This is a genomic window from Mycobacterium ostraviense (assembly GCF_002705925.1).
Classification (GTDB): domain Bacteria; phylum Actinomycetota; class Actinomycetes; order Mycobacteriales; family Mycobacteriaceae; genus Mycobacterium; species Mycobacterium ostraviense.
Window position 1 is genome coordinate 1,679,178 of record NZ_NKRE01000001.1, and the last position, 57,671, is coordinate 1,736,848.

The following is a 57,671-nucleotide window of genomic DNA, read 5'->3' on the forward strand; positions in this document are numbered from 1 at the left end:
ACGCTATCTTGGCCAGCTCCGCCGGTCCCACCGATTCCGCCGGCGCCCAACAGCCCGCCGGCTCCGCCGACCCCACCGACTCCACCGGTCTGGCCGGACAGTCCAAACCCGCCGGCGCCGCCGACGCCGCCGCTGCCGAACAGCGGCCCGCCGGCCCCCCCGGCCCCGCCGGCCCCGCCGGTGGCGGTCGATGAGCTCCCGCCAGCCCCGCCGGCGCCGCCGGTGCCCCACAGCCCGGCGGCCCCGCCGTTACCGCCTTGTTGGCCTGCCGCGCCCGAGCCGCCGGCTCCACCGTCGCCGAGCAACCACCCGCCGGGGGCGCCATCTGCCCCGGTCCCCGGAGCCCCGGGTGCGCCGTTGCCGATCAGCGGGCGCCCGGTAGCTGCGACGAACTGCGCGTTGATCGCATCGAGCAGACCTTGCAGGGGAGTGGCGGCAGCGGCCTCAGCGGCCGCATAGGACCCGGCACCGACGGTCAGGGTCTGCACAAACTGGGCATGAAACGCCGCCGCCGGCGCGCTTAGGACCTGATAGGCCTGGCCGTACGCCCCAAATAGCGTTGCGATGGCGACCGACACCTCATCCTCGGCGGCGGCCAGCACGGCGGTGGTCGGGGCGGCCGCGGTCGAGTTGGCCGCGCTGAGCGCCCAGCCGAGACTGGCCAAATCCGTTGCCGCCGAATCCAGCACCTCTGGCAGCACGATGACCAACGACATTCAGACCTCCCGACAGGTCCGAAAATCCGGTGTGCGCCTAATCATCACCGACGCCCCCGGGCAAGTCGCAGGGTATCAGTTTCGGGTCAACATCTTTTGGGTTCCACCAGGTTTCCACTGCTGGCCGACCAACACCCACCCGCCCGCAACGCTCACCGCAGGCCCAAGCCAAGGTCACCACCAACACCACACCGACGGCAACCTGCTACGCGGCTTCCACGGCCTACTCGACCACATCCAAAACACCGCAACGTCACGCTAACGCGACCGTGGACGTCGAGCGTCACGCCAGAGCGGCAGCGACCCAAGCGACGCGCCGAGCGTGACGCCAGCGTCACGCTCGGCGTCGAGCGTAACGCTGGCGTCACATCGGAGGTGAAAGAAGCTCAGACGTCGGACGAGTAGCGGATGCCGCCGTCGGGAATGGAGACCCCGGGCCACACCCGGGCGCCGCGCAGCAGCTCGCAGCGCGCGCCGATGTCGGCGCCGTCGCCGATCACGCCGTCGCGGATCAGCGCCCGCGGCCCGATGCGGGCGCCGAAGCCGATGATCGATCGCTCGATCACGCTGCCGGCCTCCACCTTGACGCCGTCGAAGATGATCGCGCCGTCCAGCCGGGCGCCGGGGCCGATCTCCGCACCCCGCCCGACGACCGTGCCGCCGATCAGCAGCGCCCCGGGCGAGATCGCCGCGCCGTCGTGCACCAGCTGCTCACCGCGATGACCGTGCAGGGCCGGTGACGGAGCGATGCCGCGAACCAGGTCAGCCGACCCGCGCACGAAGTCTTCCGGTGTGCCCATGTCCCGCCAGTATGTGGCGTCGACGTAGCCGCAAATCCTGACGCCGGAGTCGGCGAGCAACGCCGGAAAGACCTCGCGTTCCACCGAGACCTCGCGGCCCCGGGGAATCCGGTCGATGATCTCGCGCTTGAACACATAGCAGCCGGCGTTGATCTGGTCGGTGGGCGGATCCTCGGTCTTCTCCAGAAATGCGGTGACCCGGCCGTCGGCGTCGGTGGGTACACAGCCGAAGGCCCGCGGGTCACCCACCCGAACCAGGTGCAAGGTGACGTCTGCCTGGTTGGTGTCGTGGAATTCCAGCAGTTGGTTCAGGTCCGCCCCGGAGAGGACGTCGCCGTTGAACACCATCACGGTGCCGTAGCGCAGCTTGTCAGCCACATTGGCGATGCCGCCCCCGGTGCCCAACGGGTGCTCTTCGGTCACGTAGTCGATCTGCAGGCCCAGCTTGGACCCGTCGCCGAATTCGGCTTCGAACACCTCGGCCCGGTAGGACGTGCTCAGGATGACGTGTTCGATCCCCGCCGCGGCGATGCGCGACAGCAGATGGGTCAGAAACGGCAGCCCGGCGGTCGGCAGCATGGGTTTGGGCGCGGACAATGTCAGCGGCCGCAGCCTGGTGCCCTTGCCCCCGACCAGGATCACCGCGTCGACTTGCCGAGTTGCCACCTCAGTGCCGCCCTTCTACTAGTTTCCGGCGCGAACTGCGCACCATGAGACGAGAACGCACCGCCAGTGATCCCCGCAGCGTCCAGCGCAGCGGCGCACGCCACCAGCCGCCATGCCGATCCGCCAGGAATATGTAGGTGCTTTGGTGATGCGCGGCCAGATGCGTCGCCGGGTCGCGTCCGGTCGAGTGCCCCTTGTGATGCAGGACCTCGGCCGACGGCACATAGACGTTGAGCCAACCGGCCTTGCCGAGCCGGTCACCGAGATCGACGTCCTCCATGTACATGAAGTAGCGCTCGTCAAACCCGCCGACCTGGGCGAAGGCCGAGCGCCGCAGCAGCAGACACGACCCCGACAGCCAACCGACCGCCCGTTCGCTGGGCTCCAGGTGCTCCTGGCGGTAGGCCTTCGTCCACCGATTACCCGGCCACACCGGCCCGAGCACCGCGTGCATGCCGCCGCGGATCAGGCTGGGCAGGTGGCGTGCCGACGGGTACACCGACCCGTCGGGATCGCGGATCAGCGGACCCAGCGCACCCGCATCGGGCCAGCGCTCGGCGGCCCCCAGCAGGGCGTCGATGCTGCCCGGCCCCCATTGCACATCCGGGTTGGCCACGATCACCCAGTCGTCCAGCCAGTCCTCACCGAGCCGGTCGAGCTGGGAAACGGTGAAGTTCACCGCGGTTCCGTAGCCGAGATTGGCTCCCGTCGGCAGCAGCCGCACGTTGGGGTAGCGCTCGACGGCGGCCTGGGGCGTTCCGTCGGTGGAGCCGTTGTCGGCCAGCAACACAGCGACCGGACGCTCGGTGGCCAGCGACAACGACGCCAGGAACCGCTCCAGGTGAGGGCCCGGCGAATACGTCACCGCGACGACCGGCAAGACGTCAGTCACGCGTAGAGGGTAACGGTCGCTGCGCGGGATGTCCCGGGGCTGCGCCGCAAGCTGCCGCCAACGCCGCGGCCAGCGCGCTGCGCCAGGGCCGCAGCGGGGTCAAGCCGGCCGCGGCCCAGGCCCGGCCACCCAACGCCGAGTAGCTCGGCCGCGGCGCGGGCCGCGGGAACTGGGCACTGCTGACCGGCCGCACCCGCCGGGGGTCGGCACCGCATTCTTCGAATACCGCGAGAGCCTGGGCGAACCGGGAGACCGCACCCTCGTTGGCGGCGTGCAGCACACCTCCGCCTACGTCCGCGCCGGCCACTTCCAGCAACGCCGCGGCCAGGTCGGCCACATAGGTCGGTGATCCGGTCTGGTCGCTGACCACGTCGATCGGGCCGTCACCGGCGGCCAGCCGGCGCATGACGGCCACGAAGTCCGTGCCGTCCCCGCCGGTGTAGACCCACGCGGTGCGCACCACGACGGCCTCCGGCAACGCCGCTAGCACCGCTTGTTCACCGGCGAGCTTGCTGCGGGCATACACACTCTGCGGCGCGGTGGCGTCGCCGGGCTCGTAGGGATGTGGCGGCGCGCCGCCGAAGTCGCCGTTGAATACGTAGTCGGTCGAGACGTGGATCAGCCGGGCACCCACGCGCGCACAGGCCCGCGCTACGTTTTCCGGGCCGGTGGCGTTGACGGCGTAGGCGCGGGCCTCGTCGCTCTCGGCGGCGTCGACGTCGGTATAGGCGGCGCAATTGAGCACGATGTCGCCGCTTCCGACGATCAGGTCGGCCGCGCGCGGGTCGGTGATGTCCCACTGTGACGACGTCCGCGCCAGCACCTCGCGGCCCGCCAGGACCGCCTGCGCAGCCACGACGCGGCCCAGCTGCCCGCCCGCACCGGTGATCACGATCCTGTCCGACATGCGTTCGAGTCTGGCACGCCGACCCGCGCTACCCAGAAAGTAGCTGTGACACAAGTAACCTACAGTGATGCCTGTGCAACGTGTGGTTCGTGCGGTGTGCACCACATTGGCCGTCGCGGTCGTCCTCGGCACCGGATTGGCGTGGACCAACGTCCGCTCGTTCGAAGACGGCATCTTCCACATGTCAGCGCCCTCGCTGGGACACGGCGGCGACGACGGAGCGATCGACATTCTGCTGGTCGGCCTGGACAGCCGCACCGACGCCCACGGCAACCCGTTGTCCGCCGAGGAACTGGCGACGTTGCGGGCCGGCGACGAGGAAGCCACCAACACCGACACGATCATCCTGATCCGCATCCCCAACAACGGGAAGTCGGCCACCGCGATATCCATTCCGCGCGACTCCTACGTCCAGGCCCCCGGCCTGGGCAAGACCAAGATCAACGGCGTCTACGGCCAGACCCGGGAGGCCAAACGCGCCGGACTGGTCCAGGCCGGCGCGTCGGCCGCCGAAGCCGCCGCGGCCGGCACCGAAGCCGGTCGCGAGGCGCTGATCAAAACGGTGGCCGAACTCACCGGCGTCACGGTCGACCACTACGCCGAGATCGGCCTGCTCGGTTTCGCGTTGATCTCCGACGCCCTGGGCGGCGTCGATGTCTGCCTCAAAGACCCTGTCTACGAACCGCTTTCGGGTGCCGACTTCCCGGCCGGGCGGCAGAAGCTCAACGGTCCGCAGGCGCTCAGCTTCGTCCGCCAGCGCCACGAGTTGCCGCGCGGCGACCTGGACCGGGTGGTGCGCCAGCAGGCGGTGATGGCCTCGCTGGCCCACCGGGTCATCTCCGGCAAGACGCTGTCCAGCCCCGCCACGCTCAAGCGGCTGGAGCAGGCCGTGCAGCGCTCGGTGGTGCTGTCGTCGGGCTGGGACATCATGGATTTCGTCAAACAGATGCAGAGCCTTTCCGGCGGCAACGTCGCCTTTGCCACCATCCCGGTGCTCGACGGCGCCGGCTGGAGCGACGACGGCATGCAGAGCGTGGTCCGGGTGGACCCGCACCAGGTCGCCGACTGGGTGGGCGGCCTGCTGCACGAGCAGGACGAGGGCAAGACCGAGCAGCTGGCCTACACACCGGCCAAGACCACCGCCGACGTGGCCAACGACACCGACATCAACGGATTGGCAGCGGCAGTCTCAGAAGTCTTGAGCGCCAAGGGATTTACTGCCGGCTCGGTGGGCAACAACGACGGCGGCCACGTGAAGGGCAGCCAGGTGCGGGCCACCAAGACCGACGACCTGGGCGCGCAGCAAGTCGCCAAGGAGCTGGGCGGGTTGCCGGTCGTCGCCGACTCATCGATTCCGCCGGGATCGGTCCGGGTGGTGCTGGCCAACGACTACACCGGACCGGGCTCGGGCCTCGGCGGCAACGGGGCCGGCACCATGACGCCGGCCCGGGCTTCGAATGCCGGGAATGCCGGCGCCTCGGACACCGCTCCCCCGCCGTCGCCGGTCCTGACCGCCGGTTCCGACAATCCGGAGTGCATCAACTGACCACACTGTCCGGGGCGATCCTCGATCCGATGATGTGGGCCGACCCGGTCGGCCCCCGCATCACCTACTACGACGACACAGCCGGCGAGCGCATCGAGCTGTCGGCGGTGACCCTGGCGAACTGGGCCGCCAAGACCGCGAACCTGTTGCGCGACGAGCTGGCCGCCGGGCCGGCCAGCCGGGTCGCGGTGTTGCTGCCGGCCCATTGGCAGACGGCGGCCGTGCTGTTCGGGGTGTGGTGGATCGGCGCCCAGGTGGTTTTCGAGGGCCCGGCCGACCTCGCCCTGTGCACCGCGGAACGGCTGGCCGAGGCGGACTCGACCGTCCAGCCGGGTGGCGAGGTGGCGGTGTTGTCCCTGGATCCGTTCGGCCGGCCGGTGCCCGACCTGCCGATCGGGGTCACCGACTACGCCACCGCGGTGCGGGTGCATGGCGACCAGATCGTTGCCGAGCGCCACCCCGGGCCGGCGCTGGCCGGCCGATCGATCGACCAGATCCTGGCCGACTGCGAAACCTCAGCTGCGGCAAGGGGTTTGATCGCAACCGACCGGGTGCTTTCGGTGCTGTCGGCTACGTCGTGGACCAGCCCCGACGACGTGGTGGACGACCTGCTGGCGGTCCTGGCCGTGGGCGCGTCGCTGGTGCTGGTGGCCAACCCGGACCCGGCGGCGCTGCAGCGCAGGATCGAGACCGAAAAGGTCACCCGCGTCCTTTGATCCCAGGCGATTCGACGGCTCAAGTCACCACCGCAGACACATGTTGATATCGCCATATTTTGATGTTAGCGTCGTGGCCAACTGCAGACCGGAAGGAAGGTACAGACTAATGGCGGCGTACGGAGTGTTGGCGAAGGCGGCCACCTTGGTGGTCCATGGGGTGGTCGGGGCGGCAGCCTATGACCTGGTGCGCAGGGCCGCCAAGAAGGCGCCGGTGCATCAGGCAGCGGTCTCGGTGGCCGAGCTGGGCTTGCGCGGAACACGTAAGGCCGAGGAAGCCGCGGAGTCGGCCCGCCTGAAGATTTCCGACGTGATGGCCGAGGCCCGCGAGCGTGTCGGCGAGGAGGCGCCCACCCCTGCCGTCGGTCACGCCCACGACCACGACCACTGAGCTACTCGAGATGACGCTGGCAATTCCTCACGAAGTTCCTCACGAAGTGGTTTCCGATGCGGCCGGGCGCATGCGGGTCCATGTCGGCTGGGTGCGTCGTGATTCCCGCCGAGCGGTAGCGGTCGAAGAGGCCGTCGCCAAGCAGCACGGGGTGCGGGTGGTGCACGCCTATCCGCGCACCGGGTCGGTCGTGGTGTGGTACTCGCCGCGGCGCTGTGACCGTTCGGCGGTATTGCAGGCGATCAGCGACGCTCAGCAGGTCGCGGCCGAGTTCATTCCGGCCCGGGCGCCGCATTCGTCGGAGATTCGCAACGCCGACGTGCTGCGCATGGTCATCGGCGGCGCGGCGCTGGCCCTGCTCGGGGTGCGCCGCTACGTGTTCAAGAGGCCACCGCTGCTGGGGCCCAGCGGCCGAATGGTCGCCACCGGCGTCACCATCTTCACCGGTTACCCGTTCCTGCGCGGCGCACTGCGCTCGCTGCGCTCCGGCAAGGCGGGCACCGACGCGTTGGTCTCGGCGGCCACCGTCGCCAGCCTCATCCTGCGGGAGAACGTCGTCGCCCTCACCGTGCTGTGGCTGCTCAACATTGGCGAGTACCTGCAGGATCTGACTCTGCGTCGGACCCGGCGGGCGATTTCGGAGCTGTTGCGCGGCAACCAGGACACCGCCTGGATCCGCCTGGCCGACGGCGCCGAAGTGCAGGTTCCGATCGATACCCTGCAGATCGGTGACGAGGTCGTCGTGCACGACCATGTCGCCATCCCGGTCGACGGTGAGGTGGTCGATGGTGAGGCCATCGTCAACCAGTCGGCGATCACCGGAGAGAATCTGCCGGTCAGCGTCGTGGTCGGGACGCACGTGCACGCCGGTTCGGTGGTGGTGCGCGGGCGCCTGGTGGTGCGCGCCCAGGCCGTGGGCAACCAAACCACGATCGGCCGCATCATCACCAGAGTCGAAGAGGCGCAACAGGATCGCGCTCCGATCCAGACGATCGGCGAGAACTTCTCCCGTCGCTTCGTGCCCACCTCGTTCATCGTCTCGGCCGTCACCTTGCTGATCACCGGGGATGTCCGGCGGGCGATGACCATGCTGTTGGTCGCCTGCCCCTGCGCGGTGGGCCTGTCCACCCCGACCGCCATCAGCGCGGCGATCGGCAACGGGGCCCGCCGCGGCATTCTGATCAAGGGTGGCTCGCACCTGGAACAGGCCGGCCGGGTCGACGCGATCGTGTTCGACAAGACCGGAACGCTGACCGTGGGACGGCCGGTGGTCACCAATATCATTGCGATGCACCAAGATTGGGAGCCCGAGCAGGTGCTGGCCTACGCCGCCAGCTCGGAGATCCATTCGCGTCACCCGCTGGCCGAGGCGGTGATCCGGTCTACCGAGGAGCGCCGCATCAGCATCCCGCCGCACGAGGAGTGCGAGGTGCTGGTCGGCCTGGGCATGCGGACCTGGGCCGACGGGCGAACCTTGCTACTGGGTAGCCCGTCGCTGTTGCGCTCGGAGAACGTCAAGGTCTCCAACAAGGCGTCGGAATGGGTCGACACGCTGCGCCGCCAGGCGGAGACCCCGCTGCTGCTGGCCGTTGACGGCACGCTGGTCGGGCTGATCAGCCTGCGCGATGAGGTGCGGCCCGAGGCGGCCGACGTGCTGAAGAAGCTGCGCGACAACGGCGTTCGCCGCATCGTCATGCTCACCGGGGACCATCCGGACATCGCCAAGGTGGTCGCCGAGGAGTTGGGCATCGACGAGTGGCGCGCCGAGGTGATGCCCGAGGACAAGCTCGAGGTGGTGCGCGAGCTACAGGACGACGGTTACGTGGTCGGGATGGTGGGCGACGGCGTCAACGACGCCCCGGCGCTGGCCGCCGCCGACATCGGGATCGCCATGGGCCTGGCCGGAACAGACGTCGCCGTCGAGACCGCCGATGTGGCGCTGGCCAACGACGATCTGCATCGGCTGCTCGACGTGCGGGACCTGGGTGGGCGGGCAGTGGAAGTGGTCCGGCAGAACTACGGCATGTCCATCGCCGTCAACGCCGCCGGACTGCTGATCGGGGCCGGCGGCGCGCTGTCCCCGGTGCTGGCCGCCATCCTGCACAACGCGTCGTCGGTGGCAGTGGTGGCCAACAGCTCTCGGCTGATCCGCTACCGCCTGGATTGAGACCGGTTACGCCGAGATTGCCGTCATGGCTGTGGATGAGCCGCCTACCACAACCCTGGCGGTGATCTCGGCGATCGGGCCGACGGTCAGCAGCCGCAGTCGTGACCCTGCCAGGACCGGACACCCTGCCACACCGCCACACCGGAGATGGCGAGCCCGATGACGGGGTCGACCCACCAGCCGCTGGTCCAGCCGGCCGTGATCGCCAGGCCCAGCAGCACGCCGGCGGCCTGGGCGGCGCACAGGTAATTCTGGGTGCCTTCGCCTTCGGTGGCCCCCGATTTCAGGCGGGCGCCCAGCTTGTGGTTGGCCCAGCCGAGAATCGGCATCAGCACCAGCGCGATGGCCGTCAACGCGATGCCCAACACCGAGGTTTCGGCGTGCTGGCGGCCGGCCAGGTGATGCAGCGACTCGGCGGCGATGTAGGGGGCGGTCAGCCAGAACGACACCGCGACTCCGCGCTGCGCCCGGCGCTCGGCGGTCTGGGACAGGGTGCGGTCGCCGGTGAAGCGCCACAGCACCATGGCGCTGGCCAGACCCTCGGAGCCGCCGGCCAGAGCCCACCCGGTCAATGCCACGGATCGCACCGCCAGGCCCTGCCACAACCCGATGCCGCCCTCGATGAGCAGCACGGCCAGGCTGACCCAGGCCAGCCGGCGCGCCCACACGGCATTGTGCTGCCATTCGGGGTCCCGCACCACCGCCGGCGTCGCGGGCGTAACCCCGTGGCCGTGGTCGGTCTGCGAGATCCCGGTGTCCATCCCGACGATGTTAAAGGCAAGGCGGGCCCGGCGCCGGTCCGACCGGCCGACCGTGACCGAGGCGACGGTGATTAGGCTGACTGACCAATAGCCTGCGGCCGTCGAGGAGATCGCAGATGGGGCGCACCGACAACGACACCTGGGATCTGACTTCCAGCGTGGGTGCCACGGCGACCATGGTGGCGGCCCGACGCGCCCTTCGCCGAGAACTACTACTGCACGGCGGTGCTGCGCTGGCGGGCGGCCACACGTTAGGAAATCAGGGAAGGCTCGCCGATGCAGAACGACAGACCTGCCAAGCCACTCGACGGATTTCGGGTACTCGATTTCACCCAGAACGTCGCCGGTCCGCTGGCCGGACAGGTGCTGGCCGACCTGGGCGCCGAGGTGATCAAGATCGAGGCGCCCGGCGGTGAGGCGGCCCGCCAGATCACCGCGGTCCTTCCCGGACGTCCGCCGCTGCCCACGTATTTTCTGCCCAACAACCGGGGCAAGAAGTCGGTGACAGTGGACTTGACCACCGACGCGGCCAGGCAACAGATACTGCGGCTCGCCGACACCGCCGACGTGGTGCTGGAAGGCTTTCGCCCGGGCGTCATGGAACGCATGGGCCTGGGACCCGACGACTTGCGAGCCCGCAATCCGAAACTGATCTATGCGCGCCTCTCGGCGTTCGGCGGCAACGGCCCGCACGGCAACCGGCCGGGTGTCGACCTGATGGTCGCCGCCGAGGCCGGCATGACCACCGGGATGCCGACACCGGACGGCAAACCGCAGATCATCCCGTTCCAACTGGTCGACAACGCCAGCGGCCACGTGCTGGCCCAGGCGGTGTTGGCCGCGCTGCTCAACCGCGAGCGCCACGGGGTGGCCGACACCGTACGGGTGGCCATGTACGACGTCGCGGTGGGGCTGCAGGCCAACCAGCTGACCATGCACCTGAACAAGACCAGCGGTGACCGGCCGAAGCCCGATTCCGCGCCACAAGGCAAGCGGCGCAAAGGGGTCGGCTTTGCCACCCAGCCGTCAGACGCCTTCCGCGCCGCCGACGGATACCTGTTGATCAGCGCGTATGTGCCCAAGCACTGGCACAAGTTGTGCCACCTCATCGGCCGGCCCGATCTCCTGGACGACGAGCGGTTCATCGACCAGCGCGCGCGGGCGATCCACTACCACGAGTTGACCGACGAGCTTCAGTCGGCACTGGCCGCCAAGACCGCTGCCGAATGGGTTGAGCTGCTGCAAGAGGGCGGTCTGATGGCCTGCCTTCCCTATACCTGGAAACAGGTCGTCGACACCCCGCTGTTCGTCGAGAACCAGCTTGCTGTCGAGGTCGGCCGCGGGGACGACGCCGTCACCGTGATCCGAACGCCGGCGCGCTATTCGAGCTTTAGCGCGGTGGTCGCCGATCCCCCGCCGGCCGCCGGCGAGCACAACGACATGTTTCTGACCGAAGGCTAAGTTGCGCCGTCACTCCGCAGGACTTCCTTTGAATCAGCGATGAATTGGCATGACGTTTCACCTAATCGCTAAGGCCAGCGTGGAGGATTCTCGAAGACGCCCAAGCGGCTTCACATATTTACTACACACAAATATTGACTATTGCTTCCGACACTCGGTGGACACTTGATTGGCACACCACGTTCAGGCCGGCTTCAAACCGGTGCGGAAGGGTCGTCAGCTCGGGGTTGCCGGCGCTTCCGGAAAACCCCGGTGACCAGCTTCGAGGAGTCAAGTAATGAGCGCCGCTGTCAAGGACTCCGCCTTACGTACCGAAACTCGATCACGGTCGATCGTGGTTAACCTGCGGCACGACGTCCCGGCCTCGCTCGTCGTCTTTCTGGTCGCGCTGCCGCTGTCGCTGGGGATCGCGATCGCCTCGGGCGCTCCGCTGGCAGCCGGATTGATTGCCGCGGTGGTAGGCGGCATTGTCGCCGGGGCCATCGGCGGGTCGTCGGTTCAGGTGAGCGGACCGGCCGCGGGTCTGACCGTGGTGGTCGCCGGGCTGATCGACCAGGTCGGCTGGCCGATGTTGTGCGTGATGACCATCGCTGCAGGTGCGCTGCAGATCGCCTTCGGCGTGAGCCGGATGGCCCGCGCGGCGCTTGCCATCGCCCCGGTGGTGGTACACGCCATGCTGGCGGGCATCGGCATCACCATCGCGTTGCAGCAGATTCACGTGCTGGTGGGTGGGTCGTCGCGGAGTTCGGCGTGGCAGAACATCGTGGCACTGCCCAACGGCATCCTGCATCACGAACTGCACGAGGTGATCGTCGGCGGCACCGTCATCGCCATCTTGCTGTTGTGGTCGAAGCTTCCGTCCAAAGTGCGGATGGTTCCAGGTGCTCTGGTGGCCATCGTGGCGGCGACCGCGCTCGCACAGGTCACCGGACTGGACGTCGAGCGAGTTACCTTGTCCGGCAACTTTTTCGAGGCGATTAGCCTGCCGAATATCCCCGATATGTCCCCGGACGGCCGACCGTGGACCCAGGAGATCGGCGCCATCGCCGTCGGTGTCCTCACCATCGCCCTGATCGCCAGCGTCGAATCGCTGCTGTGCGCGGTGGGTGTCGACAAACTGCACAAGGGGCCGCGCACCAACTTCAACCGGGAAATGATCGGACAGGGCAGCGCGAACATGGTGTCCGGACTCCTCGGCGGCCTGCCCATCACCGGGGTTATCGTCCGCAGTTCGGCCAACGTGGCCGCCGGTGCCCGAACCCGGATGTCGGGGATATTGCACGGGGTATGGATCCTGCTGTTCGCATCGCTGTTCACCAACCTGGTGGAACTCATCCCCAAGGCCGCGCTGGCCGGTTTGCTCATCGTGATCGGCGTCCAGCTGATCAAGTTGGCTCACATCCGATTGGCCTTGCGCACCGGCAATTTCGTCATCTACACGATCACCATCGTGTGTGTGGTATTCCTCAACCTGCTCGCGGGTGTGGCTATCGGGCTTGCGGTGGCGATCCTGTTCCTGCTGGTCCGAGTGGTGCGCGCGCCAATCGAGGCCAAGCCGGTGGGGGAAGAGGCCAAGCACTGGCGGGTCGATATGGACGGCACACTGAGCTTCTTGCTCCTGCCGCGGCTGACCCATGTGCTCTCGACGCTGCCGCGGGGAAGCGATGTGACGCTGCACTTGGACGCGGATTACATCGATCACGCGGTGTCCGAGGCGATTTCGGACTGGAAAACCGCGCACGAGGCAACCGGCGGATCGGTCGCCATCATCGAGACGTCACCGGCGAATATGATCAGCGCGCACCACAGTCCGCCGAAACGTCACTTCGCCTCCCGGTCACTGCGCGATGTTGCGTGGCCGTCGCGGCGCGACAAGCATCCCGACCGCGCTTCCATCCTGCACGGCGTCGAGGAGTACCACCGCAACGGCGCCAGAGAACTGCACCACCAGGTGCGGGCGCTGACGGAACCGCCGAACCCGGACACGTTGTTTCTCACCTGCGCCGACTCCCGGATCCTGCCGGACGTCATCACTGCCAGCCGGCCCGGTGACCTCTACATCATCCGCAACGTCGGCAACCTGGTACCGACCGATCCCGCCGAACACTCGGTCGACGCTGCGCTCGATTACGCGGTAAACCAGCTCGACGTGAGTTCGGTTGCGGTGTGCGGACATTCGTCGTGCCACGCGTTGAAGGTGTTGCTGGAGCCGGGCGGTCCCCCGGGTCCCTTTGGTCACTGGCTGCAAAATGCACACGAGAGCCTGGCCGCGTTCCGCGACAATCATCCGGCGCGGCTGAGCGCGGTGTCCAGCGGCTTCACCGAAACGGACCAACTCGCCATCGTGAATGTGGCCGTCCAGGTGGAAAGACTCGCCCGCAACCCGATCCTTGCCCCGGCATTGGCGTCCGGCACGGTACACATCGTCGGAATGTTCTTCGACCTGTCGACGGGCCGGGTGCACGAGGTGGACCGCAGCGGCATCGTGTGCCTGGAAGAGCCGGCCGGCGCGCAATAGATACTCAGAGCGTGAGCTTGACCGCCCGGTCATTGCCGCGGTCGGCGACGTACACATTCCCCGAGCCGTCAACCGCCACCGCCAACGGGGTGTTGAGCCCGGTGAACGGCAGCACGGTCGCGGTGTTCGACCCTGCCGCCAACTTCACCACATCGTTCTTGTTGTGCTCGGTGACGTAGACGTTGCCGACAGTGTCCACGGCGATACCCCACGGCACGGAGAGTTCGCGGAACGGCAGCACGGTCTGGTTGTTGGACCTGGCGTCCAGCTTGACGACTCGGTTGTTGTCGGTGTCGGCGACATAGATGTTGCCGGCGCCGTCCACCGCCACACCATCGGGATTCTTCAAGCCGTCGAAAGGCAGCACGGTCTGGGTCTCGGCGCCCGCCGCCAGCTTCACCACCCTGTTGTTGCCGCGGTCGGCGACATACACACTGCCCTGTGTATCGACGGCGACCCCCTCGGGGTAATCGAGGCCGTCGAACGGCAGCACCGTCTGGCTGTTCGAGCCGGCGGGCAGCATTACCACCCGGTTGTTGAAATCGGTGACATAGATCGCGCCGGCGCCGTCCACCGCCAGCCCCTGAGGCTGGTAAAGCCCGTTGAACGGCAGCACCGTTGCGGTGCTCGACCCGATGGCCAACTTCACCACCCGGCCGTACATGCCCTCGCTGGTGACGTAGACGTTGCCGGCGGTGTCCACCGCCACCCCGCCCGGCGAGAGCCGGAAGTCGATGCCCATGAACGGCAGTACCGTCTGCCCGGACGCCGGCGTCGAGGGGTGCGACGGCCGGGCTACCACATACCCGACGGCGGCGACGACGAGCAGTGCGGCGGCGCCCACCAGGATCCACAGCGTGCGCTTGGAACGGGGCCGCGGCGCGCCCGGTGCGAAGTCGGGCGCCGGCACGCGCGGTGGTTGGCCGAACCCCGGTGGCCCGGCCGGACCCGCGGGCGGTGCGGGTCTGGGCCGGTCCCGCCAGCTGCCGGCGCCCGGTGGCACCGGCGCAGCCATCGTCTCGGCGTGAGGCTGTGCCGGACCCAACGGGGTGTTGGCGAAGCCGGGCGCGGGGTCCGCCAGCGCGCCGCCCAATCCACCGACTGGCGAGTCTGTGTCCTCATCCAGCTGCCGCAAGATCGTGGTGGCCTGATCCTGCTCGGGTCCGCTCAGCGCTTGGTGGGCGGCGGCGGCCAGTTCGCCGGCGCTACGGTAGCGCTCCACCGGATTCTTGGCCATGCCTTTGGCGATCACCGCGTCGAATGCCTGCGGCACCTGCCCGGGCCGCAATCGGCTGGGCTGCGGGGCGGGCTGGGTCAGATGCGCGCCGACGGCCCGTTCGATGCTGTCCGTCGGATACGGAGGTGACCCGGTCAAGCACTCGTTGAGCACACAGGCCAGCGAATAGATATCGGCACGATAGGTGACCTCGTCGCCGGTGAATCGCTCCGGAGCCATGTAGCTGTAGGTGCCCATCGCGATCCCGGCCCGGGTCAGCCCCGGATCGGTGGCCGCGCGGGCGATACCGAAGTCCACGAGATAGGCGAAGTCGTCGTCGGTGATCAGGATGTTCTCCGGCTTGACGTCGCGGTGCGTCACGCCGGTGGTGTGGGCGGCGTCCAGCGCGGCGGCGATCTGGCGCACGATGACCACCGCGCGTGCCGGGCTCAACGGCCCGGACCGCTTCAACAGCGTGGCCAGGTCGGTGCCGTCGACCAGCCGCATCTCCAGGAACAGCTTGCCGTCGATCTCGCCGTAGTCGTGGATGGGCACCACGTGCGGCTCGGTCAGCCGTCCCGCGGCGTCCGCTTCGCGTTGCATCCGGGCACGAAACACCGGGTCGCCGGAGAATTCCGGCGAGATCAGCTTCAGCGCCACCACCCGGCGCTTACGGGTGTCCTCGGCCTCGTAGACCTCGCCCATCCCGCCGCGGCCCAGCAATCGCCTCAGCTCATAGGGCCCGAACCGCGCCCCCGTCCGCGCATCGGTCACGGCCGAGCTCCCTTCACCGGATCACGAGATGGCATTGACCGCTTTGGCCAGCTTTGCCTGAAACGAGCTCGGCAGCGGAATGGATCCATACTGCTCCAGGCCGTCCTGGCCGGGGCCGATCGCGGCCTGCATCAAGGCGTTTACCGCCTTACCCGTTGCCGCATCCGGGTATTTGGAGCACACGATCTCATAGGTCGCCAGCACGATCGGGTAGGCGCCGGACTGCGCCGGCTTGTAGAACGACGACGTATCCAGCACCAGGTCGTTGCCTTGCCCCTGGAAGCGCGCCCCGGCGAAACGTATGAACGAAAAGGTGAACATAGTAAACCTTCGCGGGTGAACGGAACTGTGACAGGGGGTTGCGAATTGTTCGGCAAAACGCGCGTAAATGTACGTGTTTGTGAGTGAATGTCTGTTTGATTAGCCGGTGTGAAGTTGGCGGCGTGGGCGCGGTCGGTGGGTGTGCATCCGCAGACGGCGTATGCGTGGGTGCGTGAGGATCGGATGCCGGTACACTGGCGGTCAAGAACATGATGCGCCGCCCGAAACCCAAACCCGACCCCGACAATCGCGGCGCGTTCCTGCCCAACGGCGCCGCCGCCAAAACCGGACTCAACCGGGGATTGGCTGATGCCGGCCTTGGGGAGATGTTTCGCCAACTCGACTACAAAACACGCTGGTATGGATCGCATCTGGTCAAAGCCGACAGATGGTTGCCCAGCTCAAAAATGTGTTCCGGCTGTGGTGTGGTGAAAACCAAACTGCACCTGGCCGAACGGGGGTATCACTGCCAGCACTGCGGCCTTGTGATCGACCGAGACCGTAACGCCGCTATCAATTTGGCGCGTCATGCGCCCAAGGCTACGGCGCCGAGTACCGGCGTCGTTACCGGTGGAGCCGACCGTAAGACCCAGCCTTCGGGCACAGCGGGTGGCAATGAAACCGGAACCGTTTCTGAACGGAGTGCCCGCCCGAAAGGACGGGCTGCCTGAAATGCCAGTCATACAAACACTCACATTTCAGGTAACGGCATCCCCGGATCGCCCGTGTGGGTTACCTGACCTATCCCATTTGGTGTTCGTGGGGCTGCGGATCGCCGCCGGACAGCTGATGGGTTGCCCGGCGGCCTCCGAATCTCGTTGAGCGGCAACCACTCAGCTCGACGGCAGCCGCACCACCTGCAGGAAGAACTCGTCGATCTGCCGTACCGCGGTCATGAACTGGTCGAGGTCGACCGGCTTGGTGACGTAGGCGTTCGCGTGCAGCTTGTAGCTGCGCAAGATGTCTTCCTCGGCCGCGGAAGTGGTGAGCACCACGACCGGGATGCGCGACAGGTCGGGGTCCGACTTGATCTTCTCGAGCAGCTGCCGACCGTCGTACTTCGGCAGGTTCAGGTCGAGCAGGATCAGATCGGGTCGGGGCGCATCGTGGAACTCGCCGCGCCGGTAGAGGTAGTTCAGCCCCTCTTCCCCGTCGCGCGCGACGTGGAGCCTGTTCTTGACCTTGTTGTGCTCGAACGCTTCTCGAGTGATGAGCTCGTCGCCCGGGTCGTCTTCGACGAGCAGGATGTCGATGGGGCGGCCTGCCGATGTCATGCGGTTGTTCCTTTCGGGGAGGGCAGGTATTTTCCGTCGGCATCCGCGGAGCCGGCATCCGCGGTGCCGGCGCCCGGGGGCACGGCGATGGGCAGCGTGAACTCGAGGCGAGTTCCGTCGGTGTGGGAGGTGTCGATCCACACGGCGCCGCCGTGGTGCTCGACGATTTTGCGGCACAACGCAAGGCCCAAACCCGTTCCGCCGTAACTGTCGCGGCCGTGCAGCCGTTGGAAGATGATGAAGACCTTGTCGCTGAATTCCTCCGGGATGCCGATACCGTTGTCGGTCACGCTGAACAGCCACTGACCGTCGCGCTGGCCGCGGCCCCGCCGGCAGTCGATGACGACCCGCGGCGCGCGGTCCTGGCGCCGGAATTTGATCGCATTGCCGATCAGGTTCTGCCACAACATCGTCAGCAAGGTCGGGTCCCCCACCACCCGCGGCAGCGGCTCGGCGGGTCGCACAATGTGGGCGTTGGATTCCTCGATCGCGGTGGCGAGGTTGGCCAGGGCGGCGTCCAGCGTCGTGTCCAGGTCGACGTCGGTGCTCGTGGTGCCCAACCGGCCGACACGGGAGAACCTGAGCAGGTCGTTGATGAGCACCTGCATGCGTTTGGCTCCGTCGACCGCGAAGCCGATGTATTCGAGGCCGCGCTCGTCGAGCTGATCGGCGTATCGTTTTTCGAGCAACTGACAGAAGGCGCCGACCTTGCGCAGCGGTTCCTGCAGATCGTGGGACGCGACGTAGGCGAATTGCTCCAGTTCGGCGTTCGAGCGCCGCAACTCGAGGGCCTGCTCATCCAATTGCGCCCGGGCCGAATGCGATGCCTCAAGCTCTTCCACTATCCGCTGCCGCATGTTCTCGACGTCGATGGCGATGCCCCGGATGTCTTTGGGTCTGCTGGGCGGCGTGATGGCTTCGCCGAAGTTGCCTTCGGTGACCCGCCGGCATGCCCGCGCCAGGGCAGCCAGCGGACGGGTGACCGCCCGCCTGGTCAACAGCCCCAGCAGCGCCGCCGTGGCGAAGAACACCAGCACCATCGCGGCCAGCACCCGGTCGCGCCAGTCGTCCATGTGCGCAAGCCGGTCGGCAGCCTGCGCCCGCGCCTCGGCCAGATGCTGGTTCTGCACGCCGAAAAGTTCACGGAGCCGGTCGAATTGGGCCTTGCCTATCGCCACGATGGCACCGTTGACCACGATGGGAGTGTCCGGGGTCACCTGCGCGATCAGCGGCTGGGCATAGCTGGTCCGCCAGTCGGCGGCGGCGTTTTCGACCGCGTCCAGATCAGCCAGCAGTTCGGGGCGGTGGGCCAGCCGCCGGCCGATGTCGTCGGCGGCTGCCTGCTCGGCACGCTGCCCCTCGTAGTAGGGGCCGAGGAACTGCTTGTCGGCCGATAACAGGTAGCCGCGGATGCCGGTTTCCTGGTCGCGTAACGCCGACTGCAATTGGCAGGCCGCGACCCGCGACGGCGCAATGTCGTCGCGGAGTTGGCGCGACAACTCGTCGGTGCGATTCAGCAACATCGCACCCGCCACCGCGCCCGCGAGCACCATCACGCCCATGACCGCCAGCACCAACGCTTGCCATCCCCGCACGGTGAGTTCGATTCGGCGCCATGCCATCCCGCCGGCAGTCATCGGGTCGTGCGCTCCACGCGCAGCACGGCGATGTCGTCGGTGAGTCCACCGAGCGACTGGGCGCGCTGCTGCGCCCCGTCAATGAGCGCGTCGACGAATGCGGGACCGGGCAGCGCCGCGTGCGAGCGGGCCAGCGCCAGCAGGCCGTCCTCACCGAGGCGTTCCCGACCGGATCCCGAATACCCTTCGAACAGTCCGTCGGTGATCAGCAGCAGCCCGTGGCCCGCCGGCAACGCCAGCTCATGCTGCGGCCAGTCCTGCTTACGGTCACGGAGGTGCAGGCCCAGCGCCGGGCCGGCCGGTGGCTCGAGCCATTCCACGGTGCCGCCGCCGTGCAACAACATCCCGGGATGACCGGCCCGGATCACTTTGATGCGGCTGCCGTGGGGGGAGCCTGAAGGACCGGCGCGCATAGTCAGGCTGAGCACCGTCGCGAACACCCCTTCGGCGGTGCGCTCGGCGCGCAACACCTGCTCCAGCCGCCGCATCAGGTCGACGCCGTCGACACTGGCCAACGTCAGCGCACGCCAGGCGATCCGTAGTGCCGCGCCCAGGGCGGCCTCGTTGGGGCCGTGCCCGGCGACGTCACCGATCAGGACATGGACGACCCGGTCCGGGGTTTGGACGACGTCGTAGAAGTCCCCGCACAGCAAGGCGTCTTCACGGCTCGGCCGGTACCGGGCGACGATGTCGACACCCGGGCGGTCCAGCAGCAGCGGGGAGGGCAGCAGGCCGCGTTCGAGCAATGCGTTCTCCCGCGCTCGCAGCCGGCTTGCGTGCAGGTCGGCGGCAATCAGCTCGGCACGTTTGCGCTCGATCGCGTAAAGCAGTGCGCGCCGCAGCATTTCGGGTTCGACCCGCCCCTTGACCAAGTAGTCCTGCGCCCCCGCAGCCACCGCGGTGGCGCCGAAGTACTCGTCGTTCAGCCCGGTCAGCACGACGATCGGCACGGTGGCATCGCGTTCGGCGATGCGGGCAAGCGCGTCCATCCCGTCGGCGTCGGGAAGGTTCAAGTCAAGTAGGACGCAGTCGGGCCGGGTGGAGGCCAACTCACGCTCGGCGTGGGCCATCGAGGGCGCCCATCTCACCTCGATCTCGCTGACCGCGTCGGCGATCAGGTTTTCGACGAGGACGGCGTCGGCCCGATCGTCTTCGATCAGCAGCAAGGACAACGACTGCCGTTGCGCTGCGGGGGCGATGCCGGGACCCGGCCCAGGCGTCAGGTCGCGCTTATGTGGCGCGCGCACAGATAACCACGCCTTCTACCTCACTCCCCCTGGCCGCGGTGTACCCGTTTGCTCGAGTCCGTTGTGCCCACACCTGCCTCCCACCCCGACGGTTGGCAGCGCCCCGAGCTTGACTTTACTGGCGGATCCTGAGCGTGGGATCCGGTTGTCCGGGTTGTCCCGGAAAGGTCAGCGCAGCAACGCCCGTGACATCACCACGCGCTGGATCTGGTTGGTGCCCTCGTAGATCTGGGTGATCTTGGCGTCGCGCATCATTCGCTCGACCGGGAAGTCGACGGTGTAGCCGGCGCCGCCGAACAGCTGGACCGCGTCGGTGGTGACCTCCATCGCGACGTCGGAGGCAAAGCATTTCGACGCCGCGGAGATGAAGCCCAGGTTCTGCTCACCGCGCTCGGCGCGTGCGGCAGCGGTGTAGACCATCAACCGGGCCGCCTCCACCTTCATCGCCATGTCGGCGATCATGAATTGCACGGCCTGGAAGGTGCTGATCGACTCGCCGAACTGCTTGCGGTCCTTGGTGTAGGCGATGGCGGCGTCCAGGGCACCCTGGGCGATTCCCACGGCCTGGGCGCCGATGGTGGGACGGGTGTGGTCCAGGGTGGCCAGTGCCGTCTTGAAACCGGTGCCCGGCTCGCCGATGATCCGGTCGCCGGGAATGCGGCAATCTTCGAAGTACAGCTCGGTGGTGGGCGAACCCTTGATGCCGAGTTTGCGTTCCTTGGGGCCCACGACGAAGCCGTCGTCGTCCTTGTGCACCATGAACGCCGAGATCCCGTTGGCGCCCTTGTCCGGATCGGTCACCGCCATCACCGTGTACCACGAGGACTTGCCGCCGTTGGTGATCCAGCACTTGGCGCCGTTGAGAATCCAGTCGTCGCCGTCTGCCTTGGCGCGGGTGCGCATCGACGCCGCGTCGGAACCGGCCTCACGCTCACTCAGGGCGTAAGAGGCCATCGCGGTCCCGTCGGCGAGCTGGGGCAACACCTGCTTCTTCAAGCCTTCGGAGCCGCGCAAAATCAACCCCATGGTGCCCAGCTTGTTGACCGCAGGAATCAGCGAAGCGGACGCGTCGACGCGGGCGACCTCCTCGATGACGATGCAGGCCGCCACCGAGTCGGCCCCTTGGCCGCCGTACTCCTCGGGCACATGCACGGCGTTGAAACCCGAGGCGTTGAGCGCATCCAGGGCCTCCTGCGGAAAGCGGGAATGCTCGTCCACGTCCGCGGCGTGCGGGGCGATCTCCTTCTCGGCCAACGCCCGGATCGCCGCCCGCAACTCCTGGTGCTCTTCGGGCAATTGGAACAAATCGAACGACGGGTTTCCGGCCCAACCAGCCATCACGGCCCTCCTTTTAGTCGCGGGTCAACTTACCCGCACGTTCTTGCAGTTCCGCATCCTTGGACCGCACGGTTTCGGCAAGACCGTCCTGGAATGCGACTATCCGTGCCCGCAGCTGCGGATCCGACGATCCCAGCATCCGCACCGCCAGCAGGCCGGCATTGCGGGCGCCGCCGATGGACACCGTAGCCACCGGAACTCCGGCCGGCATCTGCACGATTGACAGCAGCGAGTCCAGGCCGTCGAGCCGGGCCAGCGGCACCGGCACGCCAATCACCGGCAGCGGCGTGGCCGAGGCGACCATCCCAGGAAGGTGGGCGGCCCCGCCCGCGCCGGCGATGATGACCTCGATGCCGCGTTCGGCCGCGGCGCGTGCGTAGTCGAACATCAGCGCCGGTGTGCGATGGGCAGACACCACCCGCACCTCGATGGGAATATCGAACTCGGCCAGCGCAGTGGCGGCGTCGGCCATTACCGACCAGTCGCTGTCGCTGCCCATGATCACCGCGACCCGGGGATGTTCGGTCATGCGGGTCCCATCCGTCGGTCCTCCACATCGTTTCGCTGTGCTTCGTCGCCGGCGGCATGGGGATCCCATCCGTCGATCCACTGTGCATGTGACAACCAATGCGCGGCAAGCTCCGCACGTTCCCGCAGCTGTTGCAGGTCAGTGCCGTCGGCGCCGAGGAAGTTGAGGTGCCCCACCTTGCGGCCGGGCCGCTCCGCCTTGCCGTACAGGTGAACCTTGGCGTCGGGCATCCGCGCGAACAGGTGGTGCAGCCGCTCGTCGAGCGACATGGCCGGCGGGGCGGCGGCGCCGAGCACGTTGGCCATTACCGTCACCGGAACGATCGCGTCGGTGTCGCCGAGCGGATAGTCGAGCACCGCGCGCAGATGCTGCTCGAACTGACTGGTCCGAGACCCGTCCATGGTCCAGTGCCCGGAGTTGTGCGGCCGCATCGCGAGCTCGTTGACCAGCAGCGTGCCGTCGGTCGTCTCGAAGAGCTCGACGGCGAGCACCCCCACCACACCCAGTTCGGCGGCCAGCCGCAACGCCAGCTGCTGGGCGGCCGCGGCCGAGTCCCCGGTCAGCCCCGGCGCGGGCGCGATCACCTGCACGCAGATGCCGTCGCGCTGCACCGTCTGGACCACCGGCCAGGCCGCGCCCTGGCCGAACGGCGACCGCGCCACCAGCGCCGATAGCTCCCGGCGCAGCGTCACCCGCTCCTCCACCAGCACCGCCACACCATTGGTCAGGTAGTCCCGCGCGATGTCGCGGGCATCGGCGAGGTCGCGCACCATGCGCACGCCCCGGCCGTCGTAGCCGCCGCGAACCGCCTTGACCACCAGCGGTGCGTCCACCTCCCCGGCGAACGCGTCCAGGCCGTGCAGGTCGTCCAGCCTCTCGATGCCGGTGTAGCGCGGCACCGGGGCGCCCAGCGCCGCCAACTTCTGCCGCATCACGAACTTGTCCTGGGCGTGCACCAGGGCCTGCGGCGGCGGCGCCACGTTGACGCCCTCGGCGACCAACTTTTCCAGCAACTCGGTCGGGACGTGCTCGTGGTCAAAGGTGAGCACGTGAGCCCCGGCCGCGACCCGGCGCAAGTCGTCGATGTCGGTGTGCGAGCCGATCACCACATCGGGCGTCACCTGAGCCGCCGACTCGTCGGCCGAGGTGGCCAAGACGCGCAGGTTCTGGCCCAGCGCGATGGCGGCCTGGTGGGTCATCCGGGCCAGCTGACCACCGCCGACCATGGCCACCAGCGGGGCGACATGCGAGGCGACGAGCGGGGTGCGGGAACTCGGCACGGCCATCATGGTGTCATGGCCCGCGACCGGCGTGTTTGACGGCTGCAGTACCAGATCGTTATGTACCATTTTGCGTCGATTTCGCGTCGATCCGTACACTGACGTGTTGTGTCCTTTGCCGATGCCACGATTGCGCGCCTTCCCGGGGTGGTTCAGCCCTATGCGCAGCGCCACCATGAGCTGATCAAATTCGCTATCGTCGGCGGCACCACTTTCATCATCGACTCGGCAATTTTCTACACGCTGAAGCTGACGATTCTCGAGCCCAAGCCGGTAACGGCCAAGGTGATCGCCGGGATCGTCGCCGTCATCGCGTCCTACGTGCTGAACCGGGAATGGAGCTTCCGCGACCGCGGCGGCCGCGAGCGCCACCATGAGGCACTGCTGTTCTTCGCGTTCAGCGGCGTCGGGGTGCTGCTGAGCATGGCTCCGCTGTGGGTCTCCAGCTATATCCTGCAGCTGCGGGTGCCAACGGTGTCATTGACGGTGGAGAACATCGCCGACTTCGTCTCGGCCTACATCATCGGCAATCTGCTGCAGATGGCGTTCCGGTTCTGGGCGTTCCGGCGCTGGGTATTTCCCGACGAATTCGCCCGCAACCCGGACAAGGCGCTGGAATCGGCGCTCACCGCCGGCGGAATCGCCGAGGTCTTGGAGGACACCCTCGAGCGCGGCAACGTCACCCTGCTGCGCGCCTGGCGCAGCAAGAGGAACCGGACCGGCCGGCTGGCTCAGCTGGGCGCTTCCTCCGAACCCAGGGTGTCGAAAACTTCGTGATACAGCAGCGCGTGCACTTCACGCAGGCGCGGAATGTCGGGGAACTCCAGCGGATCGTGTGACGCCGACTCGATGATCAGCGTCCCGGTACGAAACATCCGTTCGGTAATCCGGTCACGAAACTCCACGCTGTTGATCCGCGCCAACGGGATGTCGATTCCGGTTCGGGTCAGCACGCCGTGCCGAAACATCACCCGCCGGTTGGTGACGACGAAGTGCGTCGTCAGCCAGCTCAGGAACGGCCACAGCGTGCCCCAGCCGACGATCACCAGCCAGATGCCCCAGATCACGCCGTGAAGGATATTCTTGGTGAGCTGCGGCCACTGTGTCGAGTTGACGAACCCGGAACCCAGCGCGCCCAGCCCGGTGACCAGGATCAGCACCACGACCGGCCAGATCAGCCGTTTCCAGTGCGGGTGGCGATGCAGGACCACCTGCTCGCCGGCGGCCATGGCGTTGTCCGGATACCTCATGGTGGCGACCTTAACTAACGCAGATGCACCACGTCACCGGCTGACACCAGCACCGGCTCACCCTCGGTGTCGACACAGAGCCGGCCCTGGTCGTCGATGTCGCGCGCGACCCCGACGACGTCGTTGCCCCCGGGCAGCTGCACCCGCACCCGCGAACCGATGGTCAGGTTGCGAGCCCGGTAGTCGGCCGCCAGTTGCGCGTCCGCGTCTTCCCACTGGGCGATCCGTGCCGCAAGGCCTCGTAACAGCCGGTGGATCAGCCGGTTCCGGTCCGGAGCCGGCACGCCGAGGTCGAACAACGACGTCGCCCCGCGACCGTCGACCTCCTCGGGAGCCTGCGTGACGTTGAGTCCCACACCGATCACCGCGAAAGGTTGCGCGACCTCGGCCAGGATGCCCGCCAGCTTGCCCATGGCTGCGGCAGACCCGGCCAGCACGTCGTTGGGCCACTTCAGGCGTACTTCAATCCCGCCGGCGTTGATCAGCGGGGTGACCGCGTCGATCACCGCCAGGCCGGTGGCCAGCGACAGCCAGCCCCACGCGGCAGTAGCGACGCCGTCGATACGCACCCCGACCGACATGGTGATCTGTGCGCGGGGCGCGGCCGACCATCCCCGGCCATGACGTCCACGCCCAGCGGTTTGGTGCTCGGCAATCAAGACCGCCCTGTCGATATCGGCTCCGGAGGCGGCGCGCGCCAGCAGATCGGCGTTGGTGGAGCCGGTCTGCTCCACGACGTCGAGTTGCCGCCAGCCCGAGCCGAGCGCCGCGGCGCGCAAAGCCGCGCCATCGAGGGGCAGCCTGAGCTGTTCGCGATCCATCACCGCCCAGCCTAGAGACCTTGGGAGCCTGCCGGACGGATGCAGATGTAGCGCCGGTCGATCGCGAGATTTGGGATGCCGAAGCGGGGAGCTCAACGGGCGTTCGGCGAGTTCGAACCGGGCGTCGGACCGGGCTAGGATCAGGCTGCCGATACCATCGACTCCCATGACGAGCGTTACCGACCACTCGGCTCATTCCGCAGAGCGGTCCACCGAGCACACCATCGACATCCACACCACCGCGGGCAAGCTCGCGGAGCTGCATAAGCGTCGCGCAGAGTCCCTGCATCCGGTCGGTGAGACGGCCATCGAGAAGGTCCATGCCAAGGGCAAGCTGACGGCCCGGGAGCGCATCTACGCACTGCTGGACGAAGACTCGTTCGTCGAGCTGGACGCGCTGGCACGACACCGCAGCACCAACTTCGGCCTGGAGAGCAACCGTCCGCTGGGCGACGGAGTGGTCACCGGCTACGGCACCATCGACGGCCGCGACGTGTGCATCTTCAGCCAGGACGCCACCGTGTTCGGCGGCAGCCTGGGCGAGGTGTACGGCGAGAAGATCGTCAAGGTGCAGGAATTGGCGGTCAAGACCGGCCGTCCGCTGATCGGCATCAACGACGGCGCCGGCGCGCGCATTCAGGAAGGCGTCGTCTCGCTTGGCCTGTACAGCCGGATTTTCCGCAACAACATCCTGGCCTCCGGCGTCATCCCGCAGATCTCGCTGATCATGGGCGCCGCCGCCGGCGGGCACGTCTACTCCCCCGCGCTGACCGACTTCGTGATCATGGTGGACCAGACCAGCCAGATGTTCATCACCGGACCCGACGTCATCAAGACCGTCACCGGCGAGGACGTCACCATGGAGGAACTCGGCGGTGGCCACACCCACATGGCCAAATCCGGCACCGCGCATTATGTCGCGTCCGGCGAACACGACGCGTTCGACTACGTTCGCGAGCTGCTGAGCTACCTGCCGCCCAACAACTTCACCGACCCGCCGCGCTACCAGACGGAGGCCCCGGCAGGGCCGGTAGAAGACAACCTGACCGACGAGGACCTCGAGCTGGACACGCTGATCCCCGACTCGCCGAACCAGCCCTACGACATGCACGAGGTCGTCACTCGCATCCTCGACGAGGACGAGTTCCTGGAGATACAGGCCGGCTACGCGCAGAACATCATCGTCGGGTTCGGGCGCATCGAGGGCCGGCCGGTGGGCATCGTCGCCAACCAGCCCACCCAGTTCGCCGGCTGCCTGGACATCAACGCCTCGGAGAAGGCGGCCCGGTTCGTGCGGACCTGCGACTGCTTCAACATCCCCATCGTGATGTTCGTCGACGTTCCTGGCTTCTTGCCCGGCACCGACCAGGAATACAACGGCATCATCCGCCGCGGCGCCAAGCTGCTCTACGCCTACGGCGAGGCCACCGTCCCGAAGATCACCGTCATCACCCGCAAGGCCTATGGCGGCGCGTACTGCGTGATGGGCTCCAAAGACATGGGCTGCGACGTCAACCTGGCCTGGCCGACCGCGCAGATCGCGGTGATGGGCGCTTCCGGCGCCGTCGGCTTCGTCTACCGCCAGCAGCTTGCCGAGGCCGCCAAGAATGGCGAGGACGTTGACGCGCTGCGGCTACAACTGCAGCAGGAATACGAGGACACGTTGGTCAACCCGTATATCGCCGCCGAGCGCGGGTACGTCGACGCGGTGATCCCGCCGTCGTACACCCGCGGCTACGTCGGTACGGCGCTGCGGCTGCTGGAACGCAAGATCGCGCAGCAGCCGCCGAAGAAGCACGGGAACATTCCCCTGTGAGTCGAGTGAGCGGAGCGAGCGCAGCGAGCGACGGGAACGAGACGAACAATCAAGCCACCGTGAGTCGAGTGAGCGAAGCGAGCGCGGCGAGCGAACGGGAACGAGACGAACAATCAAGCCACCGTGAGTCGAGTGAGCGGAGCGAGATGAGCGAGACCACTACCCCCGACCACGCGCCCCATCCGCACGAACCCCACATCGAGATCGTCAAAGGCCACCCCACCGATCAGGAGTTGGCGGCACTGGTCGCGGTGCTGGGCAGCGTCAGCGGCGCGCCGCCGGCGCCGGAAACCGAGCCCACCCGATGGGGCTTGCCGGTCGACAAACTGCGGTTCCCCGTCTTCAGCTGGCAACGCATCACGCTGCAGGAAATGGTGCACATGCGCCGATGACCCGGTTGGTGCTCGGGTCCGCATCCCCCGGCCGGCTCAAGGTGCTTCGCCAAGCCGGCGTCGAGCCGCTAGTCGCGGCCTCCGGTGTCGACGAGGACGCGATTTTCGCCGCGCTGGGCCAAGATGTCGCACCCGGCGACGCGGTGTGTGCACTGGCGCGAGCCAAAGCCGAGCAGGTCGCGGGGGCCGTGAACCGCTCGCTCGCCAGCGATTGCGTTGTCGTGGGCTGTGATTCGATGCTGCAGCTGGATGGCAAGTTATGCGGCAAGCCCCAATCTATCGCCAGCGCGCGCCAACAATGGCAGTCAATGGCGGGACGCGCCGGACAACTCTATACCGGCCACTGCGTTATCCGCCTGCAGGACAACAAAATTACTCACAATATCGGCGAAACAGCTATTACTACAGTGTATTTCGGAAGGCCATCGCCGGGTGATCTCGAATCGTACTTGGCCAGCGGTGAATCGTTTCGGGTCGCAGGCGGGTTCACCCTCGACGGATTAGGCGGCTGGTTCGTCGACAGGATCGACGGCGATCCGTCCAACGTGATCGGGCTGAGCCTGCCCCTGCTGCGATCACTCCTCCAACGGGTGGGGCTGTCGGTTGCCGCACTGTGGACGCACGACGCCGGCGACTGAACTGCGCGCCCACAGCGGTCCACCCCGGGCGCCCCTGGTGTTGTGGCATGACCAGGTGAAGCTGTGGGGTCTGGCCCACGTCGCCACTGACACCACGCTGCTTCGGCGTTTCGCCGAGACCCTGTTCGACCAGACCCCGGATTGGATGTGCGTGGGCAGCAATTCGACCTTTTCGGAGCCGACATCACCGGAGCATCGGCGGTAGCGGTCCGCGACGGGCATCTGGACATCACCGTCTGGAATCCGGGCCAGACCGAACGAGTGATTCACAAGCACTGAGCTACGGGCGGTTGCTGGGCCAGCGGTAGGCTCGATAACGTGCCCCTGCCCCCAGATCCGAGTCCAACCTTGTCGGCCTATGCCCACCCCGAACGGCTCGTGACCGCCGATTGGCTGTCCGCCCACCTGGGCGCGCCCGGCCTGGCGATCGTCGAATCCGACGAGGACGTCCTGCTTTACGACGTCGGCCATATTCCGGGTGCGGTCAAGGTCGATTGGCACACCGACCTCAACGATCCAACGGTGCGCGACTACATCGACGGCCAGCAGTTCGCCGCTTTGATGGACCGCAAGGGCATTGCCCGCGACGACACCGTGGTGATCTACGGCGACAAGAGCAATTGGTGGGCGGCCTATGCGCTGTGGGTGTTCACCCTGTTCGGCCACCCCGATGTGCGCCTGCTCAACGGCGGACGTGACCTCTGGCTCGCCGAGCGCCGGGACACCACCCTGGAGGTGCCGGACAGCACGTCGACCGGCTACCCCGTGGTGCAGCGCAACGACGGCCCTATCCGCGCGTTCAAAGACGAGGTACTGGACATCCTGGGCAACCAGCCGCTGATCGATGTACGCTCACCCGACGAGTACACCGGCAAGCGGACCCACATGCCCGAGTACCCCGAGGAAGGCGTGCTGCGCGGCGGCCACATCCCCACCGCCCGGTCGATTCCGTGGAGTAAGGCGGTCGACGAGAGCGGGCGGTTCCGCAGCCGCGAGGAACTGGAAGAGCTCTACGGCTTCTTGAGCCCGGACGACAAGACGGTCGTCTATTGCCGCATCGGCGAGCGGTCCAGTCACACCTGGTTCGTGCTAACCCACCTGCTGGGTAAACCCGGCGTCCGCAACTACGACGGGTCGTGGACCGAGTGGGGCAACACCGTGCGCGTGCCGATCGTCGCCGGGGAAGATCCGGGAGTCGTGCCGCAGCGATGAGTCTGCCCGCGCCGCTGGCCGAGGTGGTGTCCGACTTCGCCGAACTTCAGGGCCAGGACAAGCTGAAGCTGCTGCTGGAATTCGCCGACGAGCTTCCAGCGCTGCCTGCCGAGTTCGAAGAACAGGCGATGGAGCCGGTGCCCGAGTGCCAGTCCCCGCTGTTCCTGCACGTCGATGCCAGCGATCCGCAGCGGGTGCGCCTGCACTTCAGCGCGCCGGCCGAAGCGCCGACCACTCGCGGATTCGCCTCCATCCTGGCCGCCGGGCTGGACGGCCAGCCGGCGGCCGAGATCCTGGCGGTGCCCGAGGATTTCTACGCCGAGCTGGGTTTGGCCGCTCTGATCAGCCCGCTTCGACTGCGCGGCATGTCGGCGATGCTCGCCCGGATCAAGCGCCGACTGCGTGAAACGGTTTGAATCGGGGAACCGCGTGACCGGTCCCACGGCGCGGCGCATAAACTTCCCGGAATAAGACTTGTAAGAAAATCTCTTAAAGACGTTCGGCCCTACAGGAGGCGCAGTGGCAAGTCACGCCAGCTCCAGGATCACTAAAGTTCTGGTCGCCAACCGCGGCGAGATCGCAGTCCGGGTGATCCGGGCGGCCCGGGATGCGGGTCTGGCCAGCGTGGCCGTCTACGCCGAACCCGACGCGGACGCCCCGCACGTACGGCTGGCCGACGAGGCGTTCGCTCTGGGCGGTCAAACCTCGGCCGAGTCCTACCTGGACTTCGAAAAGCTGCTCGACGCGGCGGCCAAGTCCGGCGCCAATGCCATCCATCCCGGCTACGGCTTTCTGTCGGAAAACGCCAACTTCGCCCAGGCCGTGATCGACGCCGGGCTGATCTGGATCGGGCCCAGCCCGCAGTCGATCCGCGACCTCGGCGACAAGGTCACCGCCCGTCACATCGCGGCACGCGCGCAGGCGCCGCTGGTGCCCGGCACCCCCGACCCGGTCAAAGACGCCGACGAGGTGATCGCCTTCGCCAACGAATACGGCCTGCCGATTGCGATCAAGGCGGCGCACGGCGGCGGCGGCAAGGGCATGAAGGTGGCCCGCACCATCGACGAAATCCCCGAACTGTACGAGTCGGCCGTGCGGGAAGCCACCGCCGCGTTCGGCCGCGGCGAGTGCTTCGTCGAGCGTTACCTGGACAAACCGCGCCACGTCGAGGCCCAGGTGATCGCCGACCAGCACGGCAACGTTGTGGTCGCCGGAACCCGGGACTGCTCGCTGCAGCGCCGCTACCAGAAGCTGGTCGAGGAGGCGCCGGCGCCGTTCCTGACCGACTTCCAGCGCAAGGAAATCCACGACTCGGCCAAACGGATCTGCAAGGAGGCCCACTACCACGGCGCCGGAACCGTCGAATACCTGGTCGGCCAGGACGGCCTGATCTCCTTCCTGGAGGTCAACACCCGCCTTCAGGTCGAGCACCCGGTGACCGAGGAAACCGCCGGCATCGACCTGGTGTTGCAGCAGTTCAAGATCGCCAACGGCGAGACGCTCGACATCACCGAGGACCCCACCCCGCGCGGGCACGCCATCGAGTTCCGGATCAACGGCGAGGACGCCGGGCGGGGCTTCCTGCCCGCCCCCGGCCCGGTGACCAAGTTCCACCCGCCCGCGGGCCCGGGCGTCCGTATGGACTCCGGCGTCGAGACCGGCTCGGTGATCGGCGGCCAGTTCGACTCGATGCTGGCCAAGCTGATCGTGCACGGCGCCGACCGCGCCGAGGCGCTGGCCCGCGCCCGCCGCGCGCTGGCCGAATTCGAAGTCGAGGGTCTGGCCACGGTCATCCCCTTCCACCGGGCGGTGGTGTCCGACCCGGCGTTCATCGGCGACGAGCACGGCTTCTCGGTGCACACCCGCTGGATCGAGACCGAGTGGAACAACACCGTCGAACCCTTCACCGGCGGCGAGCCGAGCGACGAAGAGGACGCCCGGCCGCGGCAGAAGGTGGTCGTCGAGGTCGACGGCCGCCGGGTCGAGGTGTCACTGCCGGCCGACCTCGCACTGTCCGGCGGCGGCTGCGACCCGGTCGGCGTCATCCGGCGCAAGCCCAAGCCGCGCAAACGTGGCGCCCACAGCGGTGCGGCAGCCTCCGGCGACGCCGTGACCGCACCCATGCAGGGCACCGTGGTGAAGGTCGCGGTCGAAGAAGGTCAGGAAGTGGTGACGGGCGATCTGGTGGTGGTCCTGGAGGCGATGAAGATGGAGAACCCGGTCACCGCGCACAAAGACGGCGTCATCACCGGACTGGCGGTCGAAGCCGGGGCAGCCATCACCCAGGGCACGGTGCTCGCCGAGATCAAGTAGCCGCTTACCGCGCGAAACCCGGCCTGACCAGCGTTTATCTGAGTCGGATCGGAGAACGTTGTCGCCCCGGCACCCGCCCGGTAGCCTCGAAACAGGTTGAGTTCACAGCCGCCCGGAGCTACGTCCTGTCAGTGCGTCAGGGTCGCGAGGGAGGCAAACTCCCTGCGTAAAGCGACGCAGCGCACACTCGACGTGGTCGACACCAACGAATGTTCGATGGATGGAGTCCACGATTGTCTGTGATCCAATCCTGGCAGAAATGCGGAACCGCTGACTTCACTGCCAGCTATGGGCCGTCGGCCGGCGTGATCACCGTAGAAGGTGAGCTCGACGCCGCCAATGCCGATCAGCTGGCCGGATACGTCCAGCAGTGCGTGAGGTCTTGCCGGTGGCTGATCCTGGACCTACGGCGTCTGGAATTCATTGGCACTGCCGGGTTTTCCGCCCTTCACCGAATCAACGTGGTCTGCTCGGCGGCGGACACCCAGTGGGCGATGGTGCCGAGCCGGGCCGTGTCGCGGTTACTGGAGATTTGCGATCCCGACGGCGCGCTGCCGGTCATGGAGCCGGTGAACCCGGTAAACGGCGCCCCCGACGGCGACCTGCGCCTACTCGAGCTGGTCGCGGAGCCGCGCTAGCGACTTGGCCAGCAGCCGGGACACGTGCATCTGGGAGATGCCGACCCGCTCGGCGATCTGGGTCTGCGTCATCGACTCGAAAAACCTGAGGATCAACACCGTTCGCTCGCGCTCGGGTAGCGCCTCGAGCAGCGGGCGCAGCGCCTCGCGATCTTCGATCCGGTCCAGGCCGGCATCCATGTCGCCGAGGGTGTCCGCGATGGCACGGGCGTCGTCGTCTTCGTTACCACCACCGCTGTCGATGGACAGCGTGTTGTAAGAGCTGCCCGCCACCAGCCCCTCGACCACCTCGCCGCGGTCCATCCCGAGTTCGGCGGCGAGTTCAGTGGCGGTGGGCGCCCTGCCGAGCCGCTGCGACAACTCGGCGGTGGCGGTGCCCAACCGCAGGTGCAGTTCCTTCAGCCGGCGAGGAACCTTGACTGACCAACTGTTGTCCCGGAAGTGCCGCCGGACTTCCCCCATGATGGTGGGCACGGCGAACGAAACGAAATCCGACCCGGTCTCGACGTCGAAGCGGACTACCGCGTTGACCAGTCCGACCCGGGCGACCTGAATCAGGTCGTCGCGGGGTTCGCCGCGTCCCTCGAACCGCCGGGCGATGTGATCGGCCAGCGGCAGGCAGCGCTCCACGATCTTGTCGCGGTGGCGCTGGAAATCCGGTGAGGCGGGGTCAAAACCGGCCAACTCACGAAACATCTCCGGGACATCGGCGTATTCGTTCGGCCGTGAAGCAGAACCGCCGGCAGCACGCGGCGTCACCTGCCAGAGGCCGCCCGTCGGGCCGTCAACACAATGCCGAACACACTGCCGGCGGCGTCGGGCATGCGGCCGTCGTGGAAAGTCTGGACGTCGTCGGCCAGCGACGTCAGCACATGCCAGCTGAAGCTGCCCGGCGCCACGACGTCGTGGGTGTCGCACATCGCGGACGCCTCCACCACGAGTTCGTCGTCACGCGGGTCGACCACCAGCGTCAAGGTCGCGTTCGGTGTGGCGGAACGGATCAGCCGGGTACACACTTCGTCGACCGCCAGTCTCAGGTCGGCGACCGCATCGAAATCCAAGTCCTCGAAGGTGCCGATGGCGCCGACCAGGGTACGCAGGATCGCCAGATTCTCCAAGCGCGCAGCAACCTTCAGCTCGACGGCGCGGTCGCCGCGTTGGTGCCTGTTGGGACGCGCATCGGCATCGCTCATGTGGCCTCCCGGCAATTTTTGACCGACACTACTACTACTGATTTGGGTCCCGATTTGGCTGTCGATTTCGGTCCCTTTCCGATCGCCTCCCGGAGGCCCGTTTTGGGCCGCGCGTTCTAACCGGTTGGTCATGGTCGCCACCGGGTATTCAACCAGCCATGGACGAGGCGGACGTGACCGACACAATCCGGGCACGCCGGCTCCGGCGCATCGCGGTGATCGCCGGGATCACCTTGGTGGTTTTGATCGCGGTCGCTGCAGCAATCTATGTCGGTGCCTTCGTGATCCTGTCCCCGATGATGGGGTGACAGCGCCGACGCGGCAAGGCCAGTACTCGTCATTGTTCACACCTGATACCCCGTCGACGCCACCGGTAAAACAAAACCGTCGCCCGGTTTTGCGGTGAGATGCCAGCCGGCACTGCTAGCTGGCCAGCCGTTGGCGTGGTACCTCGGGGTGTTCGGCGTACCACCGCTCGGCGATCCTGCGTACCCGCCGGTGCTCGACGGCCAGCCACACCAGCCCGGCCACCGTGACGACGAGCGCCGCGACGCCGGCGACCATGCCTTCGACGTGATGGCCGGTGCCGAAGGCAGCAAGAGATCCGACACCACCGATCACCCCCGCCACCACCAACAGGTACCCAGGCCAGTGCAGCACGTCGATCAGTGACTCGCCGGCCAGCGGCCGCGTCGTATGCAGGTGGTCGACGGGGTCGCGGTAGGTGTCCCCCATGGCTCCTCCTCGTTCTCTCTCGTCAGCGACGGGACTCACGGGACAGGATGTGGAGGGATCACAACCAACCAACCGCCAGGGCCGGGCCGACGATGGGAGGCACCCCCATGGACACGGCCACCACCATCAGCGTCAACAAAAACCATCCGGCGCCGTGCCATCCCCACCAGGTACCGCGGGCACGCCACACCTGATAGGTGCGGATGAAGGCCCAGATTCCGCCGGCCAACAGAATCAGCGGGCCGCCGAAGGCCAGCAGGGTCCGCTCCGGCGCGCCGCAGGCCACCGTGTCCAGGCCCGCTTTGCCGCCGCACGTGCTGACCCACAAGGCCGCCATGATGACAAACCCGATACCGGCGCCCGCGGCCAGGACAGCGAACCGGATGGCGGCGCGAACCTCGGCGTCGTCCTGTCCTAATCGGTCACCGGGTGACCGTTCGCGCGTCTTCTGCATCCTGAAACCCCAATCCCGCGTTCGCGGAGTACAAGATCTTCATACCCCGCGGTCAGCCCAGGCAAACAGTGCGACCAGGTCCGACCAGGTCCGACTAGGTCCGACTAGGTCACAGCCGGCAACGCCTCACGTACACCGGCGATCGCGGCATCGATCTCGGAGCACGTGACGGTCAACGCCGGACGGAAACGCACCCCGTCGTCACCGGCCGGCAGCACGATCACCGCGCGTTGCCACAACCGGCGGATCACGTCGTCACGGTCCGCGGTGGTCGGCAGGCTGAAGGCACACATCAGCCCCCGGCCGCGCGGATCCAGAACCAGGCCCGGGAACTCCTGAGCAAGCTCGTCGAGCCGGGCGCGCAGGTGGCGGCCCTGCCGGGCCGCATGTTCGAAGAGCCCGTCGTTTTCGATCACCTCCAGGATGCGGCGGGCCCGCACCATATCGACCAGGTTTCCGCCCCACGTCGAGTTGAGCCGCGACTTGACCGCGAACACGTTGTCGGTGACCTCGTCGACGCGGCGGCCTGCCATCACCCCGCACACCTGCGTCTTCTTGCCGAAGGCCACGACATCGGGCGCCACGCCCAATTGCTGGTAAGCCCAAGGGGTTCCGGTTATCCCACAGCCGGTCTGCACCTCGTCGAAAATCAGCAGCGCATCGTGTTCGTCACACAACTGGCGCATCGCCGCGAAGAACTCGGCCCGGAAGTGGCGGTCGCCGCCTTCTCCCTGGATGGGCTCGGCGATGAAGCAGGCGATGTCATGGGGATGCGCCTCGAATGCCGCGCGGGCCTGCCGCAGCGACTCGGCCTCCAGCGCAGCCATGGCCGACTCGCTTGAACCCGGTCGGACATAGGGTGCGTCGATGCGCGGCCAATCGAATTTCGGGAAGCGGGCCACGGTGACGGGTTTGGTGTTGGTGAGCGACAGGGTGTAGCCGCTGCGGCCGTGGAATGCCCCGCTCAGGTGCAGTACCCGGGTGCCGAGCGCCGGATCGACGCCGCGCGCCTGGTTGTGGCGGCTCTTCCAGTCGAATGCGACCTTGAGGGCGTTCTCCACCGCCACAGCGCCGCCTTCGACGAAGAACAGATGCGGCAGCGCCGGGTCGCCCAACACCCTGACGAAGGTCTCGACGAAGCGAGCCATGGCTACCGAATGCACATCGGAGTTGCTGGGTTTGTTCAACGCGGCCTCGGTGAGCTCGACGCGGAATTCTTCGTCACCGGCCAGCGCCGGATGGTTCATGCCCAGCGCCGACGAGGCGACGAAGGTGAACATGTCGAGGTAGCGCCGGCCGGTTCGGGCGTCGACCAGATAGCTGCCGGCCGACCGGGACAGATCGAGCACCAGGTCGAGGCCGTCGACCAGAATGCTGCGGCCCAGCACCTCGTGGACCTGGTCTGGCGTGACCGGCCGGCGGATGTGCGCAGAAAATCTCACGGCGGCAGTCATATCACCATGCTAGCCGTGGTTTTACGGAGTCAGATGATATCTACCGGAAAGATTATGGTATGAACTGCCGGTCGCTGTAAAAAGTATTCAGGATGATGGTGCTTCGAGTACGCACGTTGGCGGCTGTCCGGATTCGCTGCAGCAGGTCCTCCAGCGCCCGTGCGGACTCGACGCGCACCAGCAGGACGTAACTCTCCTCGCCGGCCACGGAGTGACACGCTTCGATTTCGTCGATGTGTTCCAGCCGGGCGGGCGCATCATCGGGTTGGGATGGGTCCAAAGGAGTGATGGCCACGAACGCTGACAGCAGGTGCCCGACGGCCTCCGGATTGACCCGCGCGGAATACCCGGTCACCACGCCGCGCGACTCCAGCCTGCGTACCCGCGCCTGGACCGCCGAGACCGACAGGCCGGCCCTGGCGGCCAGCTCCGAGAGGGTGGCCCGCCCGTCGGCGACCAGCTCGCGCACCAGGATCCGGTCGATGTCGTCGAGCCCGTCAGCCATGGCCGGAGACTATCGCAGCGGCGGCACCCGATGAGCCCGGTCAAGAGGCTGGCCAGCTGGCAACTGCGGGAGCGCTTCGCCGCCGGGCTGTCCGCCAGGTATGCCGCTGAAGTGCCCGCCTACTCCACGCTGGTGACGGTGAGCACGCAGGTCAACGCCGACTATGCGGCGCGCCATGGCGATGCGGACCGGTTGGGCTCGCTGGGGCGGGTTACCGCCGAACGCCATGGCGCCATCCGGGTGGGCACCCCGGCCGAGCTTGCTGCCGTCGCCGACCTGTTCGCCGCGTTCGGCATGGAACCGGTCGGCTACTACGACCTGCGCTCGGCGCGGTCGCCGATTCCCGTGGTGTCCACCGCGTTTCGCCCGATCGAGTCAAAAGAACTGGCGCGCAACCCGTTTCGGGTGTTCACATCGATGCTGGCCACCGGAGACAGCCGGTTCTTCGAGGCCGGGCTGCGCGACCGCGTGCAGACCTTTCTGGCGCGGCGGCAGTTGTTCGATCCCGCGCTGCTGGCCCGGGCGCGGGTGATCGCGGCCGACGGCGGGTGCGACGCAGACGATGCACAGTCTTTCGTCGCCGCGGCGGTGGCCGCATTCGCGCTGTCGCGCGAACCGATCGACAAGTCCTGGTACGACGAGCTGTCCCGGGTGTCGGCGGTGGCCGCCGACATCGCCGGGGGCGGCGGCACCCACATCAATCACCTGACGCCGCGGGTGCTCGACATCGACGAGCTGTACCGCCGGATGAGCGGGCGCGGGATCGCCATGATCGACACCATTCAGGGCCCGCCGCGCACCGCGGGACCCGCCGTGCTGTTGCGGCAGACCTCTTTTCGCGCGCTGGCCGAACCGCGGTTGTTTCGCGGTGCCGACGGCCGCATCACCGAGGGCAGCCTGCGGGTGCGCTTCGGTGAAGTCGAGGCGCGCGGTGTCGCCCTCACCCCACTCGGGCGTCAGCGCTACGACACCGCGATGGCGCATGCCGACCCGGCCGCCGTGTGGGGCGACTACTTCCCGGCCACGGATGCGGAGCTGGCCGCGCAGGGCCTGGCCTACTACCGCGGCGGCGACTCGTCGGCGCCCATCGTCTACGAGGACTTCCTGCCAGCCTCGGCGGCCGGGATCTTCCGTTCCAATCTGGACAGCGACGGCAGCGATACCCGTGCCGCCGACGCGGTCGACAATTGCGGCCACGACGCGCAGTGGTTGGCCCGGGCGATCGGACGCGATATCCACGACCCCTACGCACTGTATGAAGCACAGGCCAAGGAGGCCGACGCATGACCAGCACCAGCGAGCTACGTGACCGGGTCCTGGGGGTTTTCGACGCGATCGGGGTGACCGCCGGCCTGGGCGAGCCGGGCGGGCACGGGATGCCGGTCAGCACCCCGATCACCGGCGAGTCGTTGTTCACCCTCGGCTACACCACGCCCGAGCAGGCCGATCGCACGATCGCCGAGGCGGTGCGGGCGTTCTCGACCTGGCGCGGCACGCCCGCACCGGTGCGCGGCGCGCTGGTGGCCCGGCTCGGGGAGTTGCTCACCACGCACCGACACGACCTGGCCACGCTGGTGACGGTCGAAGTCGGCAAGATCACCGCCGAGGCGCTGGGCGAAGTCCAGGAAATGATCGACATCTGCCAGTTCGCGGTCGGTCTGTCGCGCCAGCTCTACGGGCGCACCATCGCCTCGGAGCGCCCGGGGCACCGGCTGATGGAGACCTGGCATCCGCTCGGCGTGGTCGGGGTGATCACCGCGTTCAACTTCCCGGTCGCGGTGTGGGCGTGGAACACCGCGGTGGCGCTGGTGTGCGGGGACACCGTGGTGTGGAAACCCTCGGAGCTGACACCCCTGACGGCGATGGCCTGTCAGGCATTGCTGACCCGGGCGGCCGCCGACGTCGGTGCCCCGGCCTCGGTGAGCGGCCTGCTGTTGGGCGAGGCGGATCTGGGAGCGCTGCTCGTCGACGACCCGCGGGTGGCGCTGGTGTCGGCGACCGGTTCGGTGCGGATGGGCCGTCAGGTCGGTCCGCGTGTCGCCGCCCGGTTCGGCCGGGTGCTGCTGGAGCTGGGCGGCAACAACGCGGCCGTCGTGACGCCGTCGGCCGATCTGGAGCTGGCGGTGCGGGGCATCGTGTTCGCCGCCGCCGGCACCGCCGGACAGCGCTGCACCAGTCTGCGTCGGCTGATCGTGCACCGCTCGATAGCCGACGACGTGGTGGCGCGTGTTGCCGCGGCCTTCCGGACGCTGCCCATCGGTGACCCGTCGGTACCGGGCACCCTGGTCGGCCCGCTCATCCACGAGACCGCCTACCGCGACATGGTGGGAGCGCTCGAACAGGCCCGCGCCGATGGCGGCGAGGTCATCGGCGGCGCGCGCCACCAGGACGAGCACCCGAGCGCGTACTACGTTGCGCCGGCCGTGGTCCGGATGCCGTCGCAGACGGCCATCGTGGCGACCGAGACCTTCGCGCCCATCCTCTACGTGCTGGTTTATGACGAGCTCGACGACGCTATCGCGCTCAATAATGCTGTGCCGCAAGGGCTGTCGTCGGCAATCTTCACCAATGACCTGCGCGAGGCGCAGCACTTCCTCGACGAATCCGACTGTGGAATCGCCAACGTGAACATCGGTACCTCGGGTGCGGAGATCGGCGGCGCGTTCGGCGGCGAGAAGGAAACCGGGGGCGGGCGCGAGTCCGGTTCGGACGCCTGGAAGGCCTACATGCGCCGCGCCACCAACACGATCAACTACTCCCGCGAGCTGCCGCTGGCCCAGGGTGTGCGGTTCGGCTGAGAATCAGGTCTAGCGGAGCTGGTAGTCGACATGAGTAATATCGTCCCCATGGCGACAGCCAGGAGGCGGTTATCCCCTGAGGACCGACGCGCCGAACTGCTGGCCCTGGGGGCGGAAGTTTTCGGGAAGCGACCTTACGACGAGGTCCGCATCGATGAGATCGCGGAGCGCGCCGGGGTGTCGCGTGCGCTGATGTATCACTACTTTCCCGACAAGCGGGCGTTCTTCGCCGCCGTCGTCAAGGACGAGGCAGACCGGCTGTACGCGGCCACCAACAAGCCGCCGGCCCCGGGCCTGACGATGTTCGAAGAGATCCGCACCGGCGTGCTGGCCTATATGGCCTATCACCAGCAGAACCCGGAAGCGGCCTGGGCGGCCTACGTCGGCCTCGGCCGGTCGGACCCGGTGCTGCTGGGCATCGACGACGAAGCCAAGAACCGCCAGATGGAACACGTCATGACCCGCATCGGCGAGGTCGTCAGCGGCATCCCGGGCAGCAGCGCACTGGAGCCGGAGGTCGAGCGCGACCTGCGGGTGATCATCTTCGGCTGGATCGCGTTCACCTTCGAAATCTGCCGTCAGCGGATCATGGACCCCACCACCGACGCCGAACGCCTTGCCGACGCCTGTGCACACACCCTGCTGGACGCGATAGCCCGGGTGCCACAGATTCCGGAGGAACTGGCCCATGCGATGGCGACGGCACGCGACTTGCCGCAACGGTGAGTTGTCGGTACGCGTTGGCACGATGGTCAGGTGAGCTTTGACCCGCTAGGCCGATTCAGCGCGATCACCCGCGACTGGTTCGCCAGCACTTTCGCCGCGCCCACCGCCGCACAGGCCAGTGCCTGGGCCGCCATCGCCGCCGGTGACGACACCGTGGTCATTGCCCCGACGGGCTCCGGCAAGACATTGGCCGCCTTCCTGTGGGCGCTCGACAGCCTGGCCGCCGCGCCGGATCGGCAGGCCGGAACCCGCGTCCTCTACGTCTCGCCGCTCAAGGCGCTCGGAGTCGACGTCGAGCGCAACCTGCGCACCCCGCTGGCGGGGCTAACCCGGCTGGCGGAGCGCCGGGGTCTACCCGCGCCCGACATCAGCGTCGGGGTCCGCTCCGGCGACACCCCGCCCGCGGCACGCCGCCAGCTCATCGCGCGGCCCCCCGACGTGCTGATCACCACGCCCGAGTCGCTGTTCTTGATGTTGACCTCGGCCGCCCGTGAAACGCTGGCCAACGTCGAGACCGTCATCGTCGACGAGATCCACGCCATCGCGGCCACCAAGCGGGGCGCTCATCTGGCGCTGTCGCTGGAGCGCCTCGACGACTTGGCGCCGGGGCCGGCTGGAAGGCGCCGCGCACAGCGCATCGGCCTGTCGGCGACCGTGCGTCCGCCCGAGGAACTCGCCCGGTTCTTGTCCGGACAGTCGCCGACCACCATCGTCGCTCCCCCCGCGGCCAAGACACTGGAGCTGTCGGTGCAGGTGCCGGTGCCCGACATGGCCAACCTAGCGAACAACTCGATCTGGCCCGATGTCGAGGCCCGGCTGGTCGACCTGATCGAAGCGCACAATTCGACCATCGTGTTCGCCAACTCGCGGCGGCTGGCCGAACGACTCACCGCCCGGCTCAACGAAATTCACGCCGAACGCTGCGGCGTGGAACTCACCGCCGCGCCTGATCAGAAGACCAACCCGCAGGTGGCCGGCGGCGCGCCCGCCCACATCATGGCAAGCGGCCAGAGTTTCGGCGCCCCGCTGGTGTTGGCGCGCGCCCATCACGGATCGGTCAGCAAGGAGCAGCGCGCCCTGGTCGAGGAGGACCTCAAACGCGGGCTGCTCAAGGCGGTGGTGGCGACGTCGAGCCTGGAGCTGGGCATCGACATGGGTGCGGTGGATCTGGTGATCCAGGTGGAGGCGCCGCCGTCGGTGGCCAGCGGCCTGCAACGCATCGGGCGGGCCGGCCATCAGGTCGGTGAGATCTCGCGGGGAGTGCTGTTTCCCAAGCACCGCACCGACCTGCTCGGCTGTGCGGTGAGCGTGCAACGCATGCTGGCCAGCCAGATCGAGACCATGCGAGTGCCGGCCAATCCGCTGGACATCCTGGCCCAGCACACCGTGGCGGCGGCCGCGCTGGAACCGCTCAACGCCGACCGCTGGTTCGACACCGTGCGCCGCAGCGCCCCGTTCGCGACCCTGCCGCGCAGCGCGTTCGAGGCCACCCTGGATCTGCTGTCCGGCAAGTACCCGTCCACCGAGTTCGCCGAGCTGCGGCCACGGTTGGTCTACGACCGCGATACCGGCACGCTGACCGCGCGTCCGGGAGCACAGCGGCTCGCCGTCACCTCCGGCGGCGCCATCCCCGACCGCGGGCTGTTCACCGTGTGGCTGGCCACCGAAAAGCCTTCGCGGGTAGGCGAACTCGACGAAGAAATGGTTTACGAGTCGCGCCCCGGCGACGTGATCTCGCTGGGGGCCAGTAGCTGGCGGATCACCGAGATCACCCACGATCGGGTGCTGGTGATCCCCGCGCCGGGCCAGCCGGCCCGGTTACCGTTCTGGCGTGGCGACGACGTCGGCCGCTCGGCCGAGCTGGGCGCCGCGCTGGGCAAGCTGACCGGCCAGCTGGCCCGCCTGGACCGCGAGGCGTTCGGCAAGCGTTGTGCCGCTTTGGGTTTCGACGACTACGCCACCGACAACCTGTGGGGCCTGCTGGATGAGCAGCGGGCCGCCACCCGGGTGGTGCCCACCGATACCACCCTGCTGGTCGAGCGGTTCCGCGACGAGCTGGGTGATTGGCGGGTGGTCCTGCACTCCCCGTACGGGCTGCGGGTGCACGGGCCGCTGGCGCTGGCGGTGGGCCGGCGGCTGCGGGAGCGCTACGGCATCGACGAGAAGCCCACCGCCTCCGACGACGGCATCGTGGTACGGCTGCCCGATTCTGGGGATGTCCCGCCGGGGGCCGAACTTTTCGTCTTCGACGCCGAGGAGATCGACGCCCTCGTCACCGCCGAGGTGGGCGAGTCGGCACTGTTCGCCTCCCGGTTCCGGGAGTCGGCGGCGCGGGCTTTGCTGCTGCCCCGCCGCCACCCCGGCCGCCGGTCACCGTTATGGCACCAGCGGCAGCGCGCCGCCCAGTTGCTGGAGGTGGCCCGCAAATATCCCGACTTCCCGATCGTGCTGGAAACCGTCCGCGAGTGCCTGCAAGACGTCTACGACGTCCCGACCTTGACCCGCTTGATGGCCGATATCGCCCAGCGCCGGGTGCGGATAGCCGAGGCCGACACCGCCGCACCCTCCCCGTTCGCCGCCTCACTGCTGTTCGGTTACGTCGGTGCGTTCATCTACGAGGGCGATGTCCCGCTGGCCGAGCGCCGCGCCGCGGCGTTGTCGCTGGACAGCACGCTGCTGGCCGAGTTGCTGGGCCGCGTCGAGTTGCGTGAGCTGCTAGACCCGCAGGTCATCGCCGCGACCGGTCGCCAGTTGCAGCACCTGACGGCCGACCGGGCGGCGCGCGACGCCGAAGGCGTGGCGGACCTGCTGCGGCTGCTGGGTCCGCTCACCGAGGAGGAGATAGCTGCACGGGCAGCTGCGCCCGATGTCGGGGGCTGGCTGGAGGGGTTGCGCGCGGCCCGGCGCGCACTGACGGTGTCTTTCGCCGGCCGCAATTGGTGGGTGGCCGTCGAAGACATCGGCCGGCTGCGCGACGGCGTCGGCGCGGCGGTTCCGGTGGGACTGCCGGCGACGTTCACCGAAGAAGTCGCCGACCCGCTGGGCGAGCTGCTGGGCCGCTACGCGCGCACCCACACGCCGTTCACCACCGCCGAGGCCGCGGGCCGGTTCGGCCTGGGTCTGCGGGTGACTGCCGATGTGTTGGGCCGGCTGGCCGGTGACGGCCGGCTGGTACGCGGTGACTTCGTCGCCACCGCAAGCTCCGGCGCCGGGTCCGAGCAATGGTGCGACGTCGAGGTGCTGCGCATTCTGCGGCGCCGGTCGCTGGCCGCGCTGCGGGCCCAGGTCGAGCCGGTCAGCACCGCGGCCTACGGCCGCTTCCTGCCGGAGTGGCACCAAGTGGGCGCCACCGACGCGGGCGGCGTCGACCGGCTGGCGGCGGTGATCGATCAGCTTGCCGGCGTGCGGATTCCGGCTTCGGCGCTGGAGCCACTGGTGCTGACCCCGCGAGTCCGCGACTACTCCCCGGCGATGCTCGACGAGCTGCTCGCCAGCGGCGAGGTCACCTGGTCGGGCGCCGGGTCGATCTCGGCCAGCGACGGCTGGATCAGCCTGCACCTCGCCGATTCCGCGCCCTTGACGCTGGCCACACCCGCTGAGGTCGAGTTCACCGACGCCCATCGGGCAATCCTGGACACGCTGGCCGGCGGCGGCGCGTACTTCTTCCGCCAGTTCACCGGCAAGGGGGATGCCGAGGCCGGCCTCAAAGCCGCCCTCTGGGAACTGATCTGGGCCGGCTGGGTCACCGGCGACACGTTCGCGCCGGTGCGCGCGATCCTCGGCGGCGGCCCGGGTGCCCGCAACCGGTCAAGCCCTGCGCACCGCGGACACCGCCCGCCGCGGCTGAGCCGATACAGCGTCGCGCATGCCCAGGCGCGTGCCGCCGACCCCACGGTGGCGGGGCGATGGTCGGTGCTGCCGCCTCCCGAGCCGGACTCCACGCTGCGGGCCCACTATCACGCCGAGCTGCTGTTGAGCCGCCACGGCGTGCTGACCAAGGGCGCGGCGGCCGCCGAAGGTGAGCCGGGCGGGTTCGCCACCCTGTACAAAGTGTTGAGCGCGTTCGAGGAGGCCGGCCGCTGCCAGCGCGGCTACTTCGTCGAATCGTTGGGCGGCGCCCAGTTTGCCGTCGCGTCCACCGTGGACAGGCTACGCAGCTACCTCGACGAGATCGACCCGCAGCGACCGGAATGCCGGGCCGTCGCACTGGCCGCCACCGACCCGGCCAATCCCTACGGAGCCGCACTGCCGTGGCCTATCGCCGAACGTGCCGCCGGGGCCCGGCCGGGCCGCAAGGCCGGGGCGCTGGTCGTGCTGGTCGACGGCGAGCTGGCCTGGTTCCTCGAGCGCGGCGGCCGAACGCTGCTGACCTTCACCGACGACGCGGGCGCCAGCCACGCCGCGGCCGCCGCGTTGGCCGATCTGGTGGCCGCCCGGCGGGTCGCCTCGATTCTGGTGGAGCGGGTCGACGGGGTACCGGTGCTGCAACCCGGCGGGCCGACCTCGGTGACCGGTGCTCTGGTCGAGGCCGGGTTCGTCCGGACGCCACGCGGTTTGCGGCTGCGGTGAACCATGCCTGAGGGTGACACGGTCTGGCATACCGCGACCATACTGCGGCAACAGCTGGCCGGCCGGACGCTGACCCGCTGCGATATCCGGGTGCCGCGGTTTGCCAGCGTCGACCTCAGCGGGCACATGGTCGACGAGGTGCTCAGTCGGGGTAAGCATCTGTTCATCAGAGTCGGCGGGGTCAGCATTCACTCCCACTTGAAGATGGACGGCAGCTGGCGAGTTGCCGAGCGCCCGGTGCGGGTGGATCATCGGGCGCGAATCATTCTGGAGGCCGGCAACATTCGGGCGGTCGGTGTCGACCTGGGCATGCTGGAGCTGCTGGACCGTGACAATGACGGCGCCGTCGTCGCGCATCTGGGACCCGACCTTTTGGGCGAGGATTGGGATGCTGCGGTTGCCGCCGCCAACCTGGCCGCCGACCCGGACCGGCCTATCGCCGAGGCGCTGCTGGATCAGCGTGTCCTGGCCGGGATCGGCAATGTCTATTGCAACGAGCTGTGTTTCGTCAGCGGACATCTGCCGACGGCGCCGGTCAGCGCCATCAACGATCCGCAGCGCCTCGCCACCCGTGCGCGAGAGATGCTGTGGGCCAACCGTTTTCGCTGGAGTCGCTGCACCACCGGCGACACCCGGGCCGGTCGGCGGCTGTGGGTCTACGGACGAGCCGGCGAACCGTGCCGGCGCTGCGGAACTTGTATCGAATATCTCCACGCCGGTGGCAGCACCGAGCGGGTCCGGTTCTGGTGCCCGGCCTGCCAGCACTGACCTCATCCCGGCCGTACCAAAAGAACTGCGCAATGGCTTGCGACCCGTCGAAAACGCGCGTGGCGGCCGCGACGATCGCCTGGCAGATAGTGCGTGCCGCCCGGGGTAGATCATCGCGACCAGCAGCCACCTCGGGCAGGCCCAGCGGCGCCTGCCTGCGGCCTAGGGGTAGAAGGGGTTGAGAACCGGCGGGATGATGTCGTTGCCGGTCACGCCGGTGAGCCGGACCCAGATCTGTGCGGGGATGTTGAGCGACTGGTAGAAGGCGGCGCCGAGCCATGAGACCGGTAGCTGTAAGAAGCTGGGCACCGCATCGACAATGTTTTGTATCGGGGAGTAGACGAGGTAGGGAATCGTGGCCACGACCGTGCGCGACCCCAGACTGACGTTGGTCGCGATATCGGGATAGCCCTGTCCGGCGAAATCGGCGCTGAGCACACTGAACAAGTTGGGGCCGGGATTGACGTAAGTGCCGTCGAAGACGGCGGACGTCAGCGGCGCACCCTGCATATACGGCAGCGGCGGAATGCCGAACTGATCCATGATCGTCGGCGTCGTGCTGACGATTTGCCATGAGTTGTTGATATACCCGTCGATCCCGTCATTGAAGGCCTGATCGAAGATGAGGAATGTCGCCGTCTCACGGGGTGATTGGAAGCCATGAGTGAGGCTGAAGTTTTGGGGTCCGCTTTCACCATGGTCGGTGACCACGAGCGTGGAGAACTGCTCGGTGGGGTTTGCGACCTCCCAGTCGGCTACCGCTCCCAACAGGCCTGAACCGCCCATACTCGTAGGAAGTTGCCGACCAAGGTTGTAATCCATGTTCCGAATGGCCTCTTGGTACTGCGGCGAATCACCGCCATACAAGTGCGCGTTTTCATCGACACCTACGAAGTAGGAGAAGATGAGATTGCCCTTGTTTGGATCGGCGGCCAGAATCGCCGCCTGGGACTTCTGGCCGACCAGGTTCTGCGTCGCTATCCAGTTCGTGTCGCCCGGGATCTGCGGGACGAATTCGATCTTGTCGGCCGGGTACGATCCGGCGCCGGCGATGTCGGTGATGACAGGCCAGTTGGCTATGACCGTGGTGTTGACCTGATCGCCCCAGGTGCCCTCGAGTTGGTTGTACATGGTAGACCAGGTGTCGTACGTCCAAGGGGTAAAGACATTGTTGGTCACGCCGGCCGTCTCGCTCCAGACACCGGTCTGGATGGTCGTCCACGAGGGGTTGGAGACGCTGGTGTGCCCGACGATCGTCGACGCGGAGGTGACGCTATCCAGCATCAGCGCGTGGAAGTTCGGGGTGCCCAGGGGGTCGGCCAGGATTGCGGCCAGATTCGTGCCGTCCGTGCCGATCAACAGGAAATTCGCATCTGGTGCCATCGAAAGCAGAGCAAAGGCCTGTTGTTGAGACACCGTCAGCACCGCCGGATGCTCCCCGACGCTGCCGGTGGCTCCCGGGGCGCCAAACAGGGACAATGCTCTTCCGCCCAACCCACCGGTCCCGGCTGCGATGGATCCTATGCCGAGCCCGCCGGTGCCGCCGGCCCCGCCGTTGCCCACCAGCCAGCCGCCCGTGCCGCCGGTTCCGCCGGCCCCGCCTCCGATACCGCCGGTGCCGCCGACGCCACCGTTACCGACCAACCCGGCACTGCCGCCGGTCCCTCCCCGCTGACCCACCGGACCCGACCCACCCGCGCCGCCGTTGCCCCACAGAATCCCGCCGGCCCCACCGGGTTGCCCGGTTCCGGGCATGGCGTCAACCCCGTTGCCGATCAACGGACGCCCCAACAGGAAATTCGTGGGCGCATTGATCGCACCGAAGATGTCGTTAACGAGGGTCTGCAGCGGGTTGACATTGGCCGCCTCCGCGGCCGCATATGCCCCGCTGGCGGCACTCAATGCCTGCACAAATTGCTCATGAAACGCCACCGCCTGCGCACTGAGCGCCTGGTATTCCTGGGCGTGGCCGGAGAACAGCGAGGCGATCGCCGCCGATACTTCGTCAGCTGCAGCGGCCATCAGCGTGCTGGTCGGTGCCAACGCCGCCAGGTTCGCGGCCCGCACCGAGGAGGCGATGCCCGCCGCATCTACGGCTGCTGTGGTCAACATGTCCGGTGTGGCGATGAGATACGACATTGTGGCCCTCCAACCCGGCAACTTGTTGACCATCGAAAGATGTGATCCTGCCCATAATTGCACGATTCCGGCGCTTTTCCGAGTACTATGCCGCGGCGCCTGGCGTGGCGCTGCTGTTGACGTCCTCGCAGGCATTGCCCGATCGTGTTGGGTTGTGCCGCAGGAACATCCAAGTTCATGCGCCGCGGTTCATCGACGACGGGCGCGAACGCCTCAGCTAGCTAGGCCCCCTTAGGCCCGGCCGTGCGACATAAAGAACTGCACAATGGCGTGCGACCCGTCGAGGGCGCGCGTGGTGCTGCCGACGATCGTCTTGGGCAGATACTGCTTGCCGCCGGGCCAGGTGTGCCCGCCGTTGTCGATTCGATAGAAGATCACTTCGGTCCCGGCCACACATGACCGCGAGTCATAACGGCGTACCACGGTTCCATCGCCGACATTGGGCAGTTCATCCATCGTGGGATCGCCCTGACATCCGTCGACCGCGCGCCAGCGGTCGACCATGCTGGCAGCCGAAATGGCTTGGCTGGGACCGCCGCGGCCGCGCACTTTCCCACCGTTGAACGGCACCACCGGATCGGCGGTGCCGTGCGCTTCCATCACCGATACCGGCCGCGACGGATTGCACGCCACACCCACGCCCAGCGTGCCGGCGATCGGCGCGATCGCGGCGAACACGTCGGCGCGGTCGCACGCCAACCGGTTTGACATGAATCCTCCGTTGGACATTCCGGTGGCAAAGACGTGGCCGGCGGGAACCGAAAACTCGCTTTGCAGCTTGCCCACCAGCGCGACCAGAAAGCCGACGTCGTCGAGATGGCGGCGGTCCGCCGGCGAGGCTCCGCGCCCGTCGGCCCAGCTCTTGTCGTAACCGTCGGGATAGACCACCAGCAGGTTGTTGGCGTCGGCAACGGAGTCGAAGGCTGAAAGACTTTGCTGTCCGGCGCCGGTGCCACCACCCCCGTGCAGGTTGAGCACCAATCCGACCGGGGCGCCCGGCGGCGAATGCACGATATATGCCCGCTTCAAACCGCCGAACTGCAATGTTCCGGCCTGATCTCGAGAACGGGCCGCCGATACGTGCCGCTCTCCGCAGCCGGCCAGGCATGCCACGAGAACGAGCGACAAGAACCATCGCGCCCAGGGCATGACGGCCAAGTTACCGACCGCCGCTGCGCCGGGGTTGAGTACCTCGGATATTTCGGCGGCGGGATCACCACTCATCCCGCTGATGGCGGTCGGGGCATCACCGTACCCTTGAGCTCCAAACCGTATTCAAGATCTTCGTTCTTCTGTTACTTCCTCTTGCGCCAACCACTGCCTGCCGAGATCGGCGGCGGCATCAGCGGCGGAAGCATGGGGAAACCGGACGCCCCCGGAGGAAGCGGCGACACCGCCGACGCAAGCCGCACCGGCGTTTGCGCAGCAGGCAACAGCCACACCACAGCAGGCGGAGCGGTGGGGTTGCCCATCGAAACTCCGACGCCTACCGCTGCTGTCGGCGCTTCTGCCACCAAGGGCCCTGACCGCGCTGGAAAAACTCTCCGCCGTCTCCCCAAGGGCCGATTCCCCTTCGGATAGGCCCGCGGCGATATCGGGGCCCACAGCCTGCAGTGCCTGAGCCGACCGAAGTGTTCTGCGCCAAGTAACTAAAGAGGTTGATCGGAAAGCCACGAGATGAATTGGTTGGCATAGGTGTTGGCCAGCCCAAACCAGCCGCTGTTGGGGTCGAAGGTGACGCCAAGCGTCGGCAATACCGCATCCACCGGGGAGACAGCGGCAGCGGGTGCCGCAGTGGCGGCAACGGTCGGCTCCAGGTTGGCTTGTGCAGCCAGCCCCGCCGGATCGACAATCGACGGCGGCGAAGCGAACTGGGTCAGCGGGAGAGCTTGCGCCGAGGCTGCCTCATAGCGATACATGGCCGCCGAATTGTTCACCCACATGGTTTCGTACTGCGCTTCGGTCTCGGCGATGGCCACAAGGTTTCTGCCGAATTCGTGGTGACCAGCAACTCTGCCAACTGGGTCCGGTTGGCACTGACCGCCGAGGGGTGAACCACCGTCGAGAGAGTAGAGCCGAATGCCGCTGCGGCGAGCTGCGCCGAGGATCCCAGGCTGCTGGCACTGCTGCGCGGTGGTGCGCATCCAGCTGAGGTAGGGCCCAACAGCGTCGATCATGACCGACGAGGACGGACCATGCCAGGCCTCAGCCGCATAGGACAGCGCCGGGACAAAGGCGCGAACCGTTTCCTCCATTTCAACGGGTAGCCGCTGCCACGCATTGGCGGCCTCAAGAAGTGATTTCGCTCCAGGTCCCGAGTGGATTAGCGCCGACGTGACCTCAGGGGACAAAGCGATGAAGTCCATGGCATCTCACCCTCGCTAGGTGGGAAAATTTCTGTGAAACATGGAGATGACTACGGCGAGAAAGACCCTGGAACATTGCGCGTCGTCGTCTCACGTGCGCCGCCACGTCATCCCGGTCCGCGGAGTGGCGGGCGGCCTTCGGGGCAAAACGACCTCTGATCACGAGATGGCATTGACCGCAGTCGACAATCGCGAGCTGAACGCGTCCGGAATGGGGATATATCCGTTGTCCTTCAGACCATTCTGGCCGGCGCCGATCGTGCTTTGTAGGAAAGCCCTTACGGCCGTACCGACTTGCTTATCGGGATACTTAGAGCACACAACCTCGTACGTCGCCAGCACGATCGGGTAGGAGCGCCGGGCTCGTTTGGCCGTAGAACGAGATCGTGTCGAGGGCGAGGTCATTGCCCTCCCCGAGTACCCAGGCAGCGGAAATCGTCTTCCCCACCGAATCCGCGCTGATCGCTACCGGGTCTTGACCGGCCGACGTGACGACCTTGGCTGTGTTCAGGTGTTGCGCCTGGGCGCGAACAGACCATTCGACGTAGGTGATCGACCCGTCGCCGCTCTTCACGGCCGCGGCGGCGCCGGCGTTGCCCTGCGACACCGCCGTTGAACGTCTTTCCGGCGCCCTTGCCCCACGCGCCGCCCGAAGCGGTATCGAGACATCTCTGGAAGTTATCCGAGGTCCCGGACTCGTCGCTGCGAAAAACGACACGAATTGGCTTAGCGGGCAAGGCGATACCTGAGTTCAGCGGCTGAATCGCAGGATCGTTCCAGGTAGTGATGCCGCCGTTGAAGATCTTGGCTGCACTCGGAGCGTCGAGGTTCAGCGAAGTCAGACCGTTGACGTTGTAGGCGATGGCGATGGGGCCGAACACCATCGGCAGGTTCCACGCCGGCGAGCCGCAGCGCCGCTCCGCCTTGGCATACTCATCCTTGCTCAGCGGCGAATCCGAACCGTCGAAATCGGTTTGGCCGCCCGTAAATTCGCTGATCCCAGCTCCGGAACCGTTACCAGTGTAGGTCAAGGACTGCCGGGGACACGCTCGTTCGAAAGCCTCGACAAAGCAGGTCATTGCATTTTCCTGAGCGGTGGAACCACTGGCCTTCAGAGTCGGCTTGCCGCCACAAGAAACATTCGCCGATGACCCGCGCGTTGTCGCGCTTCCGCCGGAAGCATTGTTGTCACTACCACACGCCGACAACGTCACCGCGGCGGTGGCCAGAATACTCAGCGCGACACCAAATCGGTTGATTTTCAATTCAATTCCCTGAAGTACAGGTAAATGGTCGCCGCCGGCACGGCGATCGTCCGCCATGCCGCTGCCTTCCTCGCAGCCGTAGGAATGGTACCGTTGCGCCATTAGGCCTGGCTTCGCCGGACGAGCCGAACTCAGTGAATTCAGCACCGTTTCCGATCAGTACACGGTCTCGACACTCGCGGACTTCATTCGTTCAATCACGATGGGCAATGACCGCGAGATCGGCCGCTCGGCTTGCCGCAGCAATTCTCAGCGGGGAGGTTCCAACAATGGCGACCAGGCAAGCTAACCCCCGACGAACTTACAGTATGGGCGCGACCACTTAGCCTGGCGAGCGTGACAGCCCAGACCGCGCATGCCGGCGGGGTCGATCAGGCGTTTCCGAACGCGTTGAAATCCTAGGACATCAACTTCGCGACACCACAAGCCGCGATCGTTGCCGGTCATCAGGCCTGTGATGAGCTTGATCAAGGATGGCAAGGGCGACAACGCGACAGACATGACTGATACCAGTAACCGCGACAGCTACCGAGCGGGTTCATTGTCGGCCCGAGCATCGCTGCGTTCTGCCCGAGGCGTCACCCAGCCTGACGGCATCCGCCTAGCGCGCCATCGCTACTGCCCAGCGGCTGACCGCGGGTCAGGAAACGTTTGACCTTGGTCTGGACTCGACCGTAATCGCCGGTGCACTTTGGAAGTCATGAGTTCGCAAGCGGCACGGCTTGTGTGTGGCGTATCGCCAGCTAAGGTTCGATCACGCCGCCGGCGGTGGCGAGTTGTCTCGTGATTGGGTGCGGGCCAGGATCATCGAGCCGACGAGTAAGGCCGACTCGTTGAGGGCGCTCGGTGAGGTTGGTGTCGAGCCGGTCTGCTACCGGACCCTGACCCGCCGCCTGCCGTATTTCGCCAATCCCGCGTTCGGGCAGGCGTTGTCGGCGTGTGCTTGGCGTGCCGGGCTGGGGCCGGCGCCGCCGGTGCTCTACGACGTGGGCACGCCGCACTTCGAGACCGATGTCTTTGTGGGCAACAAGGCTGAGAACTACCACCATGCCGCCGGTGATCAACGCCGTCAAGGCCGACTCACCAACTGTCCAATGTCACGGTGGTCGCCGACACCGGCATGATCTCGGCACCAACCACAAAGCGATCCAGGCACCGCGACCCCGTTTCTGCCGCGAGTGGTCGCCCAATGGCGCGACACTCATCCCGGCGAAGACATTGCCCGCCCAGTCTGCGCATGCCGGACTTCCTGCACGGGAACGGCTGCGGTGGCCAGGTGGCGGCATCGCCAGCAATGTCACAACCCATCGATCCCACTTGGCCCTAGTAACAGCCCGCCGGCGCCGCCGGCACCGCCGACCGCGCCTCCGCCGCCGCCCAATCCGCGATTGCCACCGTTACCGCCAGTCCCGATCAGCCGGGCGTCGCCGCCCTTGCCGCCGTCACCCGGCGTACCAGCTGCAGAGTTGTATCCACCCTGGCCGCCGTTGCCGCCGTCGCCGATCAGGGCGGCCCTACCCCCGGCGCCGCCGTCGCCTGAAGCGGTGGCGCTTTCGCCGCCGGCACCGCCGACTCCGCCGTTGCCGAAGAGCCCGATCGCGGCCCCGCCGGCCCCTCCGGCCCCGCCGGCTGTGTCGCCGAAGCCTCCATTCCCGCCGGCTCCACCGGAGCCGGCGAGGCGACCGCTACTTCCGCCGGCGCCGCCGCCACCGCCGGCAGCGGTGGCAGAGGTGCCGCCGGTACCGCCCCCGCCGCCAGTGCCGAAGAGCATGGCGGCGTTGCCGCCGCTGCCGCCAGCCCCTCCGGAGCCCATATTCGAGCCGCCGCCGCCACCGCCGGCCCCGCCGTCGCCGGACAACACACCACCATTGCCGCCGCCACCGCCGACTCCGCCGGTCAAGGCCTGGCCGAACCCGCCCTGACCGCCGCCGCCACCGGTACCACCCAGGAGGCCGCCACGGCCGCCCGTCCCGCCGGCCCCGCCGGTGTTGAAGCTAGCCCCGCCGTCGCCACCGGCGCCACCGGCACCGAAGAGCACAGCGCCGTTGCCGCCGCCACCGCCGGCGCCGCCGAATCCGTCGCCCCCGCCGCCCGAGCCGCCGGCGCCCCCGGTGCCGTAGACCACACCGGCGGAACCGCCGGCCCCGCCTTTCCCGCCGGTGACGCTGCCGGAGGTGGCACCGCTCCCACCCGTGCCTCCGTCACCCCCACTGCCAAACAGCATCGCGCCGTTTCCGCCCTTGCCCCTGTCTCTTATACACATCTGACGCTGCCGACCCGTTAGCCGCTGGCGAGCCCCCGCCGGCCCCGCCAGTTCCGCCGTTGCCGACGAAGAGGCTGGCCCCGCCGGCACCACCAACCCCACCGTCCCCGACGATGCCGCGTCCTCCGGCGCCTCCGGCGCCGCCGTTGCCGAACAGCCCGAGACCACCGGCTCCTCCAACACCACCGCCGGCACCGCCGGTGCTCGCACCGCCGGTGCCACCCACTCCGCCCGGGCTGAACAACCCGCCCATTCCGCCCTGCCCGCCGGTGCCGCCGACGCCGCCGGCACCGGTAGCAGCTCCGCCGGCTCCGCCGGTACCGGCGGAGCCCAACAACAGCCCGGCGGCCCCGCCATTGCCGCCACGCCCGCCGCTGACCCCGTCCGCGCCGGACCCGCCGGCCCCGCCGTTGCCGATCAAGATGCCGCCGTCGCCGCCGTTCTGCCCGGTTCCCGGGGCCCCGTTGGCGCCGTTGCCGATCAGCGGGCGCCCCACCAGCGCCAGCGTGGGCGCATTGATCAAATCCAGCACAGTCTGCGCAACGTTGGCGGCCTCCGCGTTGGCATAGGCTGCTCCGCCGGTCGCCAAGCCGTTGACGAATTGAGCGTGAAACTGCGCCGCCTGGGCGCTCACCTCCTGATAGCGCAGCGCATGTTCTCCGAACAGTGCCGCGACGGCCGCCGACACCTCATCGGCGGCCGCGGCCGCCACTTGCGTGGTCGGAGCCGCCGCGGCCGCGACGGCTTCGTCGATGGCCGACCCGACACTTGTCAACTCCTGGGCCGCTGCCGAGATGAATTCCGGTGTCGCTACCAACGAGTTCATGTGCGTTTCCTAGGGTTTCGGAGGCGATGGGCAGGCGCAAACAGCATATTGGCGCTCGCGCCGAGCCATCTGGAAATCGCCAAGAGTTATGCGTAGTTACAAGAACTCCGGGGCGCACAATACGACTGAGGTTCGCGGCTCCCGCATCGTGAGATTTTCCGTGCAACAGGCCATTAGTTGCGTGAGCCATCACGTCTAGCTAGTTGGTAGTCGACGTTTCGACGCGATCCACCGATGAATTGAGGCTCTGCGCGGCGGCTGGTCCGTGAATTCGTCGGTGGGCGGTGGTCAAACGGAGATGGTTCGCGGAGGCGGGCGGCGGCATACGATGCGAACCCGCCGAGTGGGTCTCAATATGGTTGGCGCGGCTACCCCGAGGTCGCTGATTTGGCGGTTCAGCCCAGCCATGAAGCCGGTGCGGCGCGGGTGGTAGCCAACGCCGCGGTGACCGTCGTGCGTGCGGCCAGCTGTTGGCACTGCAGCGCCCGTAGCTCGCTCGTCGCGAACATGACGTGCGATGATCGCAATGTCGTCGGCTTGGCTTTGCCATCAGCACTTCTCATCAAGGAGGTTTGAGTTCGATCTCGGTAGGCAAAAGCCCGACGTCGCTACTGACGTGACGAATAGCAGCAACCTCGACGGCTATCGCGCCGGGTACTTTGTCGGCGTGAGCATCGCCGCGTATTGCCCCAGGCACCACACATCGACGTGACGCGCTAACCCGCGGCGCCCTGTCCGACGGCCTGCACCGAGGCGTGCTCGTGCAACGCCTTCTCGGCATCGGGATGAACGGGCTTGAGATCGAAGATCACCTCTTTGACGGTTCCGGTGAACGCGTACGGCGCCTTGTCCTCGTAGTCGCGGTCGACCACCAGCCCGTTGTCGCGGCCGATGTCCATCCCCGCGTAGGACGTAAACGACAGGCTCACCGTTTGGGGCAGCCGACCCTCGCCGATCAATCGGTCGCCGGCCCACAGGGTCACCTTGCCGCCGGAACCCACCTCGGGCTGCTCGGTTTCGAACACCATCCGCGCCGTGACGTCGCCGGTGGGCAGCGGCTCCGTCGACACCTGCCGATAGGTCTCGACGCCGAGGAAGGAGTAGGTGTGGTGCAGCCGCTGCTGCTCGTCGACCCAGAGCACGAACCCACCCATGAAGTCGGCGTTGGCGACGATCACGCCCTGTGCACCGCTGTCGGGGATGTGCAGCCGTCCCTCGATCGCGTAGGAGCGGCCGAAGATGCGTGGGACCATGCCGCGCTGGATGTTCTGCACGTCTCCCTGGAAGGCGAATCGGGTGGTGGTGGGTAGTGGTGGCAAATCTCCGAACATCACGGCCAGCCCGCCCAGCAACGGCAGCACCCGGTTGCGTTCGGCTTCCTGCCACCACAGCTGCCGTAGTTCGGCCAGCTTGTCCGGATGTTCGGCCGCCAGGTCCTTGGCCTGGGAGAAGTCGTCGGGCAGGTAGTACAGCTCCCAGATGTCCTGATCCGGGTCGTATTCACCGGGCGCGAACCGCCGCATCGTCTGCGGTGACAGGTCCCACGGCGCCCGGTCCAGCCGCGCACCCGCCCACCAGCCGTCGCGGTAAATGGCTCGGCTGCCGAAGTTCTCGAAGTACTGCACGGTGTGGCGCTCTTCGGCGGCCGGGTCGTCGAAGGTGTGCAGGAAACTGGTGCCGTCCATCGGCTCCTGCTCGAAGCCGTCGACACTGGTCGGCTCCGGTAACCCGATGGCCGCCAACACAGTTGGCGCGATGTCGATACAGTGGGTGAACTGGCCGCGAACCTGGCCGTCGGGCCGGATCCGGGCCGGCCAGGCGACCACCATCGGATCGCGGGTGCCACCGAGGTGGCTGGCCATCTGCTTACCCCACTGGAACGGCGTGTTGTTGGCGTGCGCCCAGCCGCTGGCGAAATGCGGTGCGGTGAACTCGTCGCCGAGAGCTTCGATGCCGCCGTATTGCTCGATGAGCGCCAGCTGCTGGTCGGCGTCGAGATCCAGGCCGTTGAGGAACGTCATCTCGTTGAACGAGCCGGTGTTGGTGCCTTCCATGCTGGCGCCGTTGTCGCCCCAGATGTAGAAGACCAGCGTGTTGTCGGCCTCGCCGAGATCCTCGATGGCATCCAGCAGCCGGCCGACGTTCCAGTCCGCATTTTCGGAGAACCCGGCGAACACCTCCATCTGCCGGGCGTAGAGCTTCTTTTGGGTGTCCGACAGACTGTCCCAGGCCGGGAACAGCTCGGGCCGCTCGGTCAGTTCGGTGTCCGGGGGAATGATCCCCAGCTGTTTCTGCCGTTCAAAAGTCTTCTGCCGATACACATCCCAGCCTTCGTCGAACTGCCCGCGGTACTTGTCGGCCCACTCCTTGAACACGTGGTGCGGTGCGTGCGTGGCGCCGGTCGAGTAGTACAGCAGCCACGGCTTGGTGGTGCTCTGGGCCCGTACCGTGTGCAGCCATTCGACGGCCTTGTCGGTGAGGTCGTCGGGGAAGAAGTAGGGCTTGCCGTGTTGTCCCTCGGGTATGCCGATCACCGAATTGTCCTGGGTGATGATCGGGTCGTACTGGCCCGCGGCGCCGCTGGGGAAACCCCAGAAATGGTCGAATCCCCAACCCAGCGGCCAGTTGTCGAACGGCCCGGATGCTCCCTGAACGTTGTCGGGGGTCAGATGCCACTTACCGAACGCCGCGGTCACATAACCGTTGTCGCGCAGGATCCGGGGCAGCGCGGCGCAACTCTGCGGCTTGACCGTCGAATAACCCGGGAACGGACCGGGGAATTCGCACACCGATCCAAAGCCCACCCGGTGATGGTTGCGCCCGGTCAGCAGCGCCGAGCGGGTCGGCGAGCACACCGCGGTGACATGGAAACGGTTGTAGGCCAACCCGTTCTGCGCCACCCGCGACAGCGTCGGGGTCCGGATGCCACCGCCGAAGGTGTCCGGCCCGCCGAACCCGGCGTCGTCGATCAGCACGATCAGGACATTGGGCGCATTGTCCGGCGCGCTTGCGCCGGGGACTATCGTCCAGTCACCGACGGACTCTGCCATGGTGCGCCCGATCGTGCCGCCGAAGCTGCGCTGCGGCATCGGCAGCTTCGTCCGATCGGGGTTGAACTTGCCCATGGCTTCCTGCAACGCCGCGCCCAAGCTCCGCAACGTCGAATGACTCAGTTCTGCAACCGATTTCATCGGCGAACCGGCAAGCGTCTGCTCCACCGGAAGCCGGCCCGCCGCCGGTGTCACGACGATGATCACGGCACTGCCCGCCGACAGCACCTGGCCGATCTTGTCGGCCAACCCGCTCTTGATTCGATGGTGGGCGAAGGTGCCGGCCAATGCTCCGGTCGCAGCGCCCACCGCCCCTCCAACCA

Annotated in this window: 47 protein-coding genes and 6 pseudogenes (1 of these 53 only partly in view); 26 read left to right on the forward strand and 27 right to left on the reverse strand. The window is 67.5% G+C overall.

Annotation, left to right across the window (positions count from 1 at the left end; all coding sequences use genetic code 11):
• From CDN38_RS07590 to rfbD, 4 genes are all read right to left on the reverse strand, one after another.
• Nucleotides 1-716 (reverse strand): PE family protein (locus CDN38_RS07590; RefSeq protein ID WP_142361349.1); only part of this gene is annotated, 716 nt, incomplete at its 3' end.
• A gap of 386 nt (nucleotides 717-1,102) precedes the next feature.
• Nucleotides 1,103-2,182, reverse strand: coding sequence for a mannose-1-phosphate guanylyltransferase (manB, locus tag CDN38_RS07600; protein WP_075513583.1), 1,080 nt, complete (start codon nucleotides 2,180-2,182; stop codon nucleotides 1,103-1,105).
• A gap of 1 nt (nucleotide 2,183) precedes the next feature.
• Entirely contained in the window at nucleotides 2,184-3,074 is an 891-nt protein-coding gene (locus CDN38_RS07605; RefSeq protein ID WP_075513584.1) for a glycosyltransferase family 2 protein, read from the reverse strand.
• Nucleotides 3,067-3,981 carry a dTDP-4-dehydrorhamnose reductase gene (gene rfbD, locus CDN38_RS07610; protein ID WP_075513585.1) on the reverse strand — a complete coding sequence of 305 codons (915 nt, stop codon included), beginning with the start codon at nucleotides 3,979-3,981 and terminating at the stop codon, nucleotides 3,067-3,069. Before rfbD ends, CDN38_RS07605 begins: the two co-directional genes overlap by 8 nt.
• A gap of 64 nt (nucleotides 3,982-4,045) precedes the next feature.
• Here rfbD and CDN38_RS07615 point away from each other — a divergent pair, with 64 nt between their 5' ends.
• The 4 genes from CDN38_RS07615 (at nucleotide 4,046) to ctpC (ending at nucleotide 8,801) form a co-directional block, all read left to right on the forward strand.
• Nucleotides 4,046-5,527 carry an LCP family protein gene (locus tag CDN38_RS07615; protein ID WP_408633003.1) on the forward strand — a complete coding sequence of 494 codons (1,482 nt, stop codon included), beginning with the start codon at nucleotides 4,046-4,048 and terminating at the stop codon, nucleotides 5,525-5,527.
• A complete protein-coding gene (locus tag CDN38_RS07620; protein WP_201258316.1) occupies nucleotides 5,515-6,243 on the forward strand; it encodes a TIGR03089 family protein in 729 nt (242 codons plus the stop codon). The genes CDN38_RS07615 and CDN38_RS07620 overlap by 13 nt, the downstream gene beginning before the upstream one ends.
• Nucleotides 6,244-6,352: 109 nt before the next feature.
• Nucleotides 6,353-6,634, forward strand: coding sequence for a DUF1490 family protein (locus CDN38_RS07625; RefSeq protein WP_075513587.1), 282 nt, complete (start codon nucleotides 6,353-6,355; stop codon nucleotides 6,632-6,634).
• 10 nt (nucleotides 6,635-6,644) lie between these two features.
• Nucleotides 6,645-8,801 carry a manganese-exporting P-type ATPase CtpC gene (gene ctpC, locus CDN38_RS07630; RefSeq protein ID WP_075513588.1) on the forward strand — a complete coding sequence of 719 codons (2,157 nt, stop codon included), beginning with the start codon at nucleotides 6,645-6,647 and terminating at the stop codon, nucleotides 8,799-8,801.
• 86 nt (nucleotides 8,802-8,887) lie between these two features.
• On the opposite strand, the gene CDN38_RS07635 is transcribed toward ctpC, so the two are convergent.
• Nucleotides 8,888-9,562, reverse strand: a complete 675-nt coding sequence (locus CDN38_RS07635; protein WP_075513589.1) for a cation efflux transmembrane domain-containing protein — start codon at nucleotides 9,560-9,562, stop codon at nucleotides 8,888-8,890.
• Nucleotides 9,563-9,678: 116 nt separating this feature from the next.
• On the opposite strand from CDN38_RS07635, the pseudogene CDN38_RS32905 reads away from it, so the two are divergent.
• From CDN38_RS32905 to CDN38_RS07645, 3 genes and pseudogenes are all read left to right on the forward strand, one after another.
• Nucleotides 9,679-9,762: pseudogene (locus tag CDN38_RS32905) on the forward strand (hypothetical protein); the annotation flags it as partial.
• 76 nt (nucleotides 9,763-9,838) lie between these two features.
• Nucleotides 9,839-11,023: a CoA transferase gene (locus CDN38_RS07640; RefSeq protein ID WP_075513590.1), complete on the forward strand. Its 1,185-nt coding sequence runs from the start codon at nucleotides 9,839-9,841 to the stop codon at nucleotides 11,021-11,023.
• A 277-nt stretch (nucleotides 11,024-11,300) separates the two neighbouring features.
• Nucleotides 11,301-13,541, forward strand: a complete 2,241-nt coding sequence (locus tag CDN38_RS07645; RefSeq protein ID WP_099318879.1) for a SulP family inorganic anion transporter — start codon at nucleotides 11,301-11,303, stop codon at nucleotides 13,539-13,541.
• Nucleotides 13,542-13,545: 4 nt separating this feature from the next.
• Here CDN38_RS07645 and CDN38_RS07650 read toward each other — a convergent pair whose 3' ends face one another.
• Both CDN38_RS07650 and CDN38_RS07655 read right to left on the reverse strand, forming a co-directional pair.
• A complete protein-coding gene (locus tag CDN38_RS07650; protein ID WP_438502289.1) occupies nucleotides 13,546-15,462 on the reverse strand; it encodes a serine/threonine-protein kinase PknD in 1,917 nt (638 codons plus the stop codon).
• Between the two features lie 90 nt (nucleotides 15,463-15,552).
• A pseudogene (locus CDN38_RS07655) lies at nucleotides 15,553-15,825 on the reverse strand (phosphate ABC transporter substrate-binding protein PstS); the annotation flags it as partial.
• Between the two features lie 236 nt (nucleotides 15,826-16,061).
• Here CDN38_RS07655 and CDN38_RS30505 point away from each other — a divergent pair.
• On the forward strand, nucleotides 16,062-16,523 hold the full coding sequence (locus CDN38_RS30505; RefSeq protein ID WP_438502281.1) for a zinc ribbon domain-containing protein: 462 nt from the start codon (nucleotides 16,062-16,064) through the stop codon (nucleotides 16,521-16,523).
• 162 nt (nucleotides 16,524-16,685) lie between these two features.
• Here the strand turns inward: CDN38_RS30505 and CDN38_RS07670 are convergent, their stop codons facing one another.
• The 6 genes from CDN38_RS07670 to CDN38_RS07695 form a co-directional block, all read right to left on the reverse strand.
• Nucleotides 16,686-17,126 (reverse strand): response regulator, encoded by a 441-nt coding sequence (locus CDN38_RS07670; RefSeq protein ID WP_075512630.1) that lies wholly within the window; start codon nucleotides 17,124-17,126, stop codon nucleotides 16,686-16,688.
• Nucleotides 17,123-18,763, reverse strand: coding sequence for a sensor histidine kinase (locus tag CDN38_RS07675; protein WP_075512629.1), 1,641 nt, complete (start codon nucleotides 18,761-18,763; stop codon nucleotides 17,123-17,125). Before CDN38_RS07675 ends, CDN38_RS07670 begins: the two co-directional genes overlap by 4 nt.
• Nucleotides 18,760-20,010: a PP2C family protein-serine/threonine phosphatase gene (locus tag CDN38_RS07680; RefSeq protein ID WP_075512628.1), complete on the reverse strand. Its 1,251-nt coding sequence runs from the start codon at nucleotides 20,008-20,010 to the stop codon at nucleotides 18,760-18,762. Before CDN38_RS07680 ends, CDN38_RS07675 begins: the two co-directional genes overlap by 4 nt.
• Nucleotides 20,011-20,178: 168 nt before the next feature.
• On the reverse strand, nucleotides 20,179-21,348 hold the full coding sequence (locus CDN38_RS07685) for an acyl-CoA dehydrogenase (RefSeq protein WP_075512627.1): 1,170 nt from the start codon (nucleotides 21,346-21,348) through the stop codon (nucleotides 20,179-20,181).
• A gap of 13 nt (nucleotides 21,349-21,361) precedes the next feature.
• Nucleotides 21,362-21,877, reverse strand: coding sequence for a 5-(carboxyamino)imidazole ribonucleotide mutase (gene purE, locus CDN38_RS07690; protein ID WP_075512626.1), 516 nt, complete (start codon nucleotides 21,875-21,877; stop codon nucleotides 21,362-21,364).
• Nucleotides 21,874-23,166 carry a 5-(carboxyamino)imidazole ribonucleotide synthase gene (locus CDN38_RS07695; RefSeq protein ID WP_075512632.1) on the reverse strand — a complete coding sequence of 431 codons (1,293 nt, stop codon included), beginning with the start codon at nucleotides 23,164-23,166 and terminating at the stop codon, nucleotides 21,874-21,876. The genes purE and CDN38_RS07695 overlap by 4 nt, the downstream gene beginning before the upstream one ends.
• A gap of 99 nt (nucleotides 23,167-23,265) precedes the next feature.
• Between CDN38_RS07695 and CDN38_RS07700 the strand changes: the two genes are divergently transcribed.
• Nucleotides 23,266-23,934 (forward strand): GtrA family protein, encoded by a 669-nt coding sequence (locus CDN38_RS07700; RefSeq protein ID WP_075512625.1) that lies wholly within the window; start codon nucleotides 23,266-23,268, stop codon nucleotides 23,932-23,934.
• Here CDN38_RS07700 and CDN38_RS07705 read toward each other — a convergent pair.
• Together CDN38_RS07705 and CDN38_RS07710 are read right to left on the reverse strand one after the other, a co-directional pair.
• A complete protein-coding gene (locus tag CDN38_RS07705) occupies nucleotides 23,889-24,407 on the reverse strand; it encodes a PH domain-containing protein (protein ID WP_075512624.1) in 519 nt (172 codons plus the stop codon). The two genes, CDN38_RS07700 and CDN38_RS07705, sit on opposite strands and share 46 nt — an antisense overlap.
• 14 nt (nucleotides 24,408-24,421) lie before the next feature.
• Nucleotides 24,422-25,231 (reverse strand): biotin--[acetyl-CoA-carboxylase] ligase, encoded by an 810-nt coding sequence (locus tag CDN38_RS07710; protein WP_075512623.1) that lies wholly within the window; start codon nucleotides 25,229-25,231, stop codon nucleotides 24,422-24,424.
• A gap of 163 nt (nucleotides 25,232-25,394) precedes the next feature.
• Here CDN38_RS07710 and CDN38_RS07715 point away from each other — a divergent pair, with 163 nt between their 5' ends.
• The 8 genes and pseudogenes from CDN38_RS07715 to CDN38_RS07745 all read left to right on the forward strand — a co-directional run bounded on the left by CDN38_RS07715 (nucleotide 25,395) and on the right by CDN38_RS07745 (nucleotide 32,237).
• The gene (locus CDN38_RS07715) at nucleotides 25,395-27,044 is read left to right on the forward strand and encodes an acyl-CoA carboxylase subunit beta (RefSeq protein WP_075512622.1); all 1,650 of its coding nucleotides are present in this window, start codon (nucleotides 25,395-25,397) and stop codon (nucleotides 27,042-27,044) included.
• 179 nt (nucleotides 27,045-27,223) lie between these two features.
• Nucleotides 27,224-27,436 (forward strand): annotated as a pseudogene (locus CDN38_RS32910) (acyl-CoA carboxylase subunit epsilon); the annotation flags it as partial.
• Entirely contained in the window at nucleotides 27,433-28,074 is a 642-nt protein-coding gene (locus tag CDN38_RS07725; protein WP_075512620.1) for a Maf family protein, read from the forward strand. The pseudogene CDN38_RS32910 and the gene CDN38_RS07725, both read left to right, overlap by 4 nt.
• 37 nt (nucleotides 28,075-28,111) lie before the next feature.
• Nucleotides 28,112-28,279, forward strand: a complete 168-nt coding sequence (locus CDN38_RS29345) for a hypothetical protein (protein ID WP_180276300.1) — start codon at nucleotides 28,112-28,114, stop codon at nucleotides 28,277-28,279.
• Between the two features lie 113 nt (nucleotides 28,280-28,392).
• Nucleotides 28,393-29,286, forward strand: a complete 894-nt coding sequence (locus tag CDN38_RS07730) for a sulfurtransferase (RefSeq protein ID WP_075512619.1) — start codon at nucleotides 28,393-28,395, stop codon at nucleotides 29,284-29,286.
• On the forward strand, nucleotides 29,283-29,702 hold the full coding sequence (locus CDN38_RS07735) for a SufE family protein (protein ID WP_075512618.1): 420 nt from the start codon (nucleotides 29,283-29,285) through the stop codon (nucleotides 29,700-29,702). Before CDN38_RS07730 ends, CDN38_RS07735 begins: the two co-directional genes overlap by 4 nt.
• A gap of 103 nt (nucleotides 29,703-29,805) precedes the next feature.
• A complete protein-coding gene (locus CDN38_RS07740; RefSeq protein WP_099318881.1) occupies nucleotides 29,806-31,599 on the forward strand; it encodes an acetyl-CoA carboxylase biotin carboxylase subunit in 1,794 nt (597 codons plus the stop codon).
• Between the two features lie 209 nt (nucleotides 31,600-31,808).
• Nucleotides 31,809-32,237 (forward strand): STAS domain-containing protein, encoded by a 429-nt coding sequence (locus tag CDN38_RS07745; protein WP_075512616.1) that lies wholly within the window; start codon nucleotides 31,809-31,811, stop codon nucleotides 32,235-32,237.
• Here CDN38_RS07745 and CDN38_RS07750 read toward each other — a convergent pair.
• Nucleotides 32,208-32,996 carry an RNA polymerase sigma factor SigF gene (locus CDN38_RS07750; RefSeq protein ID WP_075512615.1) on the reverse strand — a complete coding sequence of 263 codons (789 nt, stop codon included), beginning with the start codon at nucleotides 32,994-32,996 and terminating at the stop codon, nucleotides 32,208-32,210. The genes CDN38_RS07745 and CDN38_RS07750 overlap by 30 nt on opposite strands.
• Entirely contained in the window at nucleotides 32,993-33,430 is a 438-nt protein-coding gene (locus CDN38_RS07755) for an anti-sigma factor (protein ID WP_075512614.1), read from the reverse strand. The genes CDN38_RS07750 and CDN38_RS07755 overlap by 4 nt, the downstream gene beginning before the upstream one ends.
• A 173-nt stretch (nucleotides 33,431-33,603) precedes the next feature.
• Here CDN38_RS07755 and CDN38_RS31720 point away from each other — a divergent pair, with 173 nt between their 5' ends.
• Nucleotides 33,604-33,738, forward strand: a complete 135-nt coding sequence (locus CDN38_RS31720) for a hypothetical protein (protein ID WP_267888306.1) — start codon at nucleotides 33,604-33,606, stop codon at nucleotides 33,736-33,738.
• Between the two features lie 115 nt (nucleotides 33,739-33,853).
• Here the strand turns inward: CDN38_RS31720 and usfY are convergent, their stop codons facing one another.
• The 4 genes from usfY to CDN38_RS07775 form a co-directional block, all read right to left on the reverse strand.
• Nucleotides 33,854-34,165 (reverse strand): protein UsfY, encoded by a 312-nt coding sequence (gene usfY / locus CDN38_RS07760; RefSeq protein ID WP_075512613.1) that lies wholly within the window; start codon nucleotides 34,163-34,165, stop codon nucleotides 33,854-33,856.
• 58 nt (nucleotides 34,166-34,223) lie between these two features.
• Nucleotides 34,224-34,619: a hypothetical protein gene (locus tag CDN38_RS07765; RefSeq protein WP_075512612.1), complete on the reverse strand. Its 396-nt coding sequence runs from the start codon at nucleotides 34,617-34,619 to the stop codon at nucleotides 34,224-34,226.
• 104 nt (nucleotides 34,620-34,723) lie between these two features.
• Nucleotides 34,724-36,073, reverse strand: a complete 1,350-nt coding sequence (gene lat / locus CDN38_RS07770; RefSeq protein ID WP_099318882.1) for an L-lysine 6-transaminase — start codon at nucleotides 36,071-36,073, stop codon at nucleotides 34,724-34,726.
• Between the two features lie 52 nt (nucleotides 36,074-36,125).
• Entirely contained in the window at nucleotides 36,126-36,578 is a 453-nt protein-coding gene (locus CDN38_RS07775) for an Lrp/AsnC family transcriptional regulator (RefSeq protein ID WP_075512610.1), read from the reverse strand.
• A gap of 30 nt (nucleotides 36,579-36,608) precedes the next feature.
• On the opposite strand from CDN38_RS07775, the gene hglS reads away from it, so the two are divergent.
• From hglS to nei2, 5 genes are read left to right on the forward strand one after another with little or no spacing between them, the layout of a single operon-like run.
• Nucleotides 36,609-37,865 carry a 2-oxoadipate dioxygenase/decarboxylase gene (hglS, locus tag CDN38_RS07780; protein ID WP_075512609.1) on the forward strand — a complete coding sequence of 419 codons (1,257 nt, stop codon included), beginning with the start codon at nucleotides 36,609-36,611 and terminating at the stop codon, nucleotides 37,863-37,865.
• On the forward strand, nucleotides 37,862-39,376 hold the full coding sequence (gene amaB, locus CDN38_RS07785) for an L-piperidine-6-carboxylate dehydrogenase (protein WP_075512608.1): 1,515 nt from the start codon (nucleotides 37,862-37,864) through the stop codon (nucleotides 39,374-39,376). Before hglS ends, amaB begins: the two co-directional genes overlap by 4 nt.
• Nucleotides 39,377-39,424: 48 nt before the next feature.
• Nucleotides 39,425-40,102 carry a TetR/AcrR family transcriptional regulator gene (locus tag CDN38_RS07790; RefSeq protein ID WP_075512607.1) on the forward strand — a complete coding sequence of 226 codons (678 nt, stop codon included), beginning with the start codon at nucleotides 39,425-39,427 and terminating at the stop codon, nucleotides 40,100-40,102.
• A 30-nt stretch (nucleotides 40,103-40,132) separates the two neighbouring features.
• On the forward strand, nucleotides 40,133-44,671 hold the full coding sequence (locus CDN38_RS07795) for an ATP-dependent helicase (RefSeq protein WP_099318883.1): 4,539 nt from the start codon (nucleotides 40,133-40,135) through the stop codon (nucleotides 44,669-44,671).
• 3 nt (nucleotides 44,672-44,674) lie between these two features.
• On the forward strand, nucleotides 44,675-45,439 hold the full coding sequence (nei2, locus tag CDN38_RS07800) for an endonuclease VIII Nei2 (RefSeq protein WP_075512605.1): 765 nt from the start codon (nucleotides 44,675-44,677) through the stop codon (nucleotides 45,437-45,439).
• A gap of 162 nt (nucleotides 45,440-45,601) precedes the next feature.
• On the opposite strand, the gene CDN38_RS32915 is transcribed toward nei2, so the two are convergent.
• The 4 genes and pseudogenes from CDN38_RS32915 to pstS all read right to left on the reverse strand — a co-directional run bounded on the left by CDN38_RS32915 (nucleotide 45,602) and on the right by pstS (nucleotide 51,209).
• Nucleotides 45,602-47,578, reverse strand: a complete 1,977-nt coding sequence (locus CDN38_RS32915) for a PE domain-containing protein (RefSeq protein ID WP_075512604.1) — start codon at nucleotides 47,576-47,578, stop codon at nucleotides 45,602-45,604.
• Between the two features lie 231 nt (nucleotides 47,579-47,809).
• Nucleotides 47,810-48,727 (reverse strand): CE1 family esterase, encoded by a 918-nt coding sequence (locus CDN38_RS07815; protein ID WP_075512631.1) that lies wholly within the window; start codon nucleotides 48,725-48,727, stop codon nucleotides 47,810-47,812.
• A 500-nt stretch (nucleotides 48,728-49,227) separates the two neighbouring features.
• Nucleotides 49,228-49,944 (reverse strand): PPE family protein, encoded by a 717-nt coding sequence (locus CDN38_RS30525; RefSeq protein WP_233026801.1) that lies wholly within the window; start codon nucleotides 49,942-49,944, stop codon nucleotides 49,228-49,230.
• Nucleotides 49,945-50,103: 159 nt separating this feature from the next.
• Nucleotides 50,104-51,209 (reverse strand): annotated as a pseudogene (pstS, locus tag CDN38_RS07825) (phosphate ABC transporter substrate-binding protein PstS).
• Between the two features lie 405 nt (nucleotides 51,210-51,614).
• On the opposite strand from pstS, the gene CDN38_RS30530 reads away from it, so the two are divergent.
• Entirely contained in the window at nucleotides 51,615-51,716 is a 102-nt protein-coding gene (locus tag CDN38_RS30530; RefSeq protein ID WP_267888307.1) for a DUF732 domain-containing protein, read from the forward strand.
• A 212-nt stretch (nucleotides 51,717-51,928) separates the two neighbouring features.
• A pseudogene (locus CDN38_RS07830) lies at nucleotides 51,929-52,429 on the forward strand (IS1634 family transposase); the annotation flags it as partial.
• A gap of 77 nt (nucleotides 52,430-52,506) precedes the next feature.
• Here CDN38_RS07830 and CDN38_RS33510 read toward each other — a convergent pair.
• Nucleotides 52,507-54,298: pseudogene (locus CDN38_RS33510) on the reverse strand (PE family protein).
• A gap of 526 nt (nucleotides 54,299-54,824) precedes the next feature.
• On the opposite strand from CDN38_RS33510, the gene CDN38_RS07840 reads away from it, so the two are divergent.
• Nucleotides 54,825-55,010 carry a DUF732 domain-containing protein gene (locus CDN38_RS07840; RefSeq protein ID WP_233027165.1) on the forward strand — a complete coding sequence of 62 codons (186 nt, stop codon included), beginning with the start codon at nucleotides 54,825-54,827 and terminating at the stop codon, nucleotides 55,008-55,010.
• 4 nt (nucleotides 55,011-55,014) lie between these two features.
• Here the strand turns inward: CDN38_RS07840 and CDN38_RS07845 are convergent, their stop codons facing one another.
• Nucleotides 55,015-57,671, reverse strand: the 3' portion of a protein-coding gene (locus CDN38_RS07845; RefSeq protein ID WP_075509215.1) for a sulfatase-like hydrolase/transferase. Its footprint extends 259 nt past the window's final position; 2,657 of the gene's 2,916 nt are visible here — the last part of the coding sequence; its start codon lies beyond the right edge, outside the window; its stop codon occupies nucleotides 55,015-55,017.

Excerpts from the sequence above, each read along its gene's own strand:
- rfbD (WP_075513585.1), bottom strand. The coding sequence starts at position 3,981 with ATGTCGGACAGGATCGTGATCACCGGTGCGGGCGGGCAGCTGGGCCGC.
- CDN38_RS07625 (WP_075513587.1), top strand. The coding sequence starts at position 6,353 with ATGGCGGCGTACGGAGTGTTGGCGAAGGCGGCCACCTTGGTGGTCCAT.
- ctpC (WP_075513588.1), top strand. The coding sequence starts at position 6,645 with ATGACGCTGGCAATTCCTCACGAAGTTCCTCACGAAGTGGTTTCCGAT.
- CDN38_RS07635 (WP_075513589.1), bottom strand. The coding sequence starts at position 9,562 with ATGGACACCGGGATCTCGCAGACCGACCACGGCCACGGGGTTACGCCC.
- CDN38_RS07640 (WP_075513590.1), top strand. The coding sequence starts at position 9,839 with ATGCAGAACGACAGACCTGCCAAGCCACTCGACGGATTTCGGGTACTC.
- CDN38_RS07645 (WP_099318879.1), top strand. The coding sequence starts at position 11,301 with ATGAGCGCCGCTGTCAAGGACTCCGCCTTACGTACCGAAACTCGATCA.
- CDN38_RS07650 (WP_438502289.1), bottom strand. The coding sequence starts at position 15,462 with ATGGGCGAGGTCTACGAGGCCGAGGACACCCGTAAGCGCCGGGTGGTG.
- CDN38_RS30505 (WP_438502281.1), top strand. The coding sequence starts at position 16,062 with ATGATGCGCCGCCCGAAACCCAAACCCGACCCCGACAATCGCGGCGCG.
- CDN38_RS07670 (WP_075512630.1), bottom strand. The coding sequence starts at position 17,126 with ATGACATCGGCAGGCCGCCCCATCGACATCCTGCTCGTCGAAGACGAC.
- CDN38_RS07675 (WP_075512629.1), bottom strand. The coding sequence starts at position 18,763 with ATGACTGCCGGCGGGATGGCATGGCGCCGAATCGAACTCACCGTGCGG.
- CDN38_RS07685 (WP_075512627.1), bottom strand. The coding sequence starts at position 21,348 with ATGGCTGGTTGGGCCGGAAACCCGTCGTTCGATTTGTTCCAATTGCCC.
- purE (WP_075512626.1), bottom strand. The coding sequence starts at position 21,877 with ATGACCGAACATCCCCGGGTCGCGGTGATCATGGGCAGCGACAGCGAC.
- CDN38_RS07695 (WP_075512632.1), bottom strand. The coding sequence starts at position 23,166 with ATGATGGCCGTGCCGAGTTCCCGCACCCCGCTCGTCGCCTCGCATGTC.
- CDN38_RS07705 (WP_075512624.1), bottom strand. The coding sequence starts at position 24,407 with ATGAGGTATCCGGACAACGCCATGGCCGCCGGCGAGCAGGTGGTCCTG.
- CDN38_RS07715 (WP_075512622.1), top strand. The coding sequence starts at position 25,395 with ATGACGAGCGTTACCGACCACTCGGCTCATTCCGCAGAGCGGTCCACC.
- CDN38_RS07725 (WP_075512620.1), top strand. The coding sequence starts at position 27,433 with ATGACCCGGTTGGTGCTCGGGTCCGCATCCCCCGGCCGGCTCAAGGTG.
- CDN38_RS07735 (WP_075512618.1), top strand. The coding sequence starts at position 29,283 with ATGAGTCTGCCCGCGCCGCTGGCCGAGGTGGTGTCCGACTTCGCCGAA.
- CDN38_RS07745 (WP_075512616.1), top strand. The coding sequence starts at position 31,809 with ATGTTCGATGGATGGAGTCCACGATTGTCTGTGATCCAATCCTGGCAG.
- CDN38_RS07755 (WP_075512614.1), bottom strand. The coding sequence starts at position 33,430 with ATGAGCGATGCCGATGCGCGTCCCAACAGGCACCAACGCGGCGACCGC.
- usfY (WP_075512613.1), bottom strand. The coding sequence starts at position 34,165 with ATGGGGGACACCTACCGCGACCCCGTCGACCACCTGCATACGACGCGG.
- CDN38_RS07765 (WP_075512612.1), bottom strand. The coding sequence starts at position 34,619 with ATGCAGAAGACGCGCGAACGGTCACCCGGTGACCGATTAGGACAGGAC.
- lat (WP_099318882.1), bottom strand. The coding sequence starts at position 36,073 with ATGACTGCCGCCGTGAGATTTTCTGCGCACATCCGCCGGCCGGTCACG.
- CDN38_RS07775 (WP_075512610.1), bottom strand. The coding sequence starts at position 36,578 with ATGGCTGACGGGCTCGACGACATCGACCGGATCCTGGTGCGCGAGCTG.
- hglS (WP_075512609.1), top strand. The coding sequence starts at position 36,609 with ATGAGCCCGGTCAAGAGGCTGGCCAGCTGGCAACTGCGGGAGCGCTTC.
- amaB (WP_075512608.1), top strand. The coding sequence starts at position 37,862 with ATGACCAGCACCAGCGAGCTACGTGACCGGGTCCTGGGGGTTTTCGAC.
- CDN38_RS07790 (WP_075512607.1), top strand. The coding sequence starts at position 39,425 with ATGGCGACAGCCAGGAGGCGGTTATCCCCTGAGGACCGACGCGCCGAA.
- nei2 (WP_075512605.1), top strand. The coding sequence starts at position 44,675 with ATGCCTGAGGGTGACACGGTCTGGCATACCGCGACCATACTGCGGCAA.
- CDN38_RS32915 (WP_075512604.1), bottom strand. The coding sequence starts at position 47,578 with ATGTCGTATCTCATCGCCACACCGGACATGTTGACCACAGCAGCCGTA.
- CDN38_RS07815 (WP_075512631.1), bottom strand. The coding sequence starts at position 48,727 with ATGCCCTGGGCGCGATGGTTCTTGTCGCTCGTTCTCGTGGCATGCCTG.
- CDN38_RS30525 (WP_233026801.1), bottom strand. The coding sequence starts at position 49,944 with ATGGACTTCATCGCTTTGTCCCCTGAGGTCACGTCGGCGCTAATCCAC.
- CDN38_RS07840 (WP_233027165.1), top strand. The coding sequence starts at position 54,825 with ATGTCGTCGGCTTGGCTTTGCCATCAGCACTTCTCATCAAGGAGGTTT.